51 protein-coding genes (1 of these 51 running past the window's edge) are annotated in these 57,671 nt (G+C 69.5%); 34 read left to right on the top strand and 17 right to left on the bottom strand.

Translation table 11 applies throughout. The annotated features are described in order from the left end of the window. Positions 1 to 120: 120 nt before the first annotated feature. Complete coding sequence (locus ACZ6QQ_RS04630) at positions 121 to 270, top strand: hypothetical protein (protein ID WP_465874314.1); 150 nt, start codon at positions 121 to 123, stop codon at positions 268 to 270. Here the strand turns inward: ACZ6QQ_RS04630 and ACZ6QQ_RS04635 are convergent. The 8 genes from ACZ6QQ_RS04635 to ACZ6QQ_RS04670 all read right to left on the bottom strand — a co-directional run bounded on the left by ACZ6QQ_RS04635 (position 263) and on the right by ACZ6QQ_RS04670 (position 8,215). Next, positions 263 to 1,945, bottom strand: a complete 1,683-nt coding sequence (locus ACZ6QQ_RS04635; protein ID WP_465874316.1) for an AMP-binding protein — start codon at positions 1,943 to 1,945, stop codon at positions 263 to 265. The two genes, ACZ6QQ_RS04630 and ACZ6QQ_RS04635, sit on opposite strands and share 8 nt — an antisense overlap. A 5-nt stretch (positions 1,946 to 1,950) precedes the next feature. Next, positions 1,951 to 2,256: an acyl carrier protein gene (locus tag ACZ6QQ_RS04640; RefSeq protein ID WP_465874317.1), complete on the bottom strand. Its 306-nt coding sequence runs from the start codon at positions 2,254 to 2,256 to the stop codon at positions 1,951 to 1,953. Between the two features lie 48 nt (positions 2,257 to 2,304). After that, the gene (locus ACZ6QQ_RS04645; protein WP_465874319.1) at positions 2,305 to 3,468 is read right to left on the bottom strand and encodes an acyl-CoA dehydrogenase family protein; all 1,164 of its coding nucleotides are present in this window, start codon (positions 3,466 to 3,468) and stop codon (positions 2,305 to 2,307) included. Positions 3,469 to 3,478: 10 nt separating this feature from the next. Further along, positions 3,479 to 4,315, bottom strand: a complete 837-nt coding sequence (locus ACZ6QQ_RS04650) for a hypothetical protein (protein WP_465874321.1) — start codon at positions 4,313 to 4,315, stop codon at positions 3,479 to 3,481. Positions 4,316 to 4,326: 11 nt separating this feature from the next. Then, positions 4,327 to 5,238, bottom strand: a complete 912-nt coding sequence (locus ACZ6QQ_RS04655; protein WP_465874322.1) for a U32 family peptidase — start codon at positions 5,236 to 5,238, stop codon at positions 4,327 to 4,329. A 219-nt stretch (positions 5,239 to 5,457) separates the two neighbouring features. Next, the gene (locus tag ACZ6QQ_RS04660; protein WP_465874324.1) at positions 5,458 to 6,681 is read right to left on the bottom strand and encodes a cysteine desulfurase family protein; all 1,224 of its coding nucleotides are present in this window, start codon (positions 6,679 to 6,681) and stop codon (positions 5,458 to 5,460) included. Next, a complete protein-coding gene (locus ACZ6QQ_RS04665; protein WP_465874326.1) occupies positions 6,653 to 7,054 on the bottom strand; it encodes an iron-sulfur cluster assembly scaffold protein in 402 nt (133 codons plus the stop codon). Before ACZ6QQ_RS04665 ends, ACZ6QQ_RS04660 begins: the two co-directional genes overlap by 29 nt. Positions 7,055 to 7,063: 9 nt before the next feature. Then, positions 7,064 to 8,215 (bottom strand): LuxE/PaaK family acyltransferase, encoded by a 1,152-nt coding sequence (locus ACZ6QQ_RS04670; protein ID WP_465874327.1) that lies wholly within the window; start codon positions 8,213 to 8,215, stop codon positions 7,064 to 7,066. 147 nt (positions 8,216 to 8,362) lie between these two features. On the opposite strand from ACZ6QQ_RS04670, the gene ACZ6QQ_RS04675 reads away from it, so the two are divergent. The 5 genes from ACZ6QQ_RS04675 (at position 8,363) to ACZ6QQ_RS04695 (ending at position 12,509) form a co-directional block, all read left to right on the top strand. Next, positions 8,363 to 8,743 (top strand): BlaI/MecI/CopY family transcriptional regulator, encoded by a 381-nt coding sequence (locus ACZ6QQ_RS04675; protein ID WP_465874329.1) that lies wholly within the window; start codon positions 8,363 to 8,365, stop codon positions 8,741 to 8,743. A gap of 76 nt (positions 8,744 to 8,819) precedes the next feature. Further along, positions 8,820 to 9,665: a M56 family metallopeptidase gene (locus ACZ6QQ_RS04680; protein WP_465874331.1), complete on the top strand. Its 846-nt coding sequence runs from the start codon at positions 8,820 to 8,822 to the stop codon at positions 9,663 to 9,665. Further along, the gene (locus tag ACZ6QQ_RS04685; RefSeq protein ID WP_465874333.1) at positions 9,662 to 10,207 is read left to right on the top strand and encodes a flavin reductase family protein; all 546 of its coding nucleotides are present in this window, start codon (positions 9,662 to 9,664) and stop codon (positions 10,205 to 10,207) included. The genes ACZ6QQ_RS04680 and ACZ6QQ_RS04685 overlap by 4 nt, the downstream gene beginning before the upstream one ends. Before the next feature lie 26 nt (positions 10,208 to 10,233). Beyond that, positions 10,234 to 10,755 carry an SRPBCC family protein gene (locus ACZ6QQ_RS04690; protein WP_465874334.1) on the top strand — a complete coding sequence of 174 codons (522 nt, stop codon included), beginning with the start codon at positions 10,234 to 10,236 and terminating at the stop codon, positions 10,753 to 10,755. A 215-nt stretch (positions 10,756 to 10,970) separates the two neighbouring features. Further along, positions 10,971 to 12,509 (top strand): DHA2 family efflux MFS transporter permease subunit, encoded by a 1,539-nt coding sequence (locus tag ACZ6QQ_RS04695; protein ID WP_465874335.1) that lies wholly within the window; start codon positions 10,971 to 10,973, stop codon positions 12,507 to 12,509. Between the two features lie 457 nt (positions 12,510 to 12,966). Here the strand turns inward: ACZ6QQ_RS04695 and ACZ6QQ_RS04700 are convergent, their stop codons facing one another. Together ACZ6QQ_RS04700 and ACZ6QQ_RS04705 are read right to left on the bottom strand one after the other, a co-directional pair. Continuing rightward, a complete protein-coding gene (locus tag ACZ6QQ_RS04700) occupies positions 12,967 to 13,314 on the bottom strand; it encodes a BlaI/MecI/CopY family transcriptional regulator (protein ID WP_465874337.1) in 348 nt (115 codons plus the stop codon). A 1,287-nt stretch (positions 13,315 to 14,601) separates the two neighbouring features. After that, the gene (locus ACZ6QQ_RS04705; RefSeq protein ID WP_465874338.1) at positions 14,602 to 15,261 is read right to left on the bottom strand and encodes a TetR/AcrR family transcriptional regulator; all 660 of its coding nucleotides are present in this window, start codon (positions 15,259 to 15,261) and stop codon (positions 14,602 to 14,604) included. A 134-nt stretch (positions 15,262 to 15,395) separates the two neighbouring features. Between ACZ6QQ_RS04705 and ACZ6QQ_RS04710 the strand changes: the two genes are divergently transcribed. From ACZ6QQ_RS04710 to ACZ6QQ_RS04810, 21 genes are all read left to right on the top strand, one after another. Further along, the gene (locus tag ACZ6QQ_RS04710) at positions 15,396 to 16,853 is read left to right on the top strand and encodes a DHA2 family efflux MFS transporter permease subunit (RefSeq protein ID WP_465874340.1); all 1,458 of its coding nucleotides are present in this window, start codon (positions 15,396 to 15,398) and stop codon (positions 16,851 to 16,853) included. Between the two features lie 351 nt (positions 16,854 to 17,204). Then, positions 17,205 to 17,897 (top strand): response regulator transcription factor, encoded by a 693-nt coding sequence (locus tag ACZ6QQ_RS04715; protein WP_465874342.1) that lies wholly within the window; start codon positions 17,205 to 17,207, stop codon positions 17,895 to 17,897. Between the two features lie 43 nt (positions 17,898 to 17,940). Then, positions 17,941 to 19,713 carry an acetyl/propionyl/methylcrotonyl-CoA carboxylase subunit alpha gene (locus ACZ6QQ_RS04720; protein ID WP_465874343.1) on the top strand — a complete coding sequence of 591 codons (1,773 nt, stop codon included), beginning with the start codon at positions 17,941 to 17,943 and terminating at the stop codon, positions 19,711 to 19,713. Positions 19,714 to 19,916: 203 nt separating this feature from the next. After that, positions 19,917 to 21,383, top strand: a complete 1,467-nt coding sequence (locus ACZ6QQ_RS04725; RefSeq protein WP_465874345.1) for an FAD-dependent monooxygenase — start codon at positions 19,917 to 19,919, stop codon at positions 21,381 to 21,383. 19 nt (positions 21,384 to 21,402) lie between these two features. Next, positions 21,403 to 21,729: a TcmI family type II polyketide cyclase gene (locus tag ACZ6QQ_RS04730; RefSeq protein WP_465874547.1), complete on the top strand. Its 327-nt coding sequence runs from the start codon at positions 21,403 to 21,405 to the stop codon at positions 21,727 to 21,729. After that, a complete protein-coding gene (locus ACZ6QQ_RS04735; protein ID WP_465874347.1) occupies positions 21,726 to 23,006 on the top strand; it encodes a beta-ketoacyl-[acyl-carrier-protein] synthase family protein in 1,281 nt (426 codons plus the stop codon). Before ACZ6QQ_RS04730 ends, ACZ6QQ_RS04735 begins: the two co-directional genes overlap by 4 nt. Then, positions 23,003 to 24,223 (top strand): ketosynthase chain-length factor, encoded by a 1,221-nt coding sequence (locus tag ACZ6QQ_RS04740; RefSeq protein ID WP_465874348.1) that lies wholly within the window; start codon positions 23,003 to 23,005, stop codon positions 24,221 to 24,223. The genes ACZ6QQ_RS04735 and ACZ6QQ_RS04740 overlap by 4 nt, the downstream gene beginning before the upstream one ends. 51 nt (positions 24,224 to 24,274) lie before the next feature. Then, positions 24,275 to 24,544, top strand: coding sequence for an acyl carrier protein (locus tag ACZ6QQ_RS04745; RefSeq protein ID WP_465874350.1), 270 nt, complete (start codon positions 24,275 to 24,277; stop codon positions 24,542 to 24,544). A 66-nt stretch (positions 24,545 to 24,610) separates the two neighbouring features. Then, on the top strand, positions 24,611 to 25,396 hold the full coding sequence (fabG, locus tag ACZ6QQ_RS04750) for a 3-oxoacyl-ACP reductase FabG (RefSeq protein ID WP_465874352.1): 786 nt from the start codon (positions 24,611 to 24,613) through the stop codon (positions 25,394 to 25,396). A 55-nt stretch (positions 25,397 to 25,451) separates the two neighbouring features. Continuing rightward, positions 25,452 to 26,399 (top strand): aromatase/cyclase, encoded by a 948-nt coding sequence (locus ACZ6QQ_RS04755; protein ID WP_465874354.1) that lies wholly within the window; start codon positions 25,452 to 25,454, stop codon positions 26,397 to 26,399. Between the two features lie 4 nt (positions 26,400 to 26,403). Further along, a complete protein-coding gene (locus tag ACZ6QQ_RS04760) occupies positions 26,404 to 28,416 on the top strand; it encodes an SDR family oxidoreductase (RefSeq protein WP_465874355.1) in 2,013 nt (670 codons plus the stop codon). A 31-nt stretch (positions 28,417 to 28,447) separates the two neighbouring features. Next, complete coding sequence (locus tag ACZ6QQ_RS04765; protein WP_465874357.1) at positions 28,448 to 29,212, top strand: SDR family oxidoreductase; 765 nt, start codon at positions 28,448 to 28,450, stop codon at positions 29,210 to 29,212. A gap of 34 nt (positions 29,213 to 29,246) precedes the next feature. Further along, positions 29,247 to 30,806 (top strand): acyl-CoA carboxylase subunit beta, encoded by a 1,560-nt coding sequence (locus tag ACZ6QQ_RS04770; RefSeq protein WP_465874358.1) that lies wholly within the window; start codon positions 29,247 to 29,249, stop codon positions 30,804 to 30,806. A 55-nt stretch (positions 30,807 to 30,861) separates the two neighbouring features. After that, a complete protein-coding gene (locus ACZ6QQ_RS04775) occupies positions 30,862 to 31,077 on the top strand; it encodes an acyl-CoA carboxylase subunit epsilon (RefSeq protein WP_465874360.1) in 216 nt (71 codons plus the stop codon). 26 nt (positions 31,078 to 31,103) lie between these two features. Beyond that, entirely contained in the window at positions 31,104 to 32,345 is a 1,242-nt protein-coding gene (locus ACZ6QQ_RS04780; protein ID WP_465874362.1) for an MFS transporter, read from the top strand. Beyond that, positions 32,342 to 32,935: an NADPH-dependent FMN reductase gene (locus ACZ6QQ_RS04785; protein ID WP_465874364.1), complete on the top strand. Its 594-nt coding sequence runs from the start codon at positions 32,342 to 32,344 to the stop codon at positions 32,933 to 32,935. The genes ACZ6QQ_RS04780 and ACZ6QQ_RS04785 overlap by 4 nt, the downstream gene beginning before the upstream one ends. Positions 32,936 to 33,022: 87 nt before the next feature. Then, the gene (locus tag ACZ6QQ_RS04790) at positions 33,023 to 33,664 is read left to right on the top strand and encodes an antibiotic biosynthesis monooxygenase family protein (RefSeq protein WP_465874365.1); all 642 of its coding nucleotides are present in this window, start codon (positions 33,023 to 33,025) and stop codon (positions 33,662 to 33,664) included. Between the two features lie 150 nt (positions 33,665 to 33,814). Further along, positions 33,815 to 34,633 (top strand): SDR family NAD(P)-dependent oxidoreductase, encoded by an 819-nt coding sequence (locus ACZ6QQ_RS04795; protein ID WP_465874367.1) that lies wholly within the window; start codon positions 33,815 to 33,817, stop codon positions 34,631 to 34,633. A 223-nt stretch (positions 34,634 to 34,856) separates the two neighbouring features. Next, positions 34,857 to 35,618, top strand: a complete 762-nt coding sequence (locus tag ACZ6QQ_RS04800; RefSeq protein WP_465874369.1) for an SDR family NAD(P)-dependent oxidoreductase — start codon at positions 34,857 to 34,859, stop codon at positions 35,616 to 35,618. A 122-nt stretch (positions 35,619 to 35,740) separates the two neighbouring features. Next, a complete protein-coding gene (locus tag ACZ6QQ_RS04805) occupies positions 35,741 to 36,724 on the top strand; it encodes a methyltransferase (protein WP_465874371.1) in 984 nt (327 codons plus the stop codon). A 40-nt stretch (positions 36,725 to 36,764) separates the two neighbouring features. Then, the gene (locus tag ACZ6QQ_RS04810) at positions 36,765 to 37,460 is read left to right on the top strand and encodes a hypothetical protein (protein WP_465874372.1); all 696 of its coding nucleotides are present in this window, start codon (positions 36,765 to 36,767) and stop codon (positions 37,458 to 37,460) included. A gap of 646 nt (positions 37,461 to 38,106) precedes the next feature. Here the strand turns inward: ACZ6QQ_RS04810 and ACZ6QQ_RS04815 are convergent. Further along, positions 38,107 to 38,466, bottom strand: coding sequence for a hypothetical protein (locus ACZ6QQ_RS04815; protein ID WP_465874374.1), 360 nt, complete (start codon positions 38,464 to 38,466; stop codon positions 38,107 to 38,109). A 584-nt stretch (positions 38,467 to 39,050) separates the two neighbouring features. Here ACZ6QQ_RS04815 and ACZ6QQ_RS04820 point away from each other — a divergent pair. Beyond that, positions 39,051 to 40,007, top strand: a complete 957-nt coding sequence (locus tag ACZ6QQ_RS04820; RefSeq protein ID WP_465874375.1) for a bacteriocin fulvocin C-related protein — start codon at positions 39,051 to 39,053, stop codon at positions 40,005 to 40,007. Positions 40,008 to 40,187: 180 nt separating this feature from the next. On the opposite strand, the gene ACZ6QQ_RS04825 is transcribed toward ACZ6QQ_RS04820, so the two are convergent. The 3 genes from ACZ6QQ_RS04825 to ACZ6QQ_RS04835 all read right to left on the bottom strand — a co-directional run bounded on the left by ACZ6QQ_RS04825 (position 40,188) and on the right by ACZ6QQ_RS04835 (position 45,747). Then, positions 40,188 to 41,243 (bottom strand): helix-turn-helix domain-containing protein, encoded by a 1,056-nt coding sequence (locus tag ACZ6QQ_RS04825; RefSeq protein WP_465874377.1) that lies wholly within the window; start codon positions 41,241 to 41,243, stop codon positions 40,188 to 40,190. Positions 41,244 to 41,516: 273 nt separating this feature from the next. Beyond that, positions 41,517 to 44,048, bottom strand: a complete 2,532-nt coding sequence (locus tag ACZ6QQ_RS04830; protein ID WP_465874378.1) for a tetratricopeptide repeat protein — start codon at positions 44,046 to 44,048, stop codon at positions 41,517 to 41,519. A gap of 355 nt (positions 44,049 to 44,403) precedes the next feature. Further along, on the bottom strand, positions 44,404 to 45,747 hold the full coding sequence (locus tag ACZ6QQ_RS04835) for an MFS transporter (RefSeq protein ID WP_465874380.1): 1,344 nt from the start codon (positions 45,745 to 45,747) through the stop codon (positions 44,404 to 44,406). A 204-nt stretch (positions 45,748 to 45,951) separates the two neighbouring features. Between ACZ6QQ_RS04835 and ACZ6QQ_RS04840 the strand changes: the two genes are divergently transcribed. The 3 genes from ACZ6QQ_RS04840 (at position 45,952) to ACZ6QQ_RS04850 (ending at position 50,077) form a co-directional block, all read left to right on the top strand. Continuing rightward, positions 45,952 to 47,247: a condensation domain-containing protein gene (locus ACZ6QQ_RS04840; RefSeq protein ID WP_465874382.1), complete on the top strand. Its 1,296-nt coding sequence runs from the start codon at positions 45,952 to 45,954 to the stop codon at positions 47,245 to 47,247. A 104-nt stretch (positions 47,248 to 47,351) separates the two neighbouring features. Beyond that, entirely contained in the window at positions 47,352 to 48,626 is a 1,275-nt protein-coding gene (locus ACZ6QQ_RS04845; RefSeq protein ID WP_465874383.1) for a condensation domain-containing protein, read from the top strand. Beyond that, positions 48,623 to 50,077: an amino acid adenylation domain-containing protein gene (locus ACZ6QQ_RS04850; RefSeq protein WP_465874384.1), complete on the top strand. Its 1,455-nt coding sequence runs from the start codon at positions 48,623 to 48,625 to the stop codon at positions 50,075 to 50,077. Before ACZ6QQ_RS04845 ends, ACZ6QQ_RS04850 begins: the two co-directional genes overlap by 4 nt. 15 nt (positions 50,078 to 50,092) lie before the next feature. Here the strand turns inward: ACZ6QQ_RS04850 and ACZ6QQ_RS04855 are convergent, their stop codons facing one another. Next, complete coding sequence (locus ACZ6QQ_RS04855; protein WP_465874386.1) at positions 50,093 to 51,328, bottom strand: cytochrome P450; 1,236 nt, start codon at positions 51,326 to 51,328, stop codon at positions 50,093 to 50,095. Beyond that, positions 51,325 to 51,576: a phosphopantetheine-binding protein gene (locus ACZ6QQ_RS04860; RefSeq protein ID WP_465874387.1), complete on the bottom strand. Its 252-nt coding sequence runs from the start codon at positions 51,574 to 51,576 to the stop codon at positions 51,325 to 51,327. Before ACZ6QQ_RS04860 ends, ACZ6QQ_RS04855 begins: the two co-directional genes overlap by 4 nt. 479 nt (positions 51,577 to 52,055) lie before the next feature. Here ACZ6QQ_RS04860 and ACZ6QQ_RS04865 point away from each other — a divergent pair, with 479 nt between their 5' ends. Further along, positions 52,056 to 52,673, top strand: a complete 618-nt coding sequence (locus tag ACZ6QQ_RS04865) for a phosphopantetheine-binding protein (RefSeq protein WP_465874388.1) — start codon at positions 52,056 to 52,058, stop codon at positions 52,671 to 52,673. A gap of 9 nt (positions 52,674 to 52,682) precedes the next feature. Here ACZ6QQ_RS04865 and ACZ6QQ_RS04870 read toward each other — a convergent pair whose 3' ends face one another. Further along, complete coding sequence (locus ACZ6QQ_RS04870; protein ID WP_465874389.1) at positions 52,683 to 53,714, bottom strand: hypothetical protein; 1,032 nt, start codon at positions 53,712 to 53,714, stop codon at positions 52,683 to 52,685. Positions 53,715 to 54,131: 417 nt separating this feature from the next. Here ACZ6QQ_RS04870 and ACZ6QQ_RS04875 point away from each other — a divergent pair, with 417 nt between their 5' ends. Then, the gene (locus ACZ6QQ_RS04875; RefSeq protein ID WP_465874391.1) at positions 54,132 to 56,045 is read left to right on the top strand and encodes an ABC transporter ATP-binding protein; all 1,914 of its coding nucleotides are present in this window, start codon (positions 54,132 to 54,134) and stop codon (positions 56,043 to 56,045) included. Continuing rightward, positions 56,042 to 57,671 carry the 5' portion of an ABC transporter ATP-binding protein gene (locus tag ACZ6QQ_RS04880; RefSeq protein WP_465874393.1) on the top strand. 170 nt of this gene lie beyond the right edge of the window, so the window shows 1,630 of its 1,800 coding nt (coding positions 1-1,630); the start codon lies at positions 56,042 to 56,044; the stop codon falls past the right edge of the window. The genes ACZ6QQ_RS04875 and ACZ6QQ_RS04880 overlap by 4 nt, the downstream gene beginning before the upstream one ends.

Here is a 57,671-nt window from a genome sequence, read left to right on the forward strand (position 1 = left end):
AAGACCGTTAGGGCCCACCCCCCTGCGTGTGTCTCCTCCCCCCCCCCCCCCCTCCCCCCCCCCCCTCTCCCCCCCCCCTCCCCCCCCCCCCCCCCCCCCCCCCCCCCCCACCACCGAGGGATGACCGCGATGCCGGGGCTGTACTTCATCGGATTGCCGTGGCAGTCCCAGCGGGGTTCGGCACTGTTGGACGGGGTGGACCGGGATGCCGCCCGGTTGGCCCGGCGCATCGTCACCCGGGCGGGTGCGACGGGGCGGACGGTCAGCTGAGCCGGCCGGACACGTAGCTGTTACGCAGGGCGGCCCGTTGCCGTTTCCCACTGCTCGTACGCGGAATACCGCCGCGCGGCAGGATCACCACGTCGGCCAGGGAGAGGCCGAACACTTCCCGGACCGTGGTGGTGATCTCGGCGCGGATCCGTGGCCAGTCCGGTGTCGCCGCCCGGGATTCGATCACCGCGACCACCGGTTCGGTGCCCTTGTCCTCTACCGGGTGTGAGAACACGGCACTGGCCCCGGCGTCGACAGAGTCGTGTTGCTCGATGACGGCCTCGACGTCGTACGGCGGCAGGTTACGCCCGCGGACGATGAGCATCTCCTTGGTCCGACCGACCACGTACAGTTCGCCGTCGTGGCGTAGCCCGAGGTCGCCGGTGTCGTGCCAACCACCGGGCGGGGTGTCGATGCCGTCGGCGGTGAGGTAGCCGGCCATCACCGAGGTGCCGCGCACGTGGATGTGCCCGACCTGACCTGCCCGGATCTCCCGGCCGGTGTCGTCGGTGACGCGCACGGTCAGGCCCGGAACACTCGTCCCGCAGGACACGATCGTGCGGGACGGTCGTCCGGGGATCGCCGGCGCGGCCAGGTGCCGCTCGTCGAGGGACGCCCGGTCGAAGTGCCGCCACCGCACCCGCCCGAACGACGAATCCGTTTCGGGGCCGGCGTCCAGGGCCAGGGTGGTGGCCAGCACCGTCTCGGCCATGCCGTAGCAGGGGATGAGGACGTCGTCGCCGAGCCCGTGCGGGGCGAACTCCTCCTGGAACTGGCGCAGCACGGTCACCGGGATGGGTTCGGCGCCGACATACGCCTGCCGTAACGCCGACAGGTCCAGCCCGCTGGCCGGGCGGGACTGCTGCCGATCGGTGGCGGCGCGGTAGGCGAACGGTGGTGCGGCGGTGATCGTGGAACCCCGTTCACCGATGTGACGCAGCCACGACAGGGGGTCGCGGACGAACCCGACCGGTGGCATGAGGTCCAGACCGATCCCGGTGCTCAACGCGAGCAGCACCTGCACCAGGCCCATGTCGTGATACAGCGGCAGCCAGCTGAAGATGCCGTCACGGCCCGGACGCAGCGAGGTGGACGCGGTCAGCACCGCAAGGTTCGCCGCGACGTTCGCATGGGTCAGCAGGACCGCCTTCGGCGCGGACGTCGACCCGGACGTGAGCTGGATGTGGTGCACCAGGTCAGGGTCGGCCGCCACCAGCGCGTCCGGCGTCAGCCGTCCGTGCCCCCGCAGATGGCCGGCGGTGAGCAGCGCGACCCCGTCGGGAAGGGCCACGGCCAGTGCCGGGTCGGTGGTGATCACCGCGACCGGGCGTACCGCGGCGACCGCGGCGTGTAGGTGTCGCACCCCGGCCGATGCCGGATCGGCAGGTTTGTTCGGCGGCGTCACCGTGCACGGGGCGACCCCGGTGAGCAGGCACGCCAGCAGGACGGTCAGGTAGTCCGGGCCGGTCGGGGCCAGCAGCAGCACCCGGTCACCACGCCGCACCCCGTACCCAGCCAGACCGGCGGCGGCGACGAGGGCGTCGTCGAACAGCGTGTGACGGGGAATTTCGGCGGTGAGCCCGCGGGAGTCGAAGAACCCGACCGGTGGGGCGTCGAGATCACCCATCGTTCGGTACTCGACGGTGTCGGACAGGACACCGGCAGGGGCGCGCACCGGACTCACCCCTGCTTCCGAGCGGCCTTGGCCGCTGCCTTTTCCCGGACGTACTCGACGACCTCCCCGACGGTGGCGAACTGGTAGGCGCGGTCCTCGGGGATGTAGACGCGAAACTTGTTCTCGATCTGCGTCATCATCTCCATCAACGCCAGCGAGTCGACCGGCAGGCTCAGCAGTGGGGTGCCGACGTTGAGGGCGTCGAGGTCGACCTTCGCCAGGTCGTCCTTGTCGAGGATGACGGTCAGCGCCTCACGCAGACCGGCAAGGACTTGCTCCGGTTCGGGCACGGTCGTCGGCTGTGCTGCCATCGGTTGTCGCTCTCCTTCTGTTCGCGCTGTTCACGGAGCGGTGGGTGGTCAGTTGTCGCGGGGGTCGAGGCCGAGGGCGGCCTTGCCGATCATGTCGCGCAAGGCGCCCAGGTTGGCACCCATGACGGCGCCGGCACGGGCGTCGCGGTAGTGCCGCTCCAGCGGGTTCGAGCGCAGGAACCCGTTGCCGCCGGTGACCTGCATGGCGGTGTCGGCGACGGAGATCGCGGCGGTGTTGCACACGTACTTGGCCATGTTCATCGCCGGCAGGGCTTCGAGTGGGTCGGTGTCGGCGGTGACGGCGGCGTGCAGCAGTGACAGGTACGCGGTGTGCAAAGTGGTGGCCATCTCGGCGACCTGGAACCGGACACCCTGGTAGGCGGCGAGGTTCGAACCGGTGTTCGTGTGCACCCGACGGGTGACGTGTGCGGTGGCGAAGACGTCCGCGGCGCGGGCGACGCCGAGTGACGCGGCGGCCAGGCCGAGGACCAGGGCGGGTAGGGCGTGGGCGAGCAGTGGCATGCCGCCGCCGTGCCCGCCGACGCACACCGCCGCCGGGACCTCGCAGTCCAGGACGACGGTGTTCGCGCAGTTCGCGCGCATCCCCATCGCGTCCCAGGTCTCCTTGACCGTCAGCCCCTGGGTGTCGGCGGGCAGCAGGAACATCGACTGGCCCCGGCGGAACTCGCTCTCCCCGGAGTGGGTGTTGATCAGGTAGTAGTCGACGTGACCGGCCCCGGTGCAGAATGCCTTCGTCCCGGCCAGCGCGAACCCGCCGTTGTCGGTGGGTGTGGCCCGCAGTTGCGGGTTGAGGATGTTCCCGCCGGTGCCGGGCTCGGAGAACCCCCAGGAAATGAGTTTCCCGTCGTCGATCACCCCGCGCAGTGCCTGCTCGGTGCCCGGGTCGTGGCTGGCTGACAAAAGGCGGGTGGCGCCGCAGTGCATGGCGAAGATCAGGGCGGTCGATCCGCACGCTTCGGCGAGTTCGGCGACGGTGAGGGCGTAGGTGACCATGTCCGCGCCCAGCCCACCGCGTTCCTCCGGGATGAGGAGCCCGAGGAGACCGGTGTCGGCGAGGTCGACGAAGTTGTCGGTGGGGAACTCGCCGGCGCGGTCGTACTGGGCGGCACGGGGAGCCAGACAGCGGCGGGCGACGGCCCGGGCCTGGTCGATGATGTCCTGCTGGGCGGTGCTGAGGGTGAAGTCGACCACGGTAGGGCTCCTAACGTCCGACGGGAACGGGCACGCCGCCGCGCAGCGCGGTCACCGTCGCCGCGAGACTGTCCGGGGTGTGCCAGCGGGCGTCGATGATGCGGTAGTCGGCGGTGGGTGCGGCGCGGGCCGGCTGGTACACCGCGTTACCCCAGACGGTGAGGGTGGGACGGGTGGTACCGGCCGGAAGGGGTTCGCGGTGGCCGTGGTTGAGCTGCCACCGCTGGTGCGGGCTGATCGTGTACGGGGTGTCGCACAGGACCTGGCAGCCAGGCGGCCCGGTCCGGTGCTGCCGCGCGGTGGGGCAGGACCGGCCGTAGCCGACCGGGACCGCGTCGACGAGCTGCCGTACCTGCCACTGCCGCTCCTCGGTGTCGAGTGCGGTGTCGGTGTCGATCTCGACGGCGGTGACGCCGTGCTTGGCGAGCACCGTCAGCAGGGCGACGTCCGTGGTGGCCGGTGGTGGGGTGGCGTCGTCGGGGTTCCCACTGTGCGCCCGGGCCCGACTCAGCCCGAGCCCGGCGACCAGGGTGCAACCGGGCGGCGGGTCGGCGGCCAGGGCCAGCGCGGTACCGATGTCGTTGACGGCGATGGTGAGCGGCCCGTCGGCGGCCACCTCCCGCAGCCGGTCGAGCAGCGTCGAGGCGCTGCGTGGCCAGGCGATCGGCGCGACGAGCACCGGGGCACGGCCGGCGGCCCGGACCCGGTCGAACGCAGCCCGCAGGACGTCGGTCTGCGGGAGTTTCGCCAGGCACCCCTCCTGCCCGATACCGATCGCCTCGGTGGAGAGTGCGAGGGCCTCGTCTAGGCGGGCGGGGGTGGTCAGGCGGATCTCGATGGTGCTCATCCCGTCGCCTCTCACACGTAGGCCCGCTGTTGCGGGGTGTCCCTGAACCGGCACCGCTCCTGGTCGCACAGGCGCGGCATCCAGCCCATCTGCCACATCAACTCGACCCGGTCGATGGCCTTGATCACCTCGGGCATCGGCGTGTTCGCGGCGTGGCCCTTGACCGCCCGCCGGTACATTTGGGTGATCTTCGCGTTCTGCCGCAGGTTCGGGCTTTCCCGGCCGGGGATCTGCAACGCGGTCACCCCCATCCCGATGAGGGTGTGGACGTCGCAGAGGCCGCAGTCCGAGGCGCCGTCGAGGAACCCACCGAGGTCCAGGCCGTGGGTGTCGCCGTAGCTGCCGGTGTACCCGGCCCGGCACCCCAGGCCGATGCCGGGAGTGTCGGGTAGCCGGCAGCGGGTGCAGTCCAGGCCGGCGCCGGTCTGTACCGGCACCTCGATCTCAAGGCCGTCGAGGGCGCAGAACATCGCAACCTCGTCGAGGGTCACCGTGTGCGGCAGCACGATCCGGCGTACCTGGTAGACGTCGCGCAGGAACGCGGCGTAGTCCGGAGTCGACACACCCATCGCATTGCCGGCGACCAGGGTGGTGGCGTCGCAGCCGGGTGCCAGCCACGCACAGGCCGCGAGTGCGCCGACCACGACGGTGTCGACACCGGCGTCGACACCTCGGGTGACGTGTTCGAGGTAGGCGTTCTCATGCGCCGTGGGGATGACGGGGGCGTCGGCGCAGAAGTGGACGCGTAGTCCGGCGCTGTGTGCGGCGGTGACGAGTTCGCCGAGCAGGGCGGGACTGGACACATGGGTCGGCTCGTCGTCGCGGCGGGCCGGTAGGGCGTCGAAGCTGACCGGTACTCCGGCCGGGGGGCGAAGGGCCAGGTAGATCTCGGTGGTGCCGGCGGCGATCTGCAGTTCCAGCATCTTCAGGGAACGGACCGGGGAGTTCAGGCCGATCGGTGCCCGTCCGCCCCGGCCGTCAGAGGGTGGAATTGGCGTGTCACGGGGCGCGCACGGTTGCCCCGGCCGGGGGTCACCGGTCACGGGTGACCCCCTTCGTACAACGGGCCGGGCGCACGGCGTTCGGTCCGGTGGCGGCTGTGTCTACTGTCCCCGGGTGGGTGTCGTGGCTGGTGATGGCCGTCATCGGGCGGCCCCCGCCTGGGCGGGGGCCCGGGTGCCGGACACGCTGCGCAGCCGGGTCACCGCGGCCACGGTGGCGAGCGCCGCGGTGCTGATGTCGGCTTCGGTGGTGGTGGGGCCGAACGAGTACCGGACGGTGGACCGGGCCTGGTTGTCGCTGATCCCCATCGCGGTGAGCACATGCGAGGGGGAGTCCTGCCCGGCGTGACAGGCCGAGCCGGTCGACACGCAGATGCCGTGCATGTCGAGAACATCGGCGAGGGTGTCGCCGCGTACCCCGGCGAAGGCGACGCTGACGGTTTCGGCCATCACCGGGTCGGTGGCGTTGACCTGTACCCCTTCGAGGGCGTCGAGCAGGTCCAGCATCCGCATCCGCAGGTTCCACCGCTGCTGCCGGTAGCCGGGATCGCCCAGGTACGGCAGCGCCGCGCCTGCGGCCGCTGCCAAACCGAGCACACCGGGAAGGTTCTCGGTGCCGGCGCGGCGGCCGGCTTCCTGCCCGCCGCCACAGACGAGGGGTTCCAGGGTGTGGTGGGCGGCCAACCGGAGTGCCCCGACGCCCTTGGGGCCGCCGAACTTGTGCGCCGAGATCGACACCATGTCGGCGGTGAGCGTGTCGATGGGCAGCTTCCCAGCGGTCTGCACCGCGTCGACGTGCATGAGTTTCCCGGCGGCGTGGACCAGGTCGGTGATCCGCTCGACCGGCTGGATCGCCCCGGTCTCGTTGTTGGCGTGCATTACCGAGACCAGCACGGTGTCGGGGCGGATCGCCGCGGCCACCCGCGCGGGGTCGACGTGACCGGACGGCTCGGGGGCCACGACGGTGACCTCGACGCCGCGGCGGCGTAGCGCCGCGGCGGACTCCAGTACGGCGGAGTGCTCGATCGCGGTGGTGACCAGGTGGCCACGCCACCGCAGCGGCGCGAACGTGCCGCGCAGTGCGAGGCTGATCGCCTCCGACCCGCCGCCGGTGAACACCACCTCGTCCGGGGTGCAGCCCAACAGTGCGGCGACCTGGGCGCGGGCGTCGTTGAGCGCGTCGTGTGCCGCCTGCCCGAGGCTGTGCCGACTGGACGGGTTGCCGAACAGTTCCATGCCCCGGCGGATCTGCTCGGCGGCGGACGGACACAGCGCGGTGGTCGCGGCGTTGTCCAGGTAGACGATGTCCGGCAGGTCCTGCGACAGGGACCGCTGCTCAGGTAGCACAGGTGATGGGGTCGTCATCGTTCGTCCCTCCTCGGAAGTTGTCGACCAGGCGGTGGGCGACGTCCGCGCCGAGCGCGGCGACGTGCCGTTGGTCCGGGGCGAGACCCCCGGCGAGTGTCACCAGCCTGCCGGCGTCGAGGTCCTTGACCTCGTCGAGCCCGAGGCCGGTGATGGTCGTGGTGAGCAGGCTCGCCATGGCCAGGGAGGCGGAGCACCCGAAGGCCTGGAACCGGATGTCGGTCACGACGTCGTCGCTGATCCGGGCGGTGAGCAGGATCTGGTCACCGCAGACGGGGTTGCCGATGAACGCGCGAACGTCGGCGTCGGCGACCTCCCCGGAGTTGCGCGGGTTGGTGAAGTGGTCCACGACGGTGGCACTGAAACGTGGCATGACCGCGCCCTACCGGCCGTCAGCATCGGCGCTGGCGGGTACGGCGCATTCCGCGACGATGTCCCGGCTCTCGATGAACTTCTCGATGCTGACCGCGCAGCACCCGAGTTCCGCGCCCTGCCGACGGCGGCGGAACGACACTGTCTGGCCGTTGCGCCCGCAGGGGCAGCCGGACTCGTCGACCTCGCCGACGTCGTCGGAGAGCAGGAACCCGGGGTACGCGGTGTTCAGGGCGTCGAGGATCGCGATCCCGCCGGTCTGTCCGGCGGGCAGCTCCACCGCCGGGTCGGTGACGTCGCGGATGGAGATGTAACACCACGGCGGGACGTGCTTGCGGTGGTGCTCGCACTCCACCGCCAACATGTTCGACTCGATCATCCCGTACATGTCCCGGATCCGGTCCGGTGCGACACCGAGGTACCGCTCCAGCTTCCCGTCGAAGTCCTCCCGGCTGATCGACTCACCCGTGTACCGCTTCCACCCGCCGAGGGTGATGACCAGCGACTCCGGGTCGAGCTTGACCTCGATCTCCTCCAGCTCCAGGAAGCGCAGCAGGCGGTTGACCAGGAACGGCGGGCCGATGATGTGCCGGGTCATCTCCCCGTCCCACTTGCGCAGGTAGTCCAGCGCCTCCTCCGGGTCGAAGGCGTAGTCCCGGACCAGGTAGACGTGGTCGTCGAAGACCCCGTTGAGCAGGTTGAACACCTTGACCATGCCCATCTCCGGCGTCTCCGCCGTGGACGGACACAGGAACAGCCCGGCGCCCTTGGACACCGCGAAGAAGTCCCGGTACGAGCCGAAGATCCCGGTGACCGCGCGGGTGACCGTGGCGGTGTCGCGACGGGCGACACTGGGCACCCCGCCGGTGCCGGTCGAGCGGATCTCCAACTCGATGTCGGTCAGCGGCGCGGTCAGCAGCACGTGCGCGTCCGGACGCTTGAACATGCTCACCGGCAGCAGTGGAATCCGCGCCAGGTCGGCCCGGCTGGTGACATCGGCGGGTGTGACGCCGTCGGCGTCACACTGGGCCCGGAAGAAGTCGTTGCGGTCGAAGTGGAAACCGAACGCCTCCCGCAGCACCGAGGTCAGTGCCGCCTCCCACTCCTGCTGCGGCAGCCGCATCGCGGCCCCCGGCGCACCCAACATCGTCGCCAACCCCATGTTCGGTCCTCCCTAAGAGACGTACCGACCGCGCACAGTCACACCGCCGTGCCGTGGCCGTCACTGACGTTGCTACTCAACGGCGTCAACTATGACGGTAGTACTACCGCGATAGTCAAGCCGGTTGAGCTGTCGTACGATGGCCACATGGTCCGGTTGGGTGAGCTTGAGCGGGCGGTGATGAACTGCCTCTGGGGTGCGCCGGACCGTGCTCTCACGGTTCGCGACGTCCACGAGGCGCTGCTCGCGGGTCGTCAGATCGCCTACACCACGGTGCTGACCACCCTGCAGCGGATGGCCCGCAAAGGGCTGCTTGACCAGCAGCGCGACGAGCGGGCCCACCGCTACCGGGCGGTCGCCACCCGGGACCAGATGTTCGCGGAACTGCTCGCCGACGCCCTCGGGGTCGTCGAGGGGGAACCGGGGGTGTTCGTTCGATTCATCGACGAACTTGCCTCTGGTGAGCGGGCCGCGCTCCGCGATGCCCTTGACGAGGCATCGAAGAATTCACCAGACCGCAACGCCTGATCGAGCACGAGGCCCGTGGGGAGGCATGTGCGTGGGGCCCTTATTGCTAACCGTGATCGTTACCCTTTGTGCGTCCATGATCACCTTGGGGGTGGGGCGGGGTACGTGGGCCTATCAGGTGCCGTGCGCCGCGGTCGGACTCTGGCTCGGCGCAACGCTCGCCGTACCCGTGGCCGCCGTTGGCGCACTGTGGATTCTGATCCAGGACCAACACACCTGGCAGGTGACGAACGTTCTGCCCAGCGGCCTCGCCGTCCTGGCCAGCACGGTCCTGCTGATCATCGCCTGGCAGGTCGGTCGAACATTCCGGGTCCTGAACACCGCCGCCCGGAAACGTCGCCGCCGCCACGAGATACTCATCGACCTGTTCGCCAGCCAACGCCCCGACCTCGGCAAGGTCAACGTCATCCCGGACCGGCGACTGTTCGCCTACAGCGTGCCCTGCGTCATCTCCGGACGCATCGTGCTGTCCCAGGGAGCGCTGGACCTCCTCGACACCGCGCCACTCAACGCCGTCCTCGCCCATGAGCGCGCCCACCTCTTCGCCCGCCACCACCTGGTGCTGCAACTGGCAACCGCGGTCGCCGAGACGTTCCCACGGCTGCACGCCACCGCACTGCCGGGACGGATCACCGAGCTGATCGAGATGTCCGCCGACTGCTATGCCCGGCGCCACATCGGACGGCAACCCGCCATCACCGCCCTCACCGCGCTCGCCGACATGCCGCTTCCCGTCGGCGCGATGCCCGCCGGAGGTCACGCCGTCGCCCTGCGGCTCAGCCACCTGCACGCCGATCCCCACTGTTGCGGAACCGCGCGCTCGCACGGCACCTTCGCCGCCTCGGCCCTGCTGCCGGCGCTGCCCGCCGCGATGGGCTGGGTCAGCTACGCGATCGACCTGTGCCCGTGGGTGACGGTGTGAACGGGGCACTCCAGGCGGCCCTCGGCCAGCACTACGCCAGCCTGGGCGCCGAGCCCACCACCACTGCCGACGTCTCCTACGCCAGCGCGCAGGACTTTCGCACCGCGATGGGAGCCCTGCCCACCGGGGTCAGCGTCCTCACCACCCACCATCCAAACGGCGTCTGGGGCATGACCGTCGGCTCCCTGACCTCGCTGTCACTGAACCCGCCGCTGCTGCTGGTCTGCCTGCACCGCGCCTCCACCACCCTCGAACTCCTCGCCGACCACGGGCGGTTCGCCGTCAGCGTCCTCGCCACCGGACAGGAGCAGGTCGCCGACGCCTTCGCCCGGCCCCGCGACCACGTCACGACTGGGACCGGGTTCAGTGTCGCCGACGAACTGCCCCTCATCCCCGACGCGGTCGCCTGGTTCACCTGCCAGCACCAGCACACCTACACCAGCGGCGACCACGCCATCGTCATCGGCGCCGTCCGCCACGCCCACCGCCGCGCCGGTGAACCCCTCATCCACCACGCCAGCCGCTATCGCCACCTCCGATAACCCCTCCCGCGATCTGGAAGGTAGCCATGCCCTACGGCATCCACGTCGAAGAGACCATGGACATCCCCGCACCGCCCGACCTGGTCTACGACACGGTCATCGATGTCACCCGTTGGGGACGCTTCAGTCCCGAGTGCAGCGGGGCGACCACCCAGGCACACGACGGACCCCTGCAGGTCGGCAGCAAATTCACCGGGCACAACCGACGCGGCCCGATCCGCCGCTGGACCACCCACTGCACCGTCACCGCGGCCGACCCCGGTCGACTGTTCAGCTTCGACAGCGCCAGGCTCGGCCTGGCCATCGCCACCTGGAGTTATCACCTCGAAGCGATCGACGGGGGAACGGGCACCCGCCTCACCGAGATCTGGCACGACAACCGCGGCTGGCTGATGCGCAGCATCGCGGTCATCGTCTCCGGCATCCGGGACCGGGCCACCCACAATCGCGAGTCCATGCAGATCACCCTCCAGCGGCTCAGGGCCCATTTCGAGGAGCAGCAGCACGCGGCCCCGCGTGACCGGGAACCCGCCCGCGGCGAGCACTGACGGGGTGCGGGCCCGGCCGGCCCCGGCCAGGCGCCCACCGCTGCCGTCGCGCAAGCAGAACCAGCACCGATGCCGAACAAATGTCGATACATGATTGTCTGAATTCAGCAAGCCATGTACTTTCAGGTTGACGGTGTCCGAGAACCCGCACCACTTCTGACAGAAAACTGCCCGCCCGCCCCGACTTCCCGGGCTGGCGGCGAGCGGAGGTAACTATGTCGAGGTCCGCAGACCGACAGCGCTGGTGGGCGCTCGGCGCGCTGACACTGGCCGTCCTCACCATCGGCTTCGACATCACCATCATGAACGTCGCACTACCGACGATGGCCACCGAACTCTCCGCCGGCACCGACGGACTGCAGTGGATCGTCAACTCCTACATCCTGCTGTTCGCCGGCCTCATGCTCCCCATCGGCGCGATCGCCGACCGATACGGGCGCCGCCTGCTCCTGCTCATCGGACTGGCCATCTTCGCGGCCGCGTCCGTCGCCGCCGCGTGGGCCGACACCGCGAACGCCGTCATCGCCGCGCGCGCCGCCCTGGGCGTCGGCGCCGCGATCATCATGCCCACCACCCTGGCCACCATCGCGGTGCTGTTCGACCCCGCCGAACGCGGCAGGGCGCTGTCCATCGTGGTCATGGGCATGGGCGCCGGCATTCCACTGGGCCCCATCATCGGCGGCTACCTGCTGGAGCACTTCTGGTGGGGATCGATCTTCCTCATCAACGTACCCATCATCGCCGCCGCGATGATCGCCATCGCCCTGCTCCTACCCGAGTCCCGCGACCCCGCACCACCCCGCGCCGATCTCCTTGGCGGACTGCTCTCCATCACCGGCCTGCTGTCCTTCGTCTACGGGGCGATCGAGGCACCCAGCCGAGGCTGGACCGACCCCGTCGTCCTCACCGCCCTCGGGGGCGCCGTCGTCCTCCTCGCCGCCTTCGTGTGGTGGGAGCTGCGCATCCCGCAACCCATGATCGACCTGCAACTGTTTCGCGGTCGACAGTTCACCTGGGGCAATATCAACGCCACCCTGACCAGCTTCGCCCTGTTCGGCCTGCTGTTCGTCGTTCCCGCCTACCTCCAGTTCGTCCTCGGCTACGACGCCTTCGAAACCGGCCTGCGACTGCTACCCCTCATCGGCGGCTTCGTGATCGGCGTCGGCGCCGGCACTAGGATCGCCGCCCGGATCGGCCACAAACTCCCCATTGCCGCCGGCCTGCTCCTCACCGGCATCGGTCTGGGAATCGGCAGCACGACCGATCCCGACAGCAGCTTCGGCTTCGCCGCCATCTGGTACGTGATCGCCGGACTCGGCATCGGCTCGGCGCTCACCCCGTCCATGGACGCGGTCCTCGCCGTCCTGCCACCCGAACGGGCCGGCTCCGGCACCGCCATCACCATGACCCTGCGCCAAGCCGGCGGCGCACTCGGCGTCGCCCTTCTCGGCAGCCTCCTGTCCCAGACCTACACCGACAAGGTCGACGTCACCGGCGTACCCGCCCCCGCGGTAGACGCCGCCCGAGACTCCATCGCCGGAGCCATCACCACCGCCGCCCGCATCGGCGACCCCACCCTCGCTGCCAGCGCCCAATCCGCCTACATCGAAGGCATGAATCTCGTACTCATCGCCTGCGCCGTCATCGCGATCATCGGCGCTGCGCTGACCCTCGCCTTCATGCCGGGACGCCGCTATCAGCAGCACGACGAACCCCCGGCACAACCCCGACAACCGATGCTGGCCAACGACTGATCGACCTCTCCCGCTGTATGGCTCCCACTGTCCCGGTGCGTTGGTGGACCGGACCTACGCACCGGGGACGGTGACAGCCGCGGGTCCGGCCAAGGCCGCACTTCAGGTCCACTCTGTCTCCAGGAAAGCTGCTGGAGGCAGAGTGGTTGACCGCCGACGTGCCGAGGGAAATCGCGCAGTCATCGCCTGACGCAGAGGTGGGACGGTCACGGCCCGCGTCGCCGTAGTCGCGAACTGTCAACCGACGACCCCACCTGATCAGGTCACCAATAGGATCGGGTCGCCCCACGCGTCGCTCTTACCGGGTCGTCTGTCCCGGGTAGTTCTGCCCGCCAGCTAGGGCAGGTCGAGACCGGTGCGCGTCGCGGCCGCAGGTCGGCCGAGCCAAAGTAGTGGCGTCCATCCCTGATCTCATCCAGCCGGTCCGGTCGACGCTCAGGTGGGCGTCACGCCGTCCTCACCCATTGCGATCGTCCAGCGCGGCGCGGAGCGCAACCCGCTCATCCGGGGCGAGCTCGTCGATGAATCGAACGAAAGCCCCCGGGTCGCCCTCGACGACACCGAGCGCGTCGGCGAGCAGTTCCGCAAAGAGTTGATCACGTGTCGCCACCGCCCTGTACCGGTGGGCGCGCTCATCGCGCTGCTGATCGAGCAGACCTTTTCGGGCCATGCGCTGCAGGGTTGTCAGCACCGTCGTGTAGGCGATCTGCCGGTCCGCGAGCAGCGCCTCGTGAACCTCGCGGACCGTCGCGGCACGATTCACGGTCCACAGGCAGTTCATCACCGCCCGCTCAAGTTCGCCCAATCGGACCATAATGCCATCATATGATGAGTCATATCCTCTTGACTATAGAGGTAGTACTATAGTAATAGTTGACATCTTCAGGTAAACGAGTCGTCTCGCAGCGTCACAGCTGCATCGGCAACCCGTGTTTGGTCCTGGCGGCTGGACGAGTGGGGCATGCCCGTTGACGAGCCGGCGATTTCTCGGTGGACCCGGGCGCTGCGTCAGGGCCAGCGGGCCCTGGGTGCGGGTCCTGGCATTGGCTGACCGGGCACACCTGACGTCCGGCGACTCGGAGGTGTACCCGGACTCTGCCTCGTCCGCGCGGTCCCGGCTGTGCCCATTACCGGGAGCCTGGACGCTTGCTGTCAGTCGAGGAAGGTACGCGAACGTACGGCGGCTACCTCCAGGACCGAAGGTAGAGGAGGGTTCCCCCTCCCGAGAACACGTACCGGGGTGAACCGGTTGGACTGGCGTCAAGCCGGTAGACACCTTGGCTGCCGGTGATATGCCAGCCGAGAGCCGGGGGCGTACCCTTTCTCGGGTCGCTGTTCCGCACGACGTAGATCAGGTATTCACACGCGGGGTTGAGCAGTGGCGCCAATTCCGGATCCCGAGCCATTTCCGCAGACGCCTGCGTCAGGGGCATCTTGCCGCCCACGCGTACCTCACCCGCGTGGTCCGGGCAGACGTCCCACCACCGGGCAACCCGAGGTGCCATCAGAGCTCACGAAATACCATGCCTGAGCTGAGAAAAATCGATGCTCGACGCTCAGGGGTTTGAACCCTCGGCGGGCTCATAACCCAGAGGTCGCAGGTTTCAAATCCTGTCCCCGCTACAACTGAAACACCAGGTCGGAGTCCGTCCCCGATTTTCCGGGGCCGGGCTCTTGGTCTTTGTTTCGGGCACGGTCCGGGCACGCGAAAGATCACGAGGTGACACGGGACGGCGGAATGTTGGTCTTCGCTGTGTCGGCGTCGGATCGACGTCGAGCCCCCTGTCTCAGGGGGACGCTGGTGTTGCGTCCAGGGGCATCCATGAAATCAAGGCCATCGGTCTCACGTCGACGGCAGCCCGAGCCTGCCGGCCCATGCCCCGGCTGCCCTGTGGTCGATCAGGCCCCGTTTGTCGCTTGACGGTCCGGGAGATGAGGTGGCCGAAGCTGTCGTACCGGTGGGGGATGGGTGGTCCGGTCGTGGCTCTGGGTGGTCAGTCGGTGCTGATGGGGATGGATCACCCCTCGACGAACCACGACTCCTCGAACTTGCCGAAGACGACACGTGGCGCCCCACCTGCGGGGCAGGGGCCTAGCGGGTGGGAGGCGCGAAGGCGCGGAGGAAGGTGTCGACCGCGGCCACGGCGATGTCCTGTGCCTCGCTGTCCGGAACGGCGCGGGTGCCGAACCGAGAGCGGGTCTCGATCGGACCGGTGAGCAGGCCGAAGAACTGTTGCGCGGCCTGATCCGGATCGGTCGTGCGCAGCTGTCCAGCGAGCGAGAGTCGCGCGAACCGGTCGGCGAGTGTCCGGGTGACCGCGACCGCGCCGTCCACCGGCACGACGTCGAGCAGGTCGGGGAAGCGGGTGATCTCGGCGTAGAGCAGCCGGCGCAGGGCCCAGGACCGCTCGTCGCGGTAAACACGCAGTAGATCGTGGGCCATGTCCTCGAGTGCCGTGCGCAGATCCCCGTGGTGGTCGGCGAGCCGCTCGACCGCAGCGAGGCTCTCTGCCGTCAGGTTTCCGGCCGCGGCCTCGACCGCGTGCCGGAACAGGTTGGCCTTGTCGGTCAGGTGGTTGTAGACCGTGGGCTTGGCGACGCCGGCCTCGTTGGCGATCTCGTTGACACACGCCTGGGCGTAGCCCTGGCGAGAGAACACCGCGAACGCGGCGTCCAGGATGGCCTGCCGCTTGTCGATGCGTCCGCGCATGGCCTTCCGCCCTGAGGTGGTCGGGGCCTTCACGTCGGTCACGCAGGCAGCCTACCGGCTCCCGTAGGTATGAACAAAGCGGTTCAATCGTCTGAACCTGCTTGCTCAGTACCGCATCAGACATTAACTTGAACCCGTTGGTTCAAACCTGTACTCAGGGGGCGGCGGGGACATTGATGAAGCAAGCGCGCGATGACGGTCTGGATCCCGCACTGCTGCGGCTCATCGCGGTGGTGCTGCTCGGCGGGATCATGGGCATCCTCGATGGGACGATGGTCGCCGTCGCGGTCGAGACCCTCACCGCGAGGTTCGACACTTCGGTGAGCACGATCGGTTGGGTATCCACCGGTTATCTGCTCGCCCTGGTGGTGACCATCCCGGTCACCACCTGGGCGGTCGACCGGTTCGGCGCCCGGCGGCTCTGGCTGTTCGGCCTGCTCCTGTTCCTGTTCGGCTCGCTCGCCTCCGGGTTGGCCTGGAGCGTCCAGAGCCTGATCGTGTTCCGACTGCTCCAGGGCGTCGGCGCGGGCATCCTCGACCCGTTGGTGCTGACACTGCTGGTCCGGGCCGCCGGTCCCAGGCGCGCGGGACGGGTCATGGGCCTGATGGGTGCGGTTCTTCCGCTCGGTCCGGTGCTCGGGCCGGTCGTCGGTGGTGTCGTCCTGGACAGTCTGAACTGGCGCTGGATGTTCCTGGTCAACCTACCGATCGGCGTGGTCGCGTTCCTGCTCGCCCTGCGGGTCATACCGGTCGACACGCCGACCACGGAACGGTCGCAGAGCCGCCTCGACCTCATCGGTCTGGCGTTGAGCGGCCCGGGCGTGGCTGCGTTGATCCTGGCCCTGACCCAGGTGGCGCACACCGGTGAGTTCGTGTCCGGGCCCGTGCTCGTACCGCTGGCGCTCGGCATGGCCCTGCTGCTCGGGTACGGGGTGCACGCGCTGCGGACACGGGAGACACCGCCGCTGATCGACCTGCGCCTGTTCCGCAGCCGGAGCTTCTCCGCCAGCGTCACCGTGCAGGGGCTCGTCGGAGTGGCCACCTTCTCGGTGCTCTTCGTTCTGCCGCTCCAACATCAGCAGATACACGGCCAGGGCGGCAGTGCGCTGATAGCCGGGCTGCTGGTGGCGCCGATGGGCCTGGGGGCCGTTCTGTCAATGCCGGTGGCCGGGCGGCTCAGCGACCGTCTCGGCGCTCGAGGGCTTGCCCAGGGCGGCGCGATGGTCGCGATCCTGAGCGCGTTCGCCTTCACCCAGATCGGGGCGGAGACCCATCCTTTCTGGCTCGGGCTGGCCGCGTTCGCCATCGGCGTCGGACTGGGCTTCGTCGGAGCGCCGACGATGGGGTCGCTCTACCGGACGCTCCCTGGTCACCTGGTGCCACAGGGCAGCTCGGTGCTCTACATGCTGAACCAACTCGGAGCCTCGATCGGCATCGCCGTGGTGGTGGTCATCGTCGACATCGCCGGTGACGACGACCCGATGCGCGGCTTTCACAGCGTGTACTGGTGGGTGTTCGCCACGGTCCTGGTCATCCTCGCCGGCAGCACCATGCTGCCCGGTCGGCCGGAAGAGCAGGCGGCCGTTCCGGCCGGCCCGTCGGACCCGGCAACAGTCTCCAGCAGCGCACAATGAGGTGAACGAGGTGGATAGGGGTCGTGTCCAGTCCGACCCCTATCCACCTCGTGTCCGTGCTCGTCCGGACAATTTCAATGCCGCTTGATTCGGATTCGCAGGTGGGCGAAACACTCTCGACACATTCGCTTAATATATAGACATATGTAAAATCTTTCACAAAACATTGCCGGATTCATAAGGAAACGTGTATAAATCAATTAGCAATCTTAGAGTTGATTCCGGGGCTGTCGCTAGGTTGCGATGCAGGGTCAGCGGGCCTGGCGGTGCCGGCGCTCCCATTGGTACGAGCGACGGCTGCTCGCCGTCGGATCGATTCTGCGGGTAAGGCGTATCGAACGGGGTATCCTGATGCAAATTCTCGTTGTCGAAGAGCAGACGCCAACTGTCAAGCCGCTCGGCGATGAGCTGGCACGCAACGGCTACCGAACCAGGACCGCCAGCACCGGAGCCACTGCTCTGGAGACGTACGGGGACGCCGAACTGGTCGTCCTTGACGTCGACCTGCCGGACATCGACGGACTTGAAGTGTGCCGTCAGATCCGGTCACGCAGCCAGACCCCGGTGATCGCCCTGACCGACGGTGGCACCGGCGTCGACCGGGTACTGGTACTCCAGGCAGGCGCGGACGACTGCATGGACAAGCCGTACGAGTTCCGGGAACTGCTCGCGCGCATCGAGGCCGTGATGCGCCGGGCCCGCTGCGTCGAGGAGCCCCAGCCCCGGGCGAACCAGCTCTCGATCGACGGTCTGTGCATCAACGCGGCCACCCGGGACGTACGGGTGCACGGCCAGGCGGTGGACCTGACCCGCAAGGAGTTCGACCTCCTCTACTACCTGGCGCGTCATCCGGACAATGTGCTCAGCCGGAAGCGGCTGATGGCCGAGGTGTGGGGGGACTCGACGCTGCATGCTCGCAGTTCCCGGGGCAGCCGGACGATCGACACCCACGTCAGCTCTCTGCGTAGCAAGATCGGCAGCGGCTGGATCCGTACCGTGCGCGGGATCGGTTTCCGGTTCGGCAAGGCCGGCGGGGTGCGCTGACACCCCCGTCGCCCGGGACGTCGACCACTGGGAGGAGGCCACCGTGCGCAAGGTACTCATTGCCAACCGGGGCGAGATCGCGGTCCGGATCGCCCGTGCCTGCCGGGACGGCGCGATCGCGAGCGTCGCCGTCTACGCCGAACCCGACCGGGACGCGCCGCACGTGCGGCTGGCGGACGAGGCGTTCGCGCTCGGCGGCGACACCGCCGCGACGAGCTATCTGGACATCGGGAAGATCCTGGCCGCGGCGGCCGGTTCCGGTGCCGACGCGGTACACCCCGGATACGGCTTCCTGTCCGAGAACGCCGACTTCGCCCAGGCCGTGATCGACGCCGGACTGGTGTGGATCGGCCCACCACCGGCGGCGATGCGATCGCTCGGGGACAAGGTGGCCGCCCGGCACATCGCGCACCGGGTCGGCGCGCCACTCGTCGCCGGTACCGGAGGCCAGGTCTCCGGTGTGGCGGAGGTCGTCGCGTTCGCGGAGGAAAACGGCCTGCCGATCGCGATCAAGGCTGCCTTCGGTGGGGGTGGACGCGGGCTCAAGGTGGTCCGTACCTTCGATGAGATTCCGGAGCACTACGAGTCCGCGGTTCGCGAGGCGGTCGCCGCGTTCGGTCGGGGCGACTGTTTCGTCGAGCGCTACCTCGACCGGCCGCGGCACGTGGAGACGCAGTGCCTGGCCGACCGGCACGGCAACGTCGTGGTCGTCTCGACCCGGGACTGCACGCTGCAACGCCGGCACCAGAAGCTGGTCGAGGAGGCACCGGCACCGTTCCTGACCCCGGCGCAAACCGCGCAGCTCTACGCCGGGTCCAAGGCGATCCTGAGGGAGGCCGGTTACGTCGGCGCGGGTACCTGCGAGTTCCTGGTGGGGCGGGACGGCGCGATCTCCTTTCTGGAGGTCAACACGCGATTACAGGTGGAGCACCCGGTCACCGAGGAGATCACGGGGATCGATCTGGTGCGGGAGATGTTCCGCCTGGCCGAAGGCGGACGGCTGGACTACCCCGACCCGCAACCCCGGGGCCACTCCATCGAGTTCCGGATCAATGGTGAGGACCCCGGCCGAGGCTTCCTGCCCACGCCCGGGACGGTGACCCGGTTCGCGCTGCCCGCCGGGCCCGGTGTACGGGTCGACTCGGGCGTGCAGACCGGCAGTGTGGTCGGGCCGGCGTGGGATTCGCTGCTTGCCAAGCTGGTGGTCACCGGAGCCACCCGGGAACAGGCCCTGGACCGGGCGGCCCGGGCCTTGGCCGAGTTCGAGGTCGAGGGTCTCGCCACGGTCCTGCCGTTCCACCGCACGATCGTGCGTCACCCCGCGTTCGCGCCACGGCCCGGTGGCGAGTTCGACGTACACACCCGGTGGATCGAGACCGAGTTCGTCAACGAGATCGCACCATTCCCGGGCGGAGGCGGGATCGGCGACCCCGACACCGGACGGCGGGAGACCATCGTCGTCGAGGTCGGTGGGCGGCGTCTGGAGGTCTCGTTGCCCTCGTCGTACGGTCCGCAGAGCCCGGGCGCCACGACCACGGGTGAACATCGGCCGCTACGCGCGGCGGTGCGCAGGTCCACGCCGGTGTCGACGGGCGACACGCTCGCCTCGCCCATGCCGGGCACGATCGTCAGGGTCGCCGTGGACGAGGGACAGCACGTCGAGGATGGGACGCTCGTCGTCGTGCTGGAGGCGATGAAAATGGAGCAGCCGGTGCACGCGCACCGCTCCGGCATCGTCAAGGGCCTGCGTGCGGAGGTCGGCGCACCGGTTGGTACCGGCGCCGTGATCTGTCAGATCGAGGATCCGTCGATTTGACGACTCTCTGACATTCCTTTGCGCAACTCTTTGATGTCGATCGCTTGCTCTGTGCCGCGACATCGAACAGGATAAAAGTATCTTCTGGAGCTGTTATTCGCACCGCGTAGCCACGGCGGTGCACCGCCAGGAGCGCAGGTTCATTTCACGATCCGTTTACCCCGGGAAACCGCACGCGTACCCATGCGAGTCGGGAGAGGTTTGTGGACGCTTCGGTCATCATTGTTGGAGCAGGGCCCGTCGGTCTTATGCTCGCCGGTGAGCTGCGCCTGGCCGGGATCGACGTCATTGTTCTGGAGCGCCTTCCCCGGCGTACCGGAGAATCGCGCGGAATTGGATTCACCGTCCGGACAATGGAAGTCTTCGACCAGCGTGGGCTGCTACGTCGCTTCGGTGAGTTCGAGACCACCACCGTCGGCCACTTCGGCGGGCTCCCGCTGGACATCGGAATCCTCGGCGGCGTCCACCGGGCCGCCCGAACCGTGCCGCAGTCCGAAACCGAGCGGGTCCTGGAGGGATGGGCCCGCGAACTCGGCGTCGACATCCGACGAGGGTACGAGTTCGTCGATCTGACCGACGTCCAGACCGGTGTCCAGGTCAGGGTACGGGGCGACGACGGTGAGCAGGTCCTGCGCGGGGGGTACCTCGTCGGCTGCGACGGTGGCCGGAGCACGGTTCGCCGGTCTGCCGGGTTCGACTTCCCCGGCACCGCCGCCACGACCGAACTGCTCCTCGCCGACCTGCGTGGTATCGAACTGGAGCCACGGATGACCGGGCAGCAGGTCGCGGGCGGAATGGTGATGGTCGCCCGGCTGCCCGGCGGAATCCACCGCATCATCATCGGCGAACGCGATGCCCGGCCGCAGCGGCGGATCGGCCCACCCACCTTCGAAGAGGTGGCCGATACCTGGAAGCGGCTCACCGGTGTCGACATCTCGCACGCCGAACCGGTCTGGGTCAGTGCCTTCGGCGACGCCGCCCACCTCGTCACGGAGTACCGGCGTGGCCGGGTGCTGCTCGCCGGGGACGCCGCGCACGTACACCTGCCGGCCGGCGGGCAGGGGATGAACACCGGTGTCCAGGACGCGGTCAACCTGGGCTGGAAGCTGGCCGCCGTGGTCGGCGGCAGCGCGCCGGAATCGCTGCTGGACACGTACCACAGCGAGCGGCACGAGGTTGGCCGGCGGCTGCTCACCAACACCCAGGCACAGGGACAGCTCATCCTCGGCGGCGCCGAGGTGCAGCCGCTGCGGGACGTGCTCTCCGAACTGATCGGGTACGAGGAGGTCAGTCGACACCTGGCCGCCAAGGTGAGCGGACTGGACATCCGGTACGACGTCGGCGACGGCAGCCCCCTGTTGGGGGCGCGGATGCCGCATCTGGACCTGATCTCCGGCAACCGCCGGACCAGCAGCACGGAATTGCTCCGACGAGGTCGCGGTGTCCTGCTGGACCTCAATGACAACGCGGTACTGCGGTCGCGTGCGTGGCGCTGGCGCGAACGGGTCGACACCGTCACCGCGACCGCACCGGCCATCGCGGACCACAGCACGCTCGCCGGCATCACGGCCGTACTGCTGCGACCTGACGGTCACATCGCCTGGCTCGCTCCCGGCAGTCACCATGACCTGCCGACGGCACTGGACCGCTGGTTCGGGCATGTCCGCTGACTTCTCGCGAGAGGACATCATGCACAGCACTCTGATCGTGGCCCGGATGGCAGCCGACTCGGCCGACGACGTCGCCCGTCTCTTCGGCGCGTTCGATGACACGCCCATGCCGCACCGCATGGGAACCCGCCGTCGTCAGCTCTTCTCGTACCAGGGCCTCTACTTCCACCTCCAGGACTTCGACGACTCCACCGGCGCGGAGCGGATCGAGCAGGCGAAGACCGAGCTCCCGTTCATCCAGATCAGCGAGGACCTGAAGCCCTTCATCTCGGCGTACGACCCGGCGACCTGGCGATCCCCCGCAGACGCGATGGCCCGGCGCTTCTATCACTGGGACGCGTCGTGACCTCGGCCGGTGGTCGGCGGGTGGTCATTACCGGCATCGCCGTCACCGCGCCCGGCGGTTTGGGCGTCAAGGACTTCTGGCAACTGCTCACCGACGGGCGGACCGCCACCCGACGGATAACGTTCTTCGACCCGTCCCCGTTCCGCTCCCAGGTCGCCGCCGAGGTGGACTTCGACGCCGAACTGCACGGACTGCGCCCGCAGGAGATCCGCCGGATGGACCGGGCGGCACAGTTCGCGGTGGTGACCGCCCGGCAGGCGGTCGCGGACAGCGGACTGGAGTACGACCGCCTCGATCCGCACCGTACCGGCGTGACCGTCGGCAGCGCGGTCGGCGCGACGATGGGCCTGGATCAGGAGTACCGCACCGTCAGCGACGACGGTCGGCTTGACCTGGTCGACCACGTGTACGCGGTGCCGCACCTGTACAACTACCTGGTACCCAGCTCGTTCGCGACCGAAGTGGCCTGGGCGGTGGGTGCCGAGGGACCGAGCACGGTGGTGTCGACGGGTTGCACGTCCGGGCTGGACGCGATCGGGTACGCGACCGAGCTGATCCGGGACGGCGCGGCCGACGTGATGATCGCCGGGGCCACGGACGCTCCGATCTCGCCGATCACCGTTGCCTGCTTCGACGCGATCAAGGCGACCACCCCGCGCAACGACGACCCCGAACACGCGTCCCGGCCGTTCGACGCCAGCCGCAACGGGTTCGTCCTCGGCGAGGGGGCGGCCATGTTCGTGCTGGAGGAACTGGGCAGTGCCTGGGCCCGTGGCGCGACCGTCTACGCGGAGGTGGCCGGCTACGCCACCCGATCCAACGCGTTCCACATGACGGGGCTGCGGCCGGACGGCCGAGAGATGGCCGAGGCGATCCGGCTGGCCATGGACGAGGCCCGGATCAACCCGGAGGACGTCGACTACGTCAACGCGCACGGCTCCGGCACCAAGCAGAACGACCGCCATGAGACCGCCGCGTTCAAGCGGAGCCTCGGCGAGCACGCCCGGAAGGTACCGGTCAGCTCGATCAAGTCGATGGTCGGGCACTCGCTGGGTGCCATCGGGTCGATCGAGGTCGCCGCCTCCGCGCTGGCGATGACCCACCACGTCGTTCCGCCCACGGCCAATCTGCACACCCCGGACCCGGAATGCGACCTCGACTATGTGCCGCTGAGCGCCCGTGACTGGCACACCGACACGGTGCTCTCCGTGGGCAGCGGCTTCGGCGGGTTCCAGAGTGCCATGGTGCTCGCCCGGCCCGACCGGAGCCCGCGATGAGCGCGTCCACCGTGGTCACCGGGCTCGGGGTCGCCGCGCCGAACGGTCTGGGACTGGAGGAGTACTGGTCCGCCACGCTCGCCGGGCGCAGCGGCATCGGCCGGGTGACCCGGTTCGACCCGTCGCCGTACCCGGCCCGCCTCGCCGGGGAGATCACCGGGTTCGACGCGGGGCGGCACCTGCCCAACCGGTTGCTGCCGCAGACGGATCGGATGACCCGACTCGCGCTGGTCGGCGCCGACTGGGCGTTTGCCGACGCCGGGGTCCAGCCGCAGGAGATGTCCGAGTTCGACATGGGTGTGGCCACCGCCAGCCACTCCGGTGGGTTCGAGTTCGGGCAGAACGAACTGAAGGCGCTGTGGAGCAAGGGCGGACGGTACGTGAGCGCGTACCAGTCCTTTGCCTGGTTCTATGCGGTCAACAGCGGCCAGATCTCCATCCGCAACGGGATGCGCGGACCGTGCAGTGTGGTCGTCAGTGACCAGGCCGGCGGCCTGGACACGGTCGCGCAGGCCCGGCGCCAGGTACGCAAGGGCACGCCGCTGATGGTCACCGGCGCGATGGACGCCTCGATCTGCCCGTGGGGCTGGGTGGCCCAACTGGCCAGCGGGCGGCTGAGCGTCAGCGGGGACCCCGGCCGGGCCTACCTGCCCTTCGACGCCGAGGCCTGCGGGTACGTGCCAGGCGAGGGCGGTGCGCTGCTGGTCCTGGAGGACGCCGGACACGCTCGGCGGCGCGGCGCCGCCCACGTCTACGGCGAGATCTCCGGGTACGCCGCGACCCTCGACCCGAGGCCGGGCAGCGGCCGGGAGAGTGGGTTGCGGAAGGCGATCGAGCTGGCACTGCGGGACGCGGAGGTGGCACCGGAGGAGATCGACGTGGTCTTCGCCGACGCGGCCGGGGCACCGGACCTGGATCGGACCGAGGCCGAGGCGATCACCGTCGTCTTCGGCTCCCGGAAGGTACCGGTCACCGCGCCGAAGACGATGACCGGACGGTTGTACTCCGGCGCGGCGCCCCTGGACCTGGCCACGGCGCTGCTGAGCATCCGTGACGGCGTGATCCCGCCGACCGTCCACGTGCGTCTTGCCGACCGGTACGACATCGATCTGGTCCAGGACGGCCCCCGCGTCGCCCCGGTGCGCGCGGCGCTGGTGCTGGCCCGTGGCTACGGCGGTTTCAACTCGGCCATGGTGGTGCGCCACGTCGCCGGGTGAGAGATCGAGACCCAGGAACGCAAAGCCGAAACACCGAAGGGATGTACGGGAATGACACCTGACGGCTCTTTCAGCGATGAAGACCTCAAGCGGATCCTGCGCGAAGGCGCTGGCTCGGACGAACGCGTCAACCTCGACGGCAACATCCTCGACATCACGTTCGAGGAACTGGGCTACGACTCGCTCGCGCTCCTCGAGACCGGTGGTCGGATCGAACGTGAGTACGGCATCAGCCTCGACGACGACGCGCTCTCCGGCGAGCACACTCCCCGCGCCCTGGTCGAACTCGTCCGTGGCCGGCTCGGCACCGCCGGGGGCTGAGCCGAGGAAGACCGGGGACGGGCCACAAAGGTGCGCTCGCCGACCAACTCACACCGAGGGATGGACATGAGTCAACAGGCGTCGAAGGTCGCGCTCGTCACCGGGGCGACCAGTGGGATCGGCCTGGCCGTGACGAAAACGCTCGCCGGCCAGGGGTACCGGGTCTTCCTCTGCGCGCGGACCGCGGACCGGGTGGCCGGCACGGTGAAGGAACTGCGGGACCAGGGGTACGACGTGGACGGCGCCGCCGCCGACGTCCGTTCGCCGGAGGACATCCGGAGTGCCGTGCAGGCGGCGGTACACCGGTTCGGGCCGGTCGACGTGCTCGTCAACAACGCCGGCCGCAGCGGTGGTGGGGTGACTGCCGAGATCACCGACGAACTGTGGCTCGACGTCATCAACACGAACCTGAACAGTGTCTTCCTGATGACCCGCGAGGTGCTGACCACCGGCGGCATGCGGGACCGGAAGTCCGGTCGCATCATCAACATCGCGTCCACCGCGGGCAAGCAGGGTGTCGTACTCGGTGCCCCGTACTCGGCCTCGAAGCACGGGGTGGTCGGTTTCACCAAGGCGCTCGGCAACGAGCTGGCGCCGACCGGCATCACGGTCAACGCCGTCTGTCCCGGTTATGTCGAGACGCCGATGGCCGAGCGGGTCCGGCAGGGGTACGCCGCCGCCCACGGCACCTCGACCGACGAGATCATGCGACGGTTCACGGCCAAGATCCCGCTCGGCCGGTACTCCACCCCGGAGGAGGTCGCGGGCCTGGTCGGCTACCTCGCCTCGGATACCGCCGCGTCGATCACCTCGCAGGCGCTGAACGTCTGCGGCGGCCTGGGCAACTTCTGACCTTGACCGCTACTTCCGCCGTGCCGACCACGGCATCTGACGAGAGGAGACCGGTGTGACCCGGAACGAGGTCCGCGAGGTCGAGCACGAAATCACTGTGCGTGCCGCCGGCAGCGAGGTGTACCGGCTGCTTGCCGAGGTGGAGAACTGGCCCCGGCTGTTCCCACCCTCGGTGTACGTGGACTACCTGGAGCGGGACGGGAACGAGGAGCGGATTCGGATCTGGGCCACGGCCAACGACGACGTCAAGAGCTGGACGTCGCGTCGCCTGCTCGACCCGAAGGGGCTGCGGATCGAGTTCCGCCAGGAGGTTTCCGCACCTCCGGTGGCCGAAATGAGCGGTACCTGGATCATCGAACCGCAGGGCGAGGGACAGACCCGGTTGCGGCTGCTGCACCGGTACCGGGCCGTCGATGACGACCCCGCCGGACTTGCCTGGATCGCGAAGGCGGTGGACGGCAACAGTCGGGCCGAGCTGGGATCGCTGCGGACCAACCTCGAACTGGCCGCGGGTGCGGCGGACCGGTTCCTCTCGTTCGAGGACAGCGTCCAGGTCAACGGCTCGGCCAAGGACGTCTACGACTTCGTCAACGAGGCCCAGCTGTGGGCCGAGCGGTTGCCGCACGTCGCCCAGGTCGAGCTGACCGAGGCAACCCCCGGCCTGCAGGTCCTGCGGATGGACACCCGTACCCGCGACGGGTCGACGCACACCACGGAGTCGGTCCGCGTCTGCTTCCCGTACCGCCGGATCGCCTACAAGCAGATCACGCTGCCCGCGTTGATGACCCTGCACACCGGCTACTGGGAGTTCACCGAGGACGACCACGGGGTCACGACGGCCACCTCCCAGCACACCGTCATGATCAACACGGAGAACATCGGCCGGATCCTCGGTCCGGAGGCCGGTCTGACCGAGGCCCGGACCTTCGTCAGAGAGGCGCTCGGCAACAACAGCGGTGCCACCCTCAACCACGCCAGGGAGTACGCGGAAGCGAGGCGCTGAGGCCGTGGATGGCGTACTGGACACCGACGTCATCGTCGTCGGGGCGGGGCCGGTCGGGCTGATGCTCACGGGCGAGCTGCGTACCGGCGGCGTCCGGACCATCACGCTGGAGCGGCTGACCGCGCCGACCACCGAGTCCCGAGCGTCCATCCTGCATACCCGCACGATGAGGCTGCTCGCCGAGCGCGGCGTGCTGGACCGGCTGGGCCAGCTACCCCACGGTGGCGCCGGTCACTTCGGCGGCATCCGGCTCGACCTGGCGGCGGCCCTCGCCGGTCATCCCTTCGCCGGCCAGTGGGAGTGTCCGCAGCCCCGGATCGAGGCGGTGCTCCAGGAGTGGGTCACGGACCTCGGTGCGGAGGTACGGCGTGGGCACGTGGTGACCGGCCTGACCCGGTACGCCGACCGGGTCGAGGTCGACGTGCTGGCGCCCGACGGCAGCGCGCGCCGGCTCTCTGCCGCCTATCTGGTCGGCTGCGACGGCGAGCGGAGCACGGTACGCCAACTGGCCGGATACGACCTGGTCGGGGTGGACGCCACCCGGCAGATGCTGCGGGCCGACGTCACCGGGATCGACATCCCCGACCGGAGGCTCCAGCGCCTGCCCGACGGGGTGGCCACCGCGTACCGCCGCGCTGACGGCACCACCCGGCTCATGGTGCGCCGCCACGGTCGGCCTCCCCGCGGCGGCGCGGGCGAGCCGGACTTCGCCGAGGTGGTCACCGCCTGGGCCGAGGTGACCGGCGAGGACATCGGTCACGGCGTACCCCGGTGGCTCAACCGCTTCGACGACAGCAGCCGCCAGGTGACCCGGTATCGGCGGGGCCGGACACTGCTCGCCGGTGACGCCGCGCATGTCCAGATGCCGGTCGGGGGGCAGGCGCTCAACCTCGGCCTGCAGGATGCGCTCAACCTCGGTGGGAAGCTCGCCGCCCGGCTCGCCGGCGCGGCGGGCGACGAGATCCTCGACTCGTACCACGACGACCGGCACCCGGTCGGAGCACGCACGCTGACCAACATCCGAGCGCAGGCGCTGCTGCTGTTCGGCGGCCCGGAGACGGACGCGCTGCGCGCTGTCTTCGCAGAACTGCTGGACATCGACGCCGTCCGGAGCCACCTCGCCCGGATGATCAGCGGCCTGGACATCCGGGAGACCAGCCCGGCTCCCGCTGCCGTCCCCGGGTCGGGGTTGCCGGCCGAGGACGACCGGGCACACCGTTCCGCTTCGATCGACAGGAGGTTCACCATGGACAGGCTCAGCGGCAAGACGGCACTCGTCACCGGTTCCAGCCGGGGCATCGGCCGGGCGACGGCCCAGCGGTTGGCCCGCGAGGGTGCCCTGGTCGCCGTGCACTACGCGACCAACGAGGAGGCGGCGCGGGAAACCGTCGCCGTGATCGAATCCGACGGTGGCCGGGCCTTCCCGGTCCGCGCCGAACTGGGCGTACCGGGCGACGTCCACGAACTGTTCCTGGCGTTGGAGCAGGGACTCAAAGAGCGTACCGGCGACACCACGCTCGACATCGTGGTGAACAACGCGGCCGAGACCGCGGCGACCGGCATCGCGCCCGAGGACGTCACGCCGGAACAATTCGACCGGTACTTCGCGGTGAACGCCCGAGCGCCGTTCTTCATCGTGCAGCGCGCGTCGAGCCTGCTGCCCGAGGGCGGGCGCGTCATCAACATCTCCTCCGGCATCACCCGCTGCGCAACTCCCGAACAGGCTGTCTACGCGATGACCAAGGGCGCGATCGAGCAGATATCGCTGCACTTCGCCCGGCACCTGGCCCAGCGCGGGATCACGGTCAACACGGTGGCGCCCGGCATCACCGACAACGGCGGCGCAGTCTTCGGCAACCCTGAGGTGGTCGAGCAGCTGGCGCGGCTGTCCGCATTCAACCGGGTCGGCGATGCCGGGGACGTCGCCGACGTGGTCACGTTCCTCGCCACCGACGAGGCCCGCTGGATCACCGGCGCGTTCATCGACGCCAGCGGCGGCACCCTGCTCGGGCCGTGACCCACCCGCTATCCGAGTCGAGAGGGCAACCATGACCTCCAGCAGCACCCGTGTCGCACTCGTAACCGGGGCCAACAAGGGCATCGGGCGTGCGGTCGCCCGGCAGCTGAGCGTGCTCGGCATGTGCGTCTACCTCGGGGCACGTGACGAGGACCGGGGGCGGACGGCCGAGCGCGACCTGCGGGCCGACGGCCTCGACGTCCGGTTCGTACGGCTCGACGTCACCGACGAGTCCTCCGTCGCCCTCGCCGCCAAGCGGATCGACGAGGAGGTGGGCCGGCTCGATGCCCTGGTCAACAACGCCGGTACCGGCGGTCCGCCGACACCACCCAGCCAGACCCCTACCGACCAGGTACGGCGTACCTTCGAGACGAACGTGTTCGGCGTCGTCACGGTGACCAACGCGATGTTGCCGCTGCTCCGACGGTCGCCGGCCGGCCGGATCGTGAACGTCAGCAGTCTGCTGGGATCGCTGACGCACGCCGCCGAACGGACCGACCCGACCGGCCTCTTTCCACCCGGTGTCTTCCCGGTGGTGCTGGACTACAACACCTCGAAGGCCGCGCTGAACGCCGTCACCGTCACCTACGCCAACGAACTGCGGGACACCGGCATCCTGGTCAACGCCGTGTCGCCGGGCTTTGTCGCCACCGACATCAACGATCACCGGGGAGTACTCACGCCCGAGCAGGGCGCGCGTATCCCGGTACTGCTGGCGACCCTCGGCGACGACGGCCAGACGGCCACGTTCGTCAGCGAGGACGGCACCGCGACCGGGCTGCGGCTGGGCTGGTGAGGCACCTGGCCCGGCAGGACGAGGGGAGGACACAATGACGGCCAACGATCTGGTCGACCGCCTGGCCGAACTGGACGGACTGAAGGAACTGGCCCGCGAGGGCGCGGACCCGGGTGCTACCGCGCGGCAGCACGCCAAGGGCAAGCTGGTCGCCCGCCAACGGATCGACCTGCTGCTGGACAAGGGATCGTTCACGGAGGTGGAGCCGCTGCGCCGGCATCGGGCCACCGGATTCGGCCTGGAGGAGCGGCGGCCGTACACCGATGGGGTGGTCACCGGCTGGGGCACGGTGCTCGGCCGGACCGTGTTCGTCTACGCGCACGACTTTCGGATATTCGGCGGTGCGCTGGGCGAGGCCCACGCCCAGAAGATCCACAAGATCATGGACATGGCCATCGCGGCCGGCGCGCCGCTCATCTCACTGAACGACGGGGCGGGCGCACGGATCCAGGAGGGGGTGCCCGCACTCGCGGGGTACGGCGGAATCTTCCGGCGTAACACCCGCGCCTCCGGGATCATCCCGCAGATCAGCGTGATGCTGGGACCGTGCGCCGGCGGCGCGGCCTACTCGCCGGCGCTGACGGACTTCGTGTTCGTGGTACGGGACATCTCGCAGATGTTCATCACCGGCCCGGACGTGGTACGCACGGTCACCGGCGAGCAGGTCTCCCAGGACGGGCTCGGTGGCGCGGACGTGCACGCCGGTGTCTCCGGGGTGGCTCACTTCGTCTACGACGACGAGGAGACCTGCCTGACCGAGGTGCGTTTCCTGCTGTCCCTACTGCCGTCCAACAACCAGGAACTGCCGCCGTCGCGGCGGAGCGAGGACCCCGCCGACCGGCTCGGTGACGCCCTGCTGCGGATCGTGCCGGCCGACGGCAGCCGGTCGTACGACGTCCGCGAGGTGATCGAGGAGATCGTCGACGACGGGGAGCACATGGAGGTGCACGCCGCCTGGGCGCCGAACCTGGTGTGCACCCTGGGCCGTCTCGACGGCCGGGTGGTGGGCATCGTCGCCAACCAGCCGGCAAGCCTAGCCGGGGTGCTGGACATCAAGGCCAGCGAGAAAGGCGCCCGCTTCGTCCAGTTCTGCGACGCCTTCAACATTCCCCTGGTCACCCTGGTCGACGTGCCGGGATTCCTGCCCGGCGTCGACCAGGAGCACGAGGGCATCATCCGCCGGGGCGCGAAGCTGCTGTACGCCTACTGCAACGCCACCGTCCCCCGGATCTCGGTGGTGCTGCGCAAGGCGTACGGCGGCGCGTACATCGTGATGGACTCTCGGTCGATCGGGGCGGACATCGCGCTGGCCTGGCCCGGCAACGAGATAGCGGTGATGGGCGCCGAGGGTGCGGCGAACGTCGTGTTCCGTCGGGAGATCGCCGCGGCGGACGACCCCGAGGCCACCCGGCGGCAGAAGATCGACGAGTACCGGGCCGGGCTGATGCACCCCTACTACGCGGCCGAGCGAGGGTTGGTGGACGACGTCATCGATCCCCGTCAGACCCGATCGGTGCTGGTCCGTGCGCTGACCATGCTCCAGGCCAAGGACGCCGACCTGCCGCGTCGCAAGCACGGCAACCCGCCGCAGTGACGCGACGGACGACCGACGCCGTCCCTGGGACAACTCGTGTGACAGAGGAGTTCAGATGGGTGAACAGGACAGCCGCTACCTGCTGCGGGTGGTGAAGGGCAGCCCGGACGCGGTGGAACTCGCCGCGCTGGTGACGCTGCTGCGCTCGCGGACGACCGGGACCGTGGCGTCGGCCGGGGACCCCGGCCGAGCGGCGGAGCCCCGCCCTCGCGCCTTTGCCCGGACGGCAGGCTTCGACGGCCCGCGTACCTGGCGTAACGGTTTCCGCTGACGGCCGGTCGACGGAAAGGGAGGGCCATGACGGCGATCTCGGCCACAGGTACCGGAGCGGAATCGGCCCGCTGGGACCGGCGGGCATGGGCGATCCTGTCCATCCTGTCGGGCAACATGGTGCTGGACTCCATCGAGGTGTCGGTGGTGCTCGTTGCGCTGCCGTCGATCGGTGCCGACCTCGGCCTGTCGCTGCTGAACGTGCAGTGGCTGATGAGCGGCTTCGCACTGGGGTTCGCCACGCTGCTCCTGCTCGGGCGGCCGATCACCGCCCGATGGGGGGCCCGCCGCGCGTACCTGGTCGCGATGGCCGTCTTCGCCGTGGCCTCGCTGGTCGGCGGTCTCTCCGACGACATCGCGGTACTGATCGCCACCCGGGTGGTCAAGGGGTTCTGCGCGGCGCTGACCGCGCCGACCGGGCTGGCCATAATCGGCGCCACGTTCGCGGGGCCGCAGCACCGGCGGGCGGTGTCGGTCTACGGATTGTTCGGCGCCGTCGGGTTCACCGTCGGGCTGCTCCTATCCGGCGTGCTGATCGAGTCGGGCTGGCACTGGATCTTCCTGTTCCCCGCCCCGGTGGCCCTGGTGCTCCTGGTGCTCGGCCTGCGGCTGCTGCCGCCGGATCCGCCGCCCACCGCCGCGCCGCGACCGGCACCCGTACGCGACGGCATGTTGGTGCGCTCGGCTGTCGGCGCGGCCACGCTCAACGGCACGTACCAGAGCCTGCTGTTGCTGGTCACCTTCCAGACCTGGCACGAGCTGGGCTGGCGTCCCTGGCAGACCGCGCTGGCACTGCTCCCGGCGTGCGTACCGCTGATGCTGACGGTCCCGTTCGCCGGTCGGATGGTTGCCCGTTTCGGCACCACCCGGCTGATCGCCCTCGGCGCGCTCGCCGCGTTCCTCGGCATCCTCTACTACCTCTGGCGGCCGTGGGTGCACGCCTATCCGACCACGACACTGCCGGCCCTGCTGCTGGTGGAGGCGGGATTCGTGCTGTCCTTCGCGGCGCTGAACATGCAGGCCACGGCCACCGTGGAGATCGCGAACCGGGGCCGAGCGGTGTCGCTCTACCAGGCCGGTGTGCAGATCGGTGCCGTGGTTCTGCTGCCGCTCGTGGCGCTGCTGCTCACAACCGCCGGCAGCCCCCGACCGGCCCTGGCGCTCGTCACCGCCGTCGGCGCGGCCGGCCTGCTCGTCGCGCTCACCGGGATCCGGCACCGGCACGCCGTCCCGGTCCCCACCACGATCCAGCGGAAGGCGCCACTGTGACGGACCAACCGATCAACCTCGTCGTCGTCATCGCCAGCGTCCGGGACGGGCGGCTCGGCTCGACCGTGGCCGACTGGTTCGTCGGCCAGGCCATGGCGCACACGGACCTGGCCGTCGACGTGGTCGACCTGCTTGACTACCGGCTGCCGCTGGTGATGCCGGCGACCGGCTGCCCGCCGGACACCGAAACCGCACCGGTACGGGATGCGCTGGCCGGCCGGCTGGCCGTCGGCGACGCGTTCGTCGTGGTCACACCCGAATACAACCACAGCTTTCCCGCCGCGCTCAAGAACGCGCTCGACTGGTTCACCGGGGAATGGGCGGCCAAGCCGGTCGGCTTTGTCTCCTACGGCGGAGTCGCGGGCGGGCTGCGCGCGGTGGAGCAACTCCGTCAGGTCTTCGCCGAACTGCACGCGGTGACCGTGCGCGAGTCGGTCAGCTTCCACGATGCTCGGGCGCGATTCGACGACGACGGACGCCCGTACCGCCCCGAGGAGTGCGAGGCCGCCACGAAGGCGCTGCTCGACCAACTCCACTGGTGGGCCGAGGCACTGCGGGACGCGCGGACAAGGCGTCCGTACCGGCGCTGACGCTGTTGCCTGACGGACTCCATGGTCCAGGTACCGGTGGCGAACGGCGCCGGTACCAGACCGCCACCCCTCGACACGGGAGACAGGATGACCCCGCCGATCTCGACCGTCATGCCCGATGTGCGTCGTGCCGATGCCCCGATCGCCTTCGTCAGCACCTGGTACGCGCCGGACCCTGAGGCGGCGCTACGCCGGCTGGAAGACCTCGGGCGACGCCTGTCCGGCACGACGCGGCCGTCAGGGATTCGCTCGTCGAGCTGTTTTCTCGACATCACGGGCGACACGGTCCTGGCGTACACCCGATGTGTGGGCGGGGACGGTCACCGGGAGTTGGTCCGGTCGCTGCATGGGGAGTCGGGGGCGGGGCCGGTCGAGTACCGGCTGCGGCGCAGCGTGGTCCAGGACGACGCACCACCCGCGTGCATGGTGATCGCGACGTTCGACGTGGACGGTCCGGACCGGCAGGAGTACATCGTCGACTCCATCGCCGACTCGATCGAGCATGCGCCACCCGGCCAGCACCCGGGGATGCTCACCGCGAACTTCCACGTCAGCGCCGACGGCAGCCGGGTCCTCAACTATGCGGAGTGGACCTCGGACGAGGCGCACGAGGCATTCCTGGCCGGGGCCACCCGGACGACCACGCTGCGAATCAGCACCACAACGCCGGGCGTGCGTCCGATCGGCTTCAAGCGGTACCACCTGCACCGGAGCGTCTCGTGGTCCTGATTGGGACATGCGCGGCCGGCGAAATTGAACTGGTTGGTACAGTTGGTTGTCTCTCCTGGTAAGGTCTCGGCTGTGGGCACTGCGGCTGGCGTCCCGATGTCCACGTCCACGTGAGAACCGGATTCGATGTCAGGCCCCTGGGAGATTTCGTTGAAGACTGTTGTGATTTCGGGCGGGACCGATGGAATCGGTGCCGCGCTCGCGCTCCTGTACCTGCGTCGCGGCGACAACGTCGTCATCATCGGCCGGGACACGGCGAAAGGGGCGGCGATTCTCGACGAGGCCGGTAGCGTCAGCGGCGAGGGACTTGTCATCCCGGCCGATCTGAGCCTGGTCACGGAGAACGAGCGGGTCGTCAAGGAAATCAAGGCGAAGTACCCGGTGGTGGACGCCCTGGTCTTGTGCGCCCGGTACTTCAACACCGAGCGGAAGGTGACCGAGGAGGGCTTCGAACACACGTTCGCGCTCTACTACCTGAGTCGGTTCCTGCTCGGGCACGGCCTGGCTGACGTGCTGGAACAGGCGGACCGTCCAGTTGTCATGAATGTCGCCGGGCCTGGCCCCAGCCCGGGCCGGATCCAGTGGGACGACCTCGGGCTCGCGCGGCACTACGAGGGAATCGGCGCGCTGATGCAGGGCGGGAAACTGAACGACCTGCTCGGAGTCGCCTTCACCGCCCAACACCCGGGCAGCCGTATCCGTTATGTGCTGTTCCACCCGGGGAGCACGGCGACCAGCTTCGCCGGTGAGTACGATCCGGCGACCGCGGTGCAGATCGAGTCGATGAAGCGGTCCGGCAAGCCGGTGGACCTGAGCATCGTGCCGATCGTCGCCGCCCTGGACGCACCGCCGTCGGAGCCGCTCAGCGCGCTCGTCGAAGGGCGGCGGATCGGTCTGGACGGCGACGCCTTCGACCGGGACAAGGCACTGCGGCTGCACCACATCACCGACGAGTTGTTGTCCCGCTGACACCGAGCGCTTCACAAAGAATTGAGAAATCCCTTCACAAAGCCTGACCGGGACCACCGCCACGACCGAATAACATCGACGGCGTCCCGTTGGTCGCAGACATTTTCCGACTCACCGTCCTGCCTGTCCATCGCCCCGGGATGGTCTTCCTCCCGTTCTCCTGATGGCGACGATTCCGAGGAGACTTTGAATACATGAACTCCCCGCAGCCCGACTATCCATCGTGTACGGTGCCCGTGCCGTCGGCGCGGTGGTAGCCGCCAAGGTCGCGCTGGTCACCGGCGCGAACGCGGGAATCGGGTACCACGTCGCCCGGCAACTCGCCGAAGCCGGCGTACACGTCCTGCTCGGATCCCGCGACCCTGTCCGGGGGCAGCTGGCGGTCGACCTGCTGGCCGCCGACGGGCTGACCGCCCAACTGGTGCAACTCGACGTCACCGACCCGCACTCCGTCGCGGCGGCGGCGAAAGCGATCGAGGCAGCTCCCGGGCGGCTGGACGTCCTGGTCAACAACGCGGGTGTGGCGGTCGGCTTCGCGCCGCCGTCGCAGGCGAGCGTGGACGACATGCGTGCCACCTACGAGACGAACGTCTTCGGCGTCGTCGCGACCACGAACGCCACGCTACCGCTGCTGCGACGTGCACCGTCGGCCCGGATCGTGAACGTCACCAGTGTGCTGGGCGCGATGCACACGATGACCGACCCCACGGCACCCTGGGCCGATCTCACCCCGTTGGCCTACCGCTCCTCCAAGGCGGCGCTGAACGCCGTCACCGTGCTCTACGCGAACGAACTGCGCGGCACCGGTGTGACGGTCCACCTGGTCTGTCCCGGCCTGCGGGCCACCGGATTCGGCGGTGGCAAACCCCCACCGGGTGCGGGTGACCCCGCCGAGGGGGCGGCCGGCGTCGTCCGCGTCGCGCTCTCCGACGACGGCACCACCGGGACCTTCCACAACCACGAAGGCACCGCGTACGCCTGGTAGCTGCTACCCCGCCGCCAGGGTGTCCCCATCTTCCTTGTACGGCCCGAACGTTCCGAGGAGGCGTCACCCACATGAACTCCGCGCACACCGAGCCACCCGTGTCCGCCGGTCCTGGACCAGTGATGGCGATCGTGACCGGCCACTGGCAAACGAAGATCCTGGTCACCGCGGTGGAGGCCGACCTGTTCACCGAGTTGTCGGGTGCCCCGGCGACCGTGGAGCAGGTGGCTCACCGGCTCGGGTTCCGGATGCCGGGTGCCCGGGACTTCCTCCTCGCCCTGGTGAACCTGGGGCTGCTCGAACACGAGGACGGAGAGCTGCGGAACTCCGCCACCGCCGAGGGGCACCTGGTCCGTGGTCGGCCCGAGTACATCGGTGGCTACCTGCGGTTCTGCGCAAGCGAGCTGAATCCCGCCTGGGACGGTCTCGCCACCTCCCTGCGTACCGGGCAACCGCAGAACCGTGCCGCGGTCGAGGGTAATCCGTACGACTCGCTGTACCGTGACGAGGCGGCGACCGAGGCGTTCCTGGACAGCATGGACATGTTCAACACACCGATCGGACTGCGCATCAGCAGCCTCGACTGGAGCCGGTATAGCTCGGTCGTGGACGTCGGCGGCGCTCGCGGCAATTTCGCCCACGCGTTGGTGGCCAGGAATCCGCACCTCACCGCCACCGTCTTCGACCTGCCGCAACTGGAGCCGGCATTCACCAGGCACATGGCCACGCTCGACGGGGCCGGCGCAGTCACGTTCAGCGGTGGGAATTTCTTCACCGACCCGCTACCCGAGGCCGACGTGCTGATCTTCGGTCACATCCTGCACAACTGGGGCGAGGAGGATCGGATCAAGCTGCTGCAGAACGCGTACCAGGCGGTCAAGCCCGGAGGGGCGGTGTTTGTCTACGACCCGATGGTCGGCGACCGCAACCCGTCGCTCAACGCCGTCCTGGCGAGCCTGAGCATGCTGGTCTGGTCCGCCGGCGGCGGCGAGTACTCGGCCGAGGAGTGCCAGGGCTGGCTGGCCAAGGTGGGATTCCGCCCGGAGACGGTGGAGCTCACCGATACGCCTGACGACGTCCTGGTCGTCGGCCACAAGAGTCGTTGACCACCCCGAGGAATCCGGCTTTCACCCCGAGGAGTCAAGGATGTCCACCTCATCCGGCGTCCAGCCGGTCATCCATCACCCCGATGTCACCTCCGCGCTCGTCAGCGAGGTGATCGCGGGCGGCCCCGAGCGCCAACAGGCCCTGGCCGAGGCGATCGTCGCACACTGGAGGGCGAGTACCTGGCCGTCCGGTCTCATCTCGCTCAACTGCTTCAGCAGCACTGACGGCGATGCGGTGCTGACGTACGCGCAGTGGTCGTCGGACGCGGCGCTGGCCGCGTCGTTGCGGGAGGAGGGAAGTGTGTCGCGGGCAGCGCCAGGTTGGGGCGTACCCGGCGTCCAGGCTCCAGAACCACAGCGGTACCGGCTGTACCGGGTGGTACGCGGCGGCGCGCTCACCGAGCCGGCACCGGTTCCGCAGTGCTACCCGGCTGCCATCTTCAAGATGGAGAACTACGAAGCGGCGCAGGGCTGGGTCGACGGCCTGCTCGCCTCGGAGGAGGCCACCGAGGGCGAGGAGCGCGCGTACCCGGGTGCAATCGCCGCCAATTTCCACATCAGCGTCGACGGCACCAGTGTGTTCCTGCTGTCGGAGTGGGCCTCCGAGCAGGAGGCGCAGACACACATCGCCGAGGTGATCGAGCCGATCCTCGATCAGGTCGGCAGCGGGGACACCGGTGCGGGCAGGCGCTACCAGCATCACACCAGCCTCATCGGGCCACCCGTGTCGTCGTAGCGGGATGCCATCCGCCGCTCAGCCGCCCGGTCCTCCAGGACTGCGAGGACCTCTTCCGTACGCTCGTCGCGCTGCCCTGTCGAGAACCGGCGGCAACAAGGCGACGACAAGCCCGGGCTGCTGGGGAGATAGACGCGTGGCGCTCAGGGGTTTGAACCATGGGCGGGGCTCATAACCCAGAGGTCGTAGGTTCAAATCCTGTCCCCGCTACAAATGAAACACCGGGTTAGAGCCCGCTTCCTGCAGATCGAGGAAGCGGGCTCTAACTTGTTCGGCGGGCAAGTGAGTGGGCAAACGACGCGTCACGATGGGGCATCTCGCGTGAGCGGGCGTGGCCCTGCCCGGCCGAGCGTTAGGTATCGCCCTGGGACAGGTCCGATGTCGGGTGATCACACCGGCGGGCCGCGCGGAGGTGCGGCCTCGGTTGGTCCGCGACGGCGGTAGCCGAAGCGGCAGTCACCGACAGGCCAGGCGCAGCGATCCGGGTGGCTACCCCATGAGGGGCGCCACCCGGTAACTCGAAAGCTGGTATCGGTGTCCTGTCGACGCCGACCATCGTGGTGGCGAGGTCTACTCTCCGCGTTTTACCGAAGTCGATCGACCATGTCCCGAGGAGCTGTCCTCAACCCGGATCCGAGCCGCGCCGTCACCAGCCGTCGCAGTAGTCCATGCCTGAGGTGGAGGTCCCGTAGAGGTTGGCAGAGTAGATCCAGCCGTACCGGTCCGTGTTGTAGTCGTACGCGGCGTACCAGGTGTTGTTCGCACTGTTGACGTAGTAACAGGAGAGCGCAACGTAGGTGCCGCTGGCGAGGTAGGTGATCGGGTCGCATCCGGCCTGCGGCCCCACGCGAAGCGGAGTGTTTGCCTCCGTGTACGCGTACCACCCGTAGTAGGGATCGTCCTGGGGGATGGAGCAGGCCGCCGCAACTGCGGCCGAAGTGCCGCCGGTAACCGCGAGCGCGGGCGCCGCCGGTACGGCGACAGCGCCGAGCATCACGGTAGCCATAATCGCAGTCTGAATCATGCGACGCATCTTGTCTCCCGTATAGATATTGGAAAGATCGACATTGCCGATGAGATCGACCAACCGCGACCTTGTGGTCGTCGACAATGAATGTTGCCGCGACTCAGTGGCCGGTCGGGGACTGGTGGTGTTGCTGTCGGGTGCCGTCGTGGCGGCGCCTTCCGGAACGACCGAACTCGGGCCGGCGATCGGTCCGTAAGAACGGCGATGAATGTCTCGGATCAATGCGTTGCGAAATCCTTTCTCCCGGTCGGGTGGGTGCGTGTTGCCCTACGACAACGATGCCAAATCGCGGCTGACGCGGTCGTTGGACGTGCGTGCACACGGTTGTCGATGCGTGCACAGATTCATCCGAACGCCCACTGGAGGGGGCAGGATCCAGGGTTGCGGGTATCCTCACAGCCGTACGAGCGCGCCAAGTTCGTGAAGGTGCAATCAGGTGGCTGGCGAGTTCGAAACTCTCAACCCATCGATAACCGTCATTGCAAAAGCTCTACTCGTTCTGGCACAGTGTGCACGGTCCGCTCAATAGAGCGTGACCAAATCTGTGATGGGATGGGAGAGCTGTGCGCGACGATCAGCAGCGATGGATCCTGGGGTTTGACGGAGCCTGCGGCAGGTGCGCGGTGATATCCGCCGCCGTCCTGGAGGCGAGCAACGGGAAGCTGGAGGTGCTCCCGCTGACAGATCCGGAGGTACAGCGGTGGCGGCGCCAGAGCATGGGTGCCGCGCCGAAATGGGTGCCCACCCTGCTTCGCGTTCAGGGCGATGACGCCCGCGCGTGGACGGGTCCGGCGATGGCGGTCGCGTTGGCCAAGCGGCTCGGCCCGCGAGCAACGGTTGGTGTGCTCCGCGCGCTTGGGCAACTTCGAGAGGAAGCCAAGACCGGGACGCCGCGCGGGGCCGAGCCCGAACCGGGGATCAGCCGCAAGCGGTTCCTACAGCTCGGCGGCGGCCTGGTCACAGCGGTCGGACTGTCATTCGCCGGCCAGACACCCGCGTTCGCGCGCTCGCCGCACGCCGACGCGAGCGCCTGGGTCGAAGCGAACATGCACAATCTGCCACGGCAGTACGGTGAGATCATTCGGCACAACCTCGACTACCGGCGGGCGATCTTCCGGGTGCTGTCCCCAGAAGATCGGACTCGAGCATGGCTTGAGCACCTGGACCGCTACCGTGATGCCCACCCCACGCTCTCCACGGCGCAAAGCACGGTGCTCCGGGATGCCAGGGCCCTGGTCGCGAAGGTCTTCAACTCGTCAGGAGACCACTCGACCGAATCAGAGGCCCTCGCCGAGGCGGCGAGGCAGGCGTTCGGGCATGAAGAGGCGGCCGGTCTGCTCGCGCGACTCGGTCCTGAGGATGCCCGGCAGCGCCACGAGATGATTACCTGTGAATGCTCGGTGCAGTCCGGCTCTTGGTGTCTTCCGAGCAGCTGTCAACACATCACCTGCACCCGCACGAGCAGTGGCTGCGGCACGCTGTGGCAGTACCAATGCAATGGAATGTGCTACCCCGGCTGACAGGCGAAGGCACCGGTGCTTTGTGGTCCCCTGTGCGGGGTGGTCGTGGAGTACCAGGTGGTCGCCAACACGCAGGCCACCTGGTACTCGGCGCGAGTCCGGACTCTGTCGCAGGTCTCCGGCACCGTTGCCGGTAAGGAGCTGCCGGACGACCATCGAACACGCCGGCCTGCTGAGGTGCTAGGAGCTGTTCTCGCCGGCCCCCGGGCGTCGGCCGCACGTGGGGTTCGGCGGGGACACTGCGATCGCCGGTTCGTGTGCCGCCGATCCCGTTGCAGACTGTCGGTACTCGATGGGCGGCATGCCGTACGCGGCCCGGAAGAGACGACTGAAGTGCGCCGCGTCGCTGAATCCGGCGCGGGCCGCGATCGACGCGATCGAACTCCTGGCGAGCCGAGGATCGGCCAGATCGCGGCGGCAGCGTTCCAGGCGGCGTTGACGGATCCAGCCGGCGACCGTGAGCCCCTGTTCGGCGAAGAGCTTGTACAGGTATCGCAGTGATACCTGGTGCGCCGCCGCGATCATGCGTGGCGAGAGGTCGGCGTCCCCGAGGTGCCGGGTGATGAAGTCGTGGATCCGGACCTGCAGTACCCGTTGGCGCGTCTCCCCCGGCAGCGCCGACTCGCTGTCGAGGTGATGGGCGCATACCGCTGCGAGCAGGTCCACCGTTACGGTCGCGAGGCGGGCGGCGTCCTGCGGACGGTAGCTTGGCGCGTGCCGGGTCAGGTCAACCAGAAGCTGGGCGAAGAGAGCTCCCATCCCGTCCCGACCGGAAAGCGGTACCGCGACGAGTCGCGCGAGCGACGCCGCAGGCAGTGGCAGAAGAGTCCGAGGAATCTGTGCGACCACACCGGTGACCAACCCGTTCTCGGCGCTGGCGGTCGCGTGGAACGGCAGCGACGTGTCGTAGAGGACCAGGTCCCGGTGCCCGAGGGCCGTCGATCGACCGGCCGTGACCAGTCCGAGGTCGCCGCCCAGACTGAGCCAGAGGCTGATCTGCTCGGGATCCTCCTGCTTGACCAGTTTCGCGGACCGATGGATTCGGATGGATGGGTAGTCCAGCGCCGACACCTGAACACCTGCGAGGTTGACGAGACGCATGGTCGCGGCGAAGTTGTTCTCGTGATCACTGCGTACGATGGAAGGAATCAGGGCCTGTCGCATCAACTCGTACCAGGCGGCAAATCGGTCTCTTGGCGGCAGATCAATCGTACTGAAGTCCACATAGATCACCATGGAACTATAGATCTTCCAGTAGGTGCGGTGGGGCTGTGCGCGGCGAGCGGTCGTCAACCGGCGGTACAGGAGCGGATCCGGGGTGGGCGCTGGAGATGCCACTGTGGTGAGTGGGTTCGCGTTTGGCGACGACGTCGAAGTCGACGCCCTCGATCTCGTTGGCCCCGGCCGTCACGATGACGGCGATGACCGGCTCCGCCCCCGTCGTGATGCCACCACCACTTCAGCCGTGCCTGCGCCGGACGTCGGGGTCCGCGCCGTCCGGATTCGAAACTACGACACGTTTCTGTCCCGTTGCGCCCCGTCCGTACGGAGCACGGCGCGCAACCTGGCGTGGGCCTGCCGGTCGAGGCCGTCGAGCAGGGTCAGCGCCTCCGCCCAGTGCCGGCGCGCGTCCTTCGTACGCCCCAGCACCGCATGGGCGTCGCCCAGCACCTGCTGAGCGAGTCCCATACCGCGTCGGTGGCCGAATTCCCGGCAGATGACCAGTGCCTGCCGGGCGCGGGTCAGTGCCTCCGTGGTGTCCCCGGACATTGTCAGCGTCTCCGCGAAGTTGATCAGCATCAGTGCCTCGCGTAACCGGTCACCGCACTGTCGGGTGATGGCGAGTCCGGCCCGGTGGTGGGCCACGGCCCGGGTGAAGTCGCGGCGTCGCTGGAACACCAGACCGAGGTTGTCCAGGACCGACCCCTCCTTGTAACGGTCACCCAGCTCGCGCCGGATGGCGAGGCTCGCCTGCAGGTGTCGCAGGGCGGCGTCCAGATCGCCCTGATCCCGCAGGGCGTTGCCCAGATTGTTCAGGCACAACGCCTCGCCGGCCCGGTCGCCGAGATCACGCTGGATCACCAGAATCCGGTGCAGCAGATCGATGCCCTGGTCCAGTCGCCCCTTCCGGAGCATCGCCACGGCCAGCACGTTGAGGGCCAGCGCGTTCGCCGCCCAGTCGCCGAGCCGTTGCGTCGCCTCGACCCCCAGCTCGCCGAACTGCACCTGCTCGGTGACGTACCCCGCGTAGTCGAGGAACCTGATGATGACCAGTGCGAGATCGCGTACCTCGGCGAGATCGTGCCCGGTGGCCAGCCGCTGCCGGGCGATCATCAACAGGTTCGTGTGTTCGCGTTCGAACCAGGCCCACGCGGGCGCGATGCCGTCCAGTTGGTGGTTGTGACCGGTGGACCGGGCCGGCTCGCGGTCCGGAAACTGTTCGTGCGGATAGAGCAGGTGGGCCGCGGACGCGGTCGTGGTGAACAGGTACCTGGTCAGCCGGGCCAGTGCGGCCTCGCGTACTGGCGCCGGTTCGACCGCCTCGGCGCGTTCCCGGGCGAAGAGACGGACGATGTCGTGGAATCCGTACCGCACGTCGCCGGACGGCTCCAGCAGGTGCGCGTCCAGCAGTTGTTCGAGCATCCGCTCGGCGAGCGGCACCGGTAGGTCCGCCAGGGCGGCAACGGCTGGTGCCGCGGCATCGGACCAGTCCGGCAGGCTGGCGAGCCGGAACAGGCGGATCGCCTGCCGACGGTCGTCCTGCTCGGACTCGTCGAACGCCCGGTATCCCAGGTACAGGCTGGCGCGTACGGAAAGGTCACCGGCCTCGAGTACGTCGAGACGCCGATGCTCGTCGTCGATCCGGTCCGCGAGGCCGACCAGGGAGGCGTTCGGTCGGGCCGCCGCGCGGGCGCCCACGATCCGCAACGCCAGCGGCAGCCCGGCGCAGCGCTGCACGATCACCGAGGCGGCGGCCGGATCCGCGTCGACCCGCGCGGCGCCGATGGTCCGGCGCAGCAGGTCCAGCGCGACGCCGTCGGGCATCGGCTCCAGCGAGACCCGGGCGGTCACGTCCAGGTCGAGCAGCCTCCACCGGCTGGTCACCAGGGTGGTGCAACCGGCGCCGCTGAGCAGCAGCGGACGCACCTGCGCGGCCGAGGCGGCGTTGTCCAGGATCATCAGTACGCCGTGTGCGGCGGTCATGGTCCGCAGCAGGGTGCTCGCCTCCGCCACCGTGGGCGGAACGGTGGACGCGCCCATCGCGCGCAGGAAGCGGGCCAGCACCTCGGCGGGATCGGCCGGCGCGATTGCGGCGCTGGCGCCGTGCAGGTCAGCGTAGAGGCAGCCACCGGGATGCCGTGCGACCACCTGGTGCGAAAGGTGCAGCGCGAGCGCCGACTTGCCGACGCCGCCGGCCCCCTCCACGACGCACACCGCACCGTCGACGGCCATCGCGTCGAGCAACCGTCGGGTCTCGGCGGTACGCCCGACGATCACCATCGGTGGCGGCGGCAACTGGAACGGCACGGGCCGATGCACCGATGTCGTCGGCCCGCTCGTCGGCGTCGATCTTCCGGCCCCCGGCACCGGTTCGATGACGGTACCCGCGTCGCCGTCGCCGTCGCCGTCCTCGACGGTACGGCCGGCGCCGGGAAGCTGTGCCCGCCCCGGGCCGTCGAGCGGAGGCAGCAGCCGGAGCGTGTTCTGCTCCGTGCCGCGCTCCGCAGCCAGGCGCTGCCACGCCCTCACCCAGGGTCCCATCCGGCTGGGTGGTACGTCGCAGGCCCGAAGCAGCGCGACCACCAGTTCCCGGCGGGGAAGCGTCGCTCGCCCGAACATGGTGGCGAGGGTGCTGGCCGGCAGGATCTCGCCGTTGGCCTGTGCCCGTCGCGCGATCGCGCGGTAGGTGAGACCCGACTGGTCACGGACCCGACGCAGGAGTGCGACGTACTGTGCGGCGCTCGATGCGATCGTCGGGTCGACGTCGAGACCGGGTGCCGTCACGGTGTTCTGTTCGGCATCACTTCGTTCACTGTCCACTGAGACGAATTGGACCAGACGGCAGGCGGGGAGAGGGGCCGAAAGTGCCACCTTTCGGTCGGGGGCGAAGGCTTGCCTGCCTGGCCGGATGGCTGGACGCACCTCGGTCACCGAGCCCAGCCGGTCACGGGTGAGGTCGACCCGACGTCGGAGCGCCGCTCCGCGCTCATGGACGCGGGGTGACGCTCCGACGCGACCGGCCGCCCCGGGCGGTCAGTTCCAGTCGATGCGGTGGCGGCGGTCAGGTCGACCCGACACCGCGTACGGCGATCAGGTCCAGCTGATGCCACGCTTGCATACGCCGCGCATGAGCTTCTCCTCTCCTCGGGCAGGAGGCGGCTCCGGATCCGCCCCGTCATCCCAGCGTCGATCGCGCGGACCCTCCGGTGGAAGGTTCAGCGGCGGTCGAGTCCGTTCGGAGTTGTTCGAGCGGCGCGTCGAGCGCCACGACGCTGCCGCTGCCGCCTGACGAGTGGGCGGTGGCGTCGGGTCGTCGCCGGGGCCAGAGCGGGACCACGGCCAGCACCGCGACCGTACCCAGCAGGCCGCTGACCCCGATCACCGTGGTGGCGGCCCAGTGGTCGGCGGCCAGGCCGGCGAGGAGCATCGCCATGCCCTGCAACCCGGCCAGTCCGGTGATCGCGACCCCGAAGGCGCGCCCGCGGAACTCGCTCGGCACGGCCCGCCCGAACAGGGCGTTCAGCGGGATGGCGAAGGCGCTCCCGGCACCGGCCAGGACGAGCAGGCCCAGCACCGCCCACAGTGGCGGCGAGGTCCAGACGACGACCAGGACCGCGCCGGACAGTGCCGCCAGCGGCAGGATGAGTCGCGGCCGGACGCCCGGTGGGCAGAACCGGGTGAAGGCCAGCCCGCCGACGCCCATGCCCAGCGGCGCCGCCGCCAGTAGGAGTCCGACCGTGCCCGGCCCGCCGCCGTACTGGACGGCCAGTGGCGCCATCAGTCCCTCGGCGGCGTAGGTGAAGGCGCTGGCGAGCCAGAGAACGAGAACGTAGGCGCGCAACCGGCGGTCGGTGAAGATCACCCGCAGCCCGGTGGTGGGGCCCAGCCCGGTGGTGGGGCCACGGCCGCTCGACCGGCTCGGTCGGGCGGGCGCCGGGCGGGGGCGTACGCCGACGAGGATCAGCAGCGCGGAGACCAGGAACGTCGCGGCATCGACCAACAGCGCACCACGCAGCGAGAGCACCGCCACCAGGCTGCCACCGGCGGCGAATCCGACGACCTGGACGACCTGGGCGCTGATGTTGTCGACGCCGTTCGCCACCGGGTACCGGTCACCGTCGAGCACCTCGGGCATCAACGCGGCCCGAGCGGCCACGAACGGCGGCCGCAGCAGGTTCACCACGAACAGCAGCGCCACCAGTGCGGGCGCGGCAAGGCCGGGCAGGGCCGCCAGCGGAATGAGCAGCGCGCGGGCGAGGTCGCATCCGATCATCAGTCGGCGGCGGGGGAACCGGTCGGCCAGGCCGGACAGCAGCGGGCCGCCGGTGAGCCAGGCCAGGTAGGAACTGGCGAAGGCCGCCGCCGCCAGCGTCGCCGAGCCGGTGCCGGTGTAGACGAGGTACGCGACCGTGATCGCCGTGAGCTGGTCGCCGAGCAGGGACAACAGGTACGCCCCGAACAGGTACCGGTACTCGCGCACGGCAAACACCTGCGTGTACGTCGCGGGGTGCTCCGTCACCGCTGCTCCTCGATGCTCTTCCTCGATCCGTCGACTCCAGACCGTATCCAGCGGTGGTGGCACCGGGACCGGTCACGACGTTCGGGTCCGTTCGGGACTGTTCGACCTCCTATGCCGGGCACTCGCCGGTGATCAGACTGGCCCTGTCCGCGCGCCGGTTCGATTCCGCCCGCTGGTGAGCCGGCGTACCTCACGGAGGCCTGTGTGATCACGTCCGCCCGTCTGACGTTCGGCCAACTCGCCATCGTTCGGGACGTCGAAGACGTACCGAGACAGCGATGGCACGAACCCAACCTGTCGGCGATCTGGCAGCTGCCGGCCGGGACCACGTTGGCCGCCGTACGCGGGGCGATCGGCGTCCTGGTCCGCCGGCACGAGTCGCTGCGGACCACGTACGACCTCGCCGGTGCCGGCGGACCGGGGCAGCTACTGCACCCGCCGGAGGAGCCGGTAATACGGGTCGAGCGCACCGGCGACCCTCGGGTCGATCCGCGAACGGTGCTCCGGGAACTCTCCCAGCAGGGGTTCAGCCTGGTACGCGAGCCCCCGTGGCAGGCCACCGTGGTCACCTCGGGCACCGAACCGGCGCACCTGGTCCTGGTGAGCCACCATGTCGTCGCCGACGGGCACGCGCTGACGGTCCTCGAACGGGACTTCTTCGCGGCACTGGCCGGTGGCCTCGACGGGGCCGCGACGGGACCCGGCGTGATCGTGGCGCACGAGCAGTCACCCGCCGGGCTGCGGCGCGGCGAGGCGGCGCTCGCGTACTGGACGAAGATGCTCGCCGAGGTGCCACCGGCGGTCGCCGGCGAGCCGCCGTACGTCCAGGCCACCGTGGTCTCGGCGACGCTGCTGGCGGCTGCCCGGCAGGTGGCGGCGAGGCTGCGCGCGTCCGTACCCAACGTGGTCCTGTCCGCGTTCTGCACCGCCCTGTTCGGACTCACCGACGACGACCGGTTGGCGGTCCGCCTGCTCTCCTCCAACCGGTTCGACCCGTACCGCAGGGACATCGTGACCTCGATGAACCAGTGGGTTCCCATCCTGGTCGACCGGCTACCGACGCCGGACCCGGCCAGGCTGGTACGCGAGATCGGCAAGCGTGCCATGGTCGCGTACGCCCACGGCGTCTACGACGTGGACGAGGTGTTCCGGCTGCTGGACGGCGCCGGTTTCCGGCCGGGACAGTACGACAGCCTTTGGTCGTTCAACTTCGTGTCCCACCGTCCCCGGGACCCTCTGCCGTCGGAGCCGCCGGGCCGGGCCGAATCTCCCGAGCGGGTGACGGTGCCGGGCGTGCCCGAGGTGTCCACGGCACCGGAGGACGAACCGATCCACTGGGCCCCACCGTTCTCGTCGGTCGGGCCACGGTGTTACCTGCGCGCGATCGAGGGCGCCGATCTCAGGCTCGAACTCCGGGTCCCGACCAACCGGTCGAGCGTCGCCGCCGAGCTGATCCGTCGGATGCGCCTCTTCCTCGTCGAAGCGAGTCGGACCAGCTGAGCCGACGGCGCACAGACAACCGCAGCCGCCGGCAGCCGCCGCTGACGAGCTGACTCGATTCCCGTTCCCGTTCCCGTTCCCGATTCGCGAAGCAAGGAGACGGTATGCAGGACCAGCTCACCGTACCGCTGTCCCCGGCCCAACGGCTGCTGTGCTGGGTGGACGAGGTCACACCCGGAATGATCTTCGGGCCACGGTTCGTCGCCGTCGGCGGCTACCGGATCACCGGGCCGCTCGACGTGTCGGTGCTGCGCGACGCGTTGAACCAGCTCGTGGTGCGGCACCGGGCGCTGCGTACGAGGATCGTGCGCGACGACGGGATGCCGTACCAGTGGGTACGTCCGCCCGCGCCGGTGCCGTTGACCGAGGTGGCGCCGGACCAGCTGATCGACGCGATCGTCGCCGGCGAATACCCGCCCGGATCCTCGTCGCTGCTCTGGGCATTCCTCGCCCGGCACGATTCCAACGACGCGACCCTGGTCCTGGTGGCCCAGCACACGGTCGCGGACCCCTGGTCGATGCGAATCCTGATCACGGATCTGCTCCGCACCTACGGCGACAGCGCGGCCGGGCGGACGCCGGCGGGACAACCGGACCCCGTCGCGATCGCGCTCGGCGCGAGCGTGCCGGACTCGCCCCGTCACGACGAGCAACGTGTGCGGCGGCTGACGGACCACTGGCGGCAGATACTCACCGACCCGCCGGCGCTTCCGCTGCCCGCGGCGGCGCCGGGAGGAGATCCGCGTACGTCCGAGGTCCGGTTCCCGCTGTCGGTGACCGAGCCGCGGCTCAGGGCCGCCGCCCGCCCGCTGCGCACCACGCCGTTCGTGTTGCTGCTCAGCGGTTTCATGGGCGCGCTCGGCACGCTGACCGGCGCCGCCGATCTCGCCGTCCCGGTGCTGACGTACGGGCGCGACCGGTCCGACTGGGACACAGTCGGACTCTTCATGAACGCGTTGCCGGTACGGGCGGATCTGAGCGGCGACCTCACCGCGCCCCAGCTGGTCAGCCGCGTCCACGCCGCCTTCGCCGCCGCGTTCAGCCGGGAACTACCCCTGGCCGAGCTGCTGTCACGGTTGCCGGAGGCGGTCCGGTTCTTCGCCCCGGACGGGCCCGTCTGCGCGCAGTTCGAGGTCATCCAACTCCCGCCGGCGCAGCCGTCGGCACCGCTGTCCCACCAGCCGCTGCGCCTGCCCGCCGGGCTTCCGCTCGGCGGGCCGGTGATCCCGGTCAACGGCCTGGTGACCTGGCTGGAGCAGGACACCGACGGCGGGTACACCGGGACGATCCGGTTCCGGGCCGACCTGTTCAGCCCGGACACCGTCGACCGGCTGGTGCGGTGCTACGCGGACCGGCTCGACGAGCTGGTGGGGCTGTGACGGCGGCCGGCGCCGGGGTGCCGCCGTACCCGGAGCACATCCTCGACCTGATCGAGCCGCACCTGCGCCCGGACTCGACCGCCACCGCCATCGTCGACCCGACGATCTGCCTGACCTACGGGGAACTCGACGGGTTGACCCGCCAGGTGGCCGCCGAGCTGCGGCGTCAGGGCCTCGTGCCAGGCGAACCCGTGGTCGTCCGGGCCCGGCTGGGCGGCTGGGCGATCATCGCCCTGCTCGGCGTACTGCGGGCCGGGGGCCGGTACGTCCCGGTCGACGCGGCCTTTCCGATCGAGCGGCAACGACTCACGCTCCGGCAGAGCGGGGCGACACTGGCACTCGTCCAGCCAGGTGTGGAACCGATGGCGGGACCGCGGCGAACGATCGATCTCGGTCCACTCCCCGCTGGGTCACCCGCGCCGGACCGGGGTTGGTGGGGGCCCGACGCGTACACCTATTTCACCAGCGGGACCACCGGGCAGCCGAAGGCGGTCACCGTGCCGGCATCGGCGCTGGCGTACTCCACCGCGGCGCGCCTGGCCTACTACCGCGAGCCGGTCGACGGCTTCCTGCTCTGCTCGTCGATCTCGTTCGACAGCTCGGTCGCGGGCATCTTCTGGACCCTCGCCAGCGGCGGACGGTTGATCATTCCAAGCGACCGACCGTCGAACCTGGTCGCCGTGCAGCAGGCCGCCGCCCGGTACCGGGCGTCGCACCTGCTGATGGTGCCCTCGCTGTACGCGGTACTGCTGCGATCGGCCGACCCGGCCCGACTGGCCAGCCTGACCACCGTCGTCGTGGCCGGCGAGGTGTGCCCGCCCGCCCTGGTCGCCCGGCACTTCGCCGTGCTGGCGGAGACCGCCCTCTACAACGAGTACGGACCGACCGAGTGCACGGTCTGGAGCACCGTGCACCGCTGCACCCCGGCGGACGCGGGCGCGCCCAGCGTGCCGATCGGAACCCCGATCCCGGGTACGACGGTGTCGCTGCGTACTCTGCCCGGCGGTGAACCGGTGCCGGCCGGGGCGGTCGGCGAGTTGTGGATCGGCGGACCGGGTGTTGCCACCGGGGCGGACCACCACCGGACCGGGGATCTGGCCAGCATCGGAAGCGACGGCCTGCTGCATTTCCACGGTCGCGCCGACGACCAGCTCAAACTCGGCGGAGTCCGGATCGAGCTGGCTGAGATCGAGCGGGCGCTGACCGACCACCCCGGGATCACCGCCGGTGCCCTCGGTCGGTCCCGGTACGGCCACGGCCCGATCACACCGGTCGCCTTCGTCGTGCTGGCGGGCGAGCCGCTCGACACCCGGGCGATCCGCGCGTTCCTCCTGGCCCGGCTGCCCGCGGTGGCGGTGCCGACCCGCTACGTCGTACTGGACCGGCTGCCCACCCAGCCCAACGGCAAGCTCGATCGCGGCGCCCTGGACCGGTTGGCGTCCGCCGGTTGACGATCCGGCCGGCGGTCAGCGCGGGGTGGCGACCACCGGTAGGCGCTTGATGCCACCGAGCCAGGTCGACTGGACGTGCTCGACGTCACCGGCCAGCTCGAACGACGAGAACCGGGCGAACATCTCGACGAAGAAGGTCCGCAGCGCCAGCCGGGCGATCGACGCCCCGACGCAGTAATGGGGGCCGTCGCCGAAGCTGAGGTGCCGGTTGGGCGCCCGCCGGACGTCGAACGTGTGCGGGTCGGGAAACACCCGCTCGTCCCGGTTCGCGGAACCGATCCAGACGACCACCGCGTCGCCCTCGGCGATCGTCACGTCGCCGAGCCGCGTGGTGCGGGTGGCGCACCGCAGGAAGTGCCGGGCCGGTGCGGACCAACGCAACGCCTCCTCCACCCCGCTGTCCAGCAGTTGGGGATTGCGCGCCCAGTCGGTGTAACCGCCCGACCGGATCAGTTCGAGCAGCGCCACGTTGGGCACGTGCGGAATCGCCGCGCTGGCACCGAGCAGCAGGCTGTAGCAGTTCGCCACGACCGCCCCGGCGCTCAGCCGCTCACCACCCACGGTCATCGACGCCAGTACGTCCACCAGGTCGGCGCGGGGATGGCGTCGGTGCGCGACGACCAGGTTGAGTAGATATCCGAAGAGTTCCCGGTGGGCCCGTTGGAGGGTCGCGTCGGTTCCCTCCGGCAGTTGGTAGTCCGGATCGTCCTCGGCCACCGACATCGCCACCAACCGCGCCAGTCGCGGCCAGTCCTCGGCCGGGATGCCGAGCAGCGGCCCGAGCATCGCCATCGGCAGGGCGCTCGTGGCCTCGGCGAAGTCGAACGGCCCGCCGTCGAGGGCGGGCGCGAGCAGCCGGGCGACGTCGACCCGCAGCGTATCGGCGTGTCGCCGGATCGCCTTGACGGTCAGCTCGCGCTGCACCGGCCGGCGTATCTGACCGTGCCGGGGCGGGTCGGTGGCGGCGAACTGGTGGTCGCTGGCCGGTTCCTCCCGGCCCAGCATGTTCAGGAAGACGCCTCGGGTGGAGGTGAAGGTGGCGTGGTCGGTGAGTACCAGCTCCGCGGCGTCGTAGCTGGCCACGGCCCAGAATCCGGACTTGCCCTCGACCGGCTGCCAGCGGACGGGCTGACGCTCCCGCATCGCCCGCCAGACCCCGTGTGGTTCGCCGTTCCCGTACAGCCGGGGGTCGGAGAGGTCCACCCGGTCCAGGTCCACCTCGGTGGTGCCGGCGGGCGAATCGCGCCTCATCGGGCATCCACCTCCCGGTCGCCCGCCGGCATTGCCTCGACCAGATCGGCGATGGTCGGCGAGAGGAACAGCACCGCGGCGTCGATCTCCACGCCGAGGTCCCGGTAGATGTCCATCAGCAGGTCGGCGGCGAGCAGCGAGTCACCGCCGAGTTCGAAGAAGTCGTCCCGGACCCCGACCGGCGACACCCCGAGCTTGGCGCTCCAGAGCATCGCCAGCGTGCTCTCCACCGTGGACTTCGGTGCCACGTAGGTGGAGGCGACACCCAAATCTTCCCTGGAAACACCACTCATTCCGTCCGTACCCCCATGGTCGTCGGTCCATCGGCGCCGGTGTGTGCCGCCGGTCCACTTGTCGGGCCGCCGCCCGCGGCGCCAGCGAGCAGGACACCAATCTGGTCAGCGGCTCACTCCCAGCGTCGAACCGGCGTAACCCCGGATCAAGGCCGCCGCTGTTCGGATCCGTTCGAACTTGTTCAGCCCGTCTCTCCATTCGGCCTCCCGAACAACACGTGCGGTGCCCGGTCGCGTCTCGGACCGTGAACAATGGCATCGAGTACGGCACGCGTCCGAGTGAGAACAAATCGGCACCGGTACCGTTTTCCGACAGGCCCGGTGCGTTTCGTCGAGCGGCGGCAGACAATGTCGCGCACGAGCAACAGTGCTAACTTGCGAATCGACCACGCCGCCGAGGGGCGTCCCGCCCCCTGACCCGAATCCGGTGCCACATGGACTCACCGCCCTCGTCCATCGAGGACATCGCGCGTCTGGTTCCCGGCGTTCGCGACGCCGCCAGTGTGACCGTTGACGGCCCGGTAGCGGCCCGGCTGGTGCTGTTCGTCGTGGCCGGCCAGAGCACGAATCCCGATCGGGTGGCGCGTGCGGTCTCGGCGGCACTGCGGACCGCCCCGCCCACCCTGCCGCGACCGGAGGCCGTCCTGGTCCGGGCCGAGCTGCCACGGGGGGCGGACGGCCTGCCCGACCTGGCCGCACTCGGCGTACTCGCCGGTGGCGCGCAGTCCCCGCCGGCCACGGCCGAGCGGGCTACCGCCGCCGAAGAGCGCCCCGCCGCGCAACCGGATGTCGTCGGTCCGGAGCCCACCCCGACGCCGTTGCAGCGGATCGTGCTGGGTGCCTGGGAGCAGGTCCTGGGGCGCGCGCAGGTCGGGCTCGACGACAACTTCCACGACATCGGCGGCGACTCCGCCGCGGCGATCGAGATCGCATTCCGGCTTCGCGGTCAGTTCCAGGACATCGACGTGACGGAGATCCTGGTCATGGACACGCCCCGGCAGGCCGCCGAGGTGCTGGCGACCCTCGGTACCCCGCAGGACCGGCCGGCCTGATCTTCTCGATCACACCGCGGCGCGTTCGACGAGCGTCAGGAACTGCTCCAGCAGGTCCCCCTCGCGCTCCTCGAAGCCACCGAACCGGGCGAGCTCGTCGCGGGTCGGCCGCCGCCCCTCGGTGACGCCCATGAGCAGGCCCAGCCGGAACCGGTTCACCTCCTCGACGAACCGGCCGTATCCGGCGATCGCCCGCTCCGGATGGTCGAGGTGTCGGCCGAAGGCGAGGAGGCTCTGCCGGTGCATCAGCAGCCGCTTGTGCTCGTGGTACAGGTGCAGCATCGGGTAGTCGACCGGTACGGTCCCGTCCGCCGCCAGCTCCAGATGCTCGCGTACCCCGTCGTGGGTCGAGATGCCGAAGCGGACCGGTGCGGTCGCGGCGATGTCGACGGCTCGGTCGTACCACCACCAGCCGTCGGTGACGGTGAAGCCCGCCGGCGGGGTGCAGGCCAGGTACCGGCACATTTCAGCGTAGATCCGATCGAGGGACAGGGGTTCGTCGGTGTCGGGCGGGCGCAGGGTCTGGATGACCGACCGGATCAGGTGGAGCTGGCCCTCGCCGCGCATCGCCTCCAGCCCGCTGGTGAAGGCGTCGTTCAGCTCGTCGGCCCGAAACGTCATCGCGGCGAATCTGGCGTCGCCGTCGAACCCGGTGGCGAGCAGGTCGCCGTTGCCGGCGAACCCGGACAACAGGAACTCACGGATGCGGGGGCCCGCGCCGGTGAGGCGCCTGCTGTCCAGCATGACGATCGAACAGCGGCCCTCGTCGAACCGGGCGCGCAGGAAGTCGACGAGGGGCCCGAGGGATCCGGCCGCCTCCCGCGATACGGTCGAGGCGTCCAGGAACGTGGTGTAGGCGAAGGAGTCGGGGTAGTCGAGGACGTGCTCGTCGGGTCGTGAGGTGAGCCGGTAGGAGCAGAGCTGCACGAACCGGTGGGAGAACCACGAGTGCAGGCCCGCACCCAGCACCGCGCAGAGCGGTAGCGCGGCGTACGCCTTCGAATTGACCAGTCGCTGGACGCGGATCGGCAGGGAACGCACGGCTTGGTCAGCCCTTCCTGGTGACCGGCCGTGCGAGGGTGATCGCGAGCCGGGCGGGTGGGTGGCAGCGTGGATCGTCGGTGGGTCGTGGTCCACGCCGTACCTTTCTCGGTAGACGACAGCAGCGGGGTGGCGGTGACGGAATCGCCGCCCGGCGCGAAGAATGCGGTGTCGCCGCCAACCTTTTCGGAGCCGCGCGGAAACGCCGCGAAACGACCGGGCCGGATCAGCCGATATTATGTCTCAGGAAAGCACTGCTCGCGGCCCCGGCGCATGCGGACGGGCATTGTCCGCTGTGGAGCGACGGGCCCGAACAACATAGACATTCACGATCTTCGAATCCGGCGGCCCCATGGGGCGCGGAGTGGTCGATAGCATGGCCACATGCCAATGCGCTTGGCAGCTTATCTGGCAGAAGTGACCACGCCCCGACTCTTCGTCATCCGACATCTGCACCTCGGCGGGCGCGGGGTGCTGGTGGCGCTGACCCTGCTGAACATCCTGCTCGGTCTGTTGCCGGTGGCCTTCGTCATCGCGACGAGCGTCGTCGTGGGACGGGCCCCCGACGCGTCGCGGGACGGAACCGGATCGGCGGCGTGGGACAGCCTGGTGGCCGCCTTCCTGGTCGCGGCGGGGACGTTCTTCCTCCAGCAGTTGCTGGTCCCGGTCGCGCTGTCGCTCGGCGACGTGATGCGGCACCGGGTCAACGCCGTCTTTCGGGCCCGTCTGGTCGACACCTCGTTGAGCAGCATGGGCATCGCGCCGCTGGAGGACCAGAGGGTGCTGGGTGACCTGCAACGGGCCGCGGAGCAACTGGAGACCGCGTGGATGAGTCCGGGTGACGCGGCAAAGGGAACGCTGGCCTACCTGACCCGCTACACGTCGCTGGCCGGCTTTCTCGTCCTGCTGTGGGTCGTGGCGGGCTGGTGGGCCGCGTTGGCGACGGCGGTGTGCGCCTTCTGCTTCCGCTACGGCCACCGCAGCGGTCTGCGCATCTACATGCGGGTATGGCCCAGAGTCAGCCCACTGCACCGCCGCCGGGACTACTTCCGCAATCTGGGCGTGCTCGGACCGGCCGCGAAGGAGCTTCGTGTCTTCGGCCTGACCGAGTGGGTCGTCCGTCGCTACCGCGAGGCGGCATTGGCCGGGCTGGAGCCGCTGTGGGTGGAACGCCGGCGCATGCTGGTCGGCCGCTTCCGGTGGTTCACGGTGCTCGGCCTGGCCGCGGCCGGCACCGTGCTCGCGCTGGTGGTGCGCTCGGCTGCCCAGGGACAGCTCTCCCTGACCGGGCTCGCGCTCGCGCTGCAGGCGACGATCGCCGCGATCCTGCTCGGCGACTACTACGCCGAGGCGGACAACCAGTCGCAGTTCGGCATGGCCGCGGGCGAGGCGATGGAGTCGTTCGACCGGCAGGTCGCGTCGTACGCCGCGAGGGACGTGTCCAGCGACGCCACCGGTGACGCGCGGGGGCTTCCCGAACGGGACATCCGCTTCGCCGACGTCTCGTTCACCTACGCCGGAAGTGGCCGGCCGGTGCTGGACGGGCTCAACCTCACCCTGCGCGCCGGTGAGTGCACCGCGATCGTCGGTCTCAACGGGGCGGGCAAGACGACGCTGGTCAAGATGCTGGCCCGGCTCTACGAGCCGACGGTCGGAAAGATCCTGGTCGACGGAGACGACCTCCGCGACTTCGCGGTCGACTCGTGGCGGCGGCAGTTGGCCGTCATCTTCCAGGACTTCAACCGGTACGAGCTGTCGGCGACGGACAACATCGCCTTCGGCGCCGTCGAGCAGCCGGTGGACGCCGAGGTCGTACGCCGCGCCGCCAGCCGGGCCGGCGTCGCCGAAACGCTCGACGGGCTGCGGCACGGCTTCGACACGCTGCTCGCCCGTCAGTACGACGACGGGGCGGAGCTGTCGGGCGGGCAGTGGCAGCGGGTCGCGATCGCCCGAGCGCTCTACGCCCTCGATGCCGGTGCGCGGCTGCTCGTGATGGACGAGCCCACGGCCGCCCTGGACGTACGGGCGGAGGCGGCGTTCTTCGATCGGTTCGTCGAGCTGACCCGGGGCGTGACGACGTTGCTGATCTCGCATCGTTTCTCCAGCGTGCGGCACGCGGACCGGATCGTCGTGCTCGAACACGGCCGGGTCGTCGAGGATGGCACGCACGGCTCGCTGCTCGCGGCCGGGGGCAGATACGCCGATCTCTTCACGTTGCAGGCACTCCAGTTCGCGGCCGGGCCCGACCGCGATCGCGACGACGAGGACGCGGAGTTCACCGACCGGGAGCACGCGGACCGGGCAACGGGTGGCGGGGACGGCGACCGGTGAAGGACGCACTCGCCAGTTGTGTAGCCATGCTGCGGGTCGGCTGGCAGCAGAACCGCCGCAAATTCATCGCCGCGAGCGTGCTCAGCATCGCCTCCGGGCTGGCCTGGCCGCTGGTCGCCCTGGCGCTGTCCGCCGCAACGAACTCCGCCCTCGGGCGCGACGTCCGCGGGGCGACGATCGCGGGTGCGCTGACCGGGGCGGGCGTGGTCGGCGTGCTGATGCTGCGCCACTTCGCGTACACGTCGTACGTCGAGATCGCCGACCTGGCCGTCATCACGCTCGAAGCGGAGCTGATCACTCTGGCGAACGGCTCGGCCCGGCTCGACCATCACGAGCGGTCCGACTACGCCGACAAGATGGACATCCTGCAACGCGAGCTGAACAGCCTCATCAGTGGTGTCGGCGCGCTCATGACCGTGGCCACGCTCGCCGTCTCGCTCGTGTCGACCAGCGTGGTGCTCGCCTTCGTGAATCCCTGGCTGCTGCTGCTCCCGCTGGCCGCCGTGCCACCGGTGCTCTGCGGGCAGCGCGCGACGGCGATCACCGAACGCGCCAAGGAGAGGATGGCGACGCTGAACCGGAAGAGCTGGCATCTCTTCCGGCTCGCGACCAGTGCGGAATCGGCCAAGGAACTACGCGTGTTCCGGCTGCAGGACGAGTTCCGGCGGCGCAATCGCGAACTCGCGACCGAGGTGGGCCGCACCCTCATCACGGCCGAGCGACGGGCCATCGCCGTCAACGCGACCGGGCAGGTGTTCTTCGCCGTCGCGTACCTGCTCGGGGTGCTCTTCGTGGTGCGGCAGACGGTGACCGGCCGGGGTGCCGTCGGTGAGGTCGTCCTGGTCATCACGCTCGCGGCGCAGGTGAACCAGCAGGTCAACCAGACGTTGCAGGAACTGCGCAACATGCAGCAGATTGTGAAGGGTTTCTCGCGGCTGCGCTGGCTGCGCGCCCTGATCGCGGAGCAGAAGCCGCTGGTGGCGGACCGGGAGATGCCCGACCGGATCCGGGACGGCATCGAGCTGCGCGACGTGCGGTTCGTCTACCCGGGCACCACCTCACCCGTGCTGCGGGACGCGAACGTCCTCCTACCCGCCGGCTCCACCGTCGCCATCGTGGGCGAGAACGGGGCAGGCAAGTCCACGCTGGTCAAGCTGCTGTGCCGCTTCTACGACACGACCGATGGGGCCATCCTGGTCGACGGGGTCGATATCCGGCGGCTGTCGCTTCACGCCTGGCGCGAGCGGATCTCGGCCGGCTTCCAGGACTTCGTCCGGTACGAGCTGCTGGCCCGGGAGACCGTGGGCGTCGGGGACCTCCCGCGGATCGACGACGAGCAGGCGGTCCTCGACGCTCTCGACCGGGCCCACGCCGGCGACGTGGTGGCCCGGATGGACGACGGGCTGTCGACGCACCTCGGGAAGAGCCACACCGACGGGACGAACCTGTCCGGCGGCCAGTGGCAGAAGCTCGCGCTGGGCCGGGCGATGATGCGCGAGGCACCGTTCCTGCTCGTGCTCGACGAGCCCACGGCGGCCCTGGACGCCGAAGCCGAGCACCACCTTTTCGACCGGTACGCCGAGAACGCCCGACGGGTCGGCGCCCGGACCGGTGCCATCACGCTGC

It is taken from the genome of Micromonospora sp. NPDC049529, from assembly GCF_055586685.1.

What these genes read in the sequence shown, in the direction of transcription:
- ACZ6QQ_RS04630 (WP_465874314.1), top strand. Translation starts at nt 121, where the DNA reads ATGACCGCGATGCCGGGGCTGTACTTCATCGGATTGCCGTGGCAGTCC.
- ACZ6QQ_RS04640 (WP_465874317.1), bottom strand. Translation starts at nt 2,256, where the DNA reads ATGGCAGCACAGCCGACGACCGTGCCCGAACCGGAGCAAGTCCTTGCC.
- ACZ6QQ_RS04650 (WP_465874321.1), bottom strand. Translation starts at nt 4,315, where the DNA reads ATGAGCACCATCGAGATCCGCCTGACCACCCCCGCCCGCCTAGACGAG.
- ACZ6QQ_RS04655 (WP_465874322.1), bottom strand. Translation starts at nt 5,238, where the DNA reads ATGCTGGAACTGCAGATCGCCGCCGGCACCACCGAGATCTACCTGGCC.
- ACZ6QQ_RS04660 (WP_465874324.1), bottom strand. Translation starts at nt 6,681, where the DNA reads ATGACGACCCCATCACCTGTGCTACCTGAGCAGCGGTCCCTGTCGCAG.
- ACZ6QQ_RS04665 (WP_465874326.1), bottom strand. Translation starts at nt 7,054, where the DNA reads ATGCCACGTTTCAGTGCCACCGTCGTGGACCACTTCACCAACCCGCGC.
- ACZ6QQ_RS04670 (WP_465874327.1), bottom strand. Translation starts at nt 8,215, where the DNA reads ATGGGGTTGGCGACGATGTTGGGTGCGCCGGGGGCCGCGATGCGGCTG.
- ACZ6QQ_RS04675 (WP_465874329.1), top strand. Translation starts at nt 8,363, where the DNA reads ATGGTCCGGTTGGGTGAGCTTGAGCGGGCGGTGATGAACTGCCTCTGG.
- ACZ6QQ_RS04680 (WP_465874331.1), top strand. Translation starts at nt 8,820, where the DNA reads ATGATCACCTTGGGGGTGGGGCGGGGTACGTGGGCCTATCAGGTGCCG.
- ACZ6QQ_RS04690 (WP_465874334.1), top strand. Translation starts at nt 10,234, where the DNA reads ATGCCCTACGGCATCCACGTCGAAGAGACCATGGACATCCCCGCACCG.
- ACZ6QQ_RS04695 (WP_465874335.1), top strand. Translation starts at nt 10,971, where the DNA reads ATGTCGAGGTCCGCAGACCGACAGCGCTGGTGGGCGCTCGGCGCGCTG.
- ACZ6QQ_RS04710 (WP_465874340.1), top strand. Translation starts at nt 15,396, where the DNA reads ATGAAGCAAGCGCGCGATGACGGTCTGGATCCCGCACTGCTGCGGCTC.
- ACZ6QQ_RS04715 (WP_465874342.1), top strand. Translation starts at nt 17,205, where the DNA reads ATGCAAATTCTCGTTGTCGAAGAGCAGACGCCAACTGTCAAGCCGCTC.
- ACZ6QQ_RS04730 (WP_465874547.1), top strand. Translation starts at nt 21,403, where the DNA reads ATGCACAGCACTCTGATCGTGGCCCGGATGGCAGCCGACTCGGCCGAC.
- ACZ6QQ_RS04740 (WP_465874348.1), top strand. Translation starts at nt 23,003, where the DNA reads ATGAGCGCGTCCACCGTGGTCACCGGGCTCGGGGTCGCCGCGCCGAAC.
- ACZ6QQ_RS04745 (WP_465874350.1), top strand. Translation starts at nt 24,275, where the DNA reads ATGACACCTGACGGCTCTTTCAGCGATGAAGACCTCAAGCGGATCCTG.
- fabG (WP_465874352.1), top strand. Translation starts at nt 24,611, where the DNA reads ATGAGTCAACAGGCGTCGAAGGTCGCGCTCGTCACCGGGGCGACCAGT.
- ACZ6QQ_RS04765 (WP_465874357.1), top strand. Translation starts at nt 28,448, where the DNA reads ATGACCTCCAGCAGCACCCGTGTCGCACTCGTAACCGGGGCCAACAAG.
- ACZ6QQ_RS04770 (WP_465874358.1), top strand. Translation starts at nt 29,247, where the DNA reads ATGACGGCCAACGATCTGGTCGACCGCCTGGCCGAACTGGACGGACTG.
- ACZ6QQ_RS04775 (WP_465874360.1), top strand. Translation starts at nt 30,862, where the DNA reads ATGGGTGAACAGGACAGCCGCTACCTGCTGCGGGTGGTGAAGGGCAGC.
- ACZ6QQ_RS04780 (WP_465874362.1), top strand. Translation starts at nt 31,104, where the DNA reads ATGACGGCGATCTCGGCCACAGGTACCGGAGCGGAATCGGCCCGCTGG.
- ACZ6QQ_RS04790 (WP_465874365.1), top strand. Translation starts at nt 33,023, where the DNA reads ATGACCCCGCCGATCTCGACCGTCATGCCCGATGTGCGTCGTGCCGAT.
- ACZ6QQ_RS04805 (WP_465874371.1), top strand. Translation starts at nt 35,741, where the DNA reads ATGGCGATCGTGACCGGCCACTGGCAAACGAAGATCCTGGTCACCGCG.
- ACZ6QQ_RS04810 (WP_465874372.1), top strand. Translation starts at nt 36,765, where the DNA reads ATGTCCACCTCATCCGGCGTCCAGCCGGTCATCCATCACCCCGATGTC.
- ACZ6QQ_RS04815 (WP_465874374.1), bottom strand. Translation starts at nt 38,466, where the DNA reads ATGGCTACCGTGATGCTCGGCGCTGTCGCCGTACCGGCGGCGCCCGCG.
- ACZ6QQ_RS04825 (WP_465874377.1), bottom strand. Translation starts at nt 41,243, where the DNA reads ATGGTGATCTATGTGGACTTCAGTACGATTGATCTGCCGCCAAGAGAC.
- ACZ6QQ_RS04845 (WP_465874383.1), top strand. Translation starts at nt 47,352, where the DNA reads ATGCAGGACCAGCTCACCGTACCGCTGTCCCCGGCCCAACGGCTGCTG.
- ACZ6QQ_RS04855 (WP_465874386.1), bottom strand. Translation starts at nt 51,328, where the DNA reads ATGAGGCGCGATTCGCCCGCCGGCACCACCGAGGTGGACCTGGACCGG.
- ACZ6QQ_RS04865 (WP_465874388.1), top strand. Translation starts at nt 52,056, where the DNA reads ATGGACTCACCGCCCTCGTCCATCGAGGACATCGCGCGTCTGGTTCCC.